Source organism: Candidatus Nitrosopumilus sp., assembly GCF_029882185.1.
Classification (GTDB): domain Archaea; phylum Thermoproteota; class Nitrososphaeria; order Nitrososphaerales; family Nitrosopumilaceae; genus Nitrosopumilus.
This window is the reverse complement of sequence record NZ_JAOULD010000002.1, coordinates 57,672-99,318: the sequence shown is the minus strand read 5'-3', so window position 1 is coordinate 99,318 and position 41,647 is coordinate 57,672. Positions and strand designations below refer to the sequence as shown.

General features: G+C 35.9%; 47 protein-coding genes and 1 tRNA gene. 19 read left to right on the top strand and 29 right to left on the bottom strand.

Features of this window, described 5'->3' with window-relative positions:
* The 3 genes from ftsY to OEW78_RS01410 all read right to left on the bottom strand — a co-directional run.
* Positions 1-1,081 (bottom strand): signal recognition particle-docking protein FtsY (gene ftsY, locus OEW78_RS01420; protein WP_300323034.1); only part of this gene is annotated, 1,081 nt, incomplete at its 3' end.
* Between the two features lie 3 nt (positions 1,082-1,084).
* Positions 1,085-1,513, bottom strand: a complete 429-nt coding sequence (gene pfdA, locus OEW78_RS01415) for a prefoldin subunit alpha (protein ID WP_300323032.1) — start codon at positions 1,511-1,513, stop codon at positions 1,085-1,087.
* Between the two features lie 89 nt (positions 1,514-1,602).
* Positions 1,603-2,223 (bottom strand): superoxide dismutase, encoded by a 621-nt coding sequence (locus OEW78_RS01410; protein ID WP_300323030.1) that lies wholly within the window; start codon positions 2,221-2,223, stop codon positions 1,603-1,605.
* A gap of 77 nt (positions 2,224-2,300) precedes the next feature.
* Here OEW78_RS01410 and OEW78_RS01405 point away from each other — a divergent pair, with 77 nt between their 5' ends.
* The gene (locus OEW78_RS01405) at positions 2,301-4,322 is read left to right on the top strand and encodes a S8 family serine peptidase (RefSeq protein WP_300323051.1); all 2,022 of its coding nucleotides are present in this window, start codon (positions 2,301-2,303) and stop codon (positions 4,320-4,322) included.
* A 1-nt stretch (position 4,323) separates the two neighbouring features.
* On the opposite strand, the gene pckA is transcribed toward OEW78_RS01405, so the two are convergent.
* Positions 4,324-5,928 (bottom strand): phosphoenolpyruvate carboxykinase (ATP), encoded by a 1,605-nt coding sequence (gene pckA, locus OEW78_RS01400; protein ID WP_300323049.1) that lies wholly within the window; start codon positions 5,926-5,928, stop codon positions 4,324-4,326.
* A gap of 148 nt (positions 5,929-6,076) precedes the next feature.
* On the opposite strand from pckA, the gene OEW78_RS01395 reads away from it, so the two are divergent.
* A complete protein-coding gene (locus OEW78_RS01395) occupies positions 6,077-6,481 on the top strand; it encodes a 50S ribosomal protein L32e (RefSeq protein WP_300323028.1) in 405 nt (134 codons plus the stop codon).
* Positions 6,465-6,920, top strand: coding sequence for a 50S ribosomal protein L19e (locus OEW78_RS01390; protein WP_300323026.1), 456 nt, complete (start codon positions 6,465-6,467; stop codon positions 6,918-6,920). The genes OEW78_RS01395 and OEW78_RS01390 overlap by 17 nt, the downstream gene beginning before the upstream one ends.
* Here the strand turns inward: OEW78_RS01390 and OEW78_RS01385 are convergent.
* Entirely contained in the window at positions 6,917-7,216 is a 300-nt protein-coding gene (locus tag OEW78_RS01385; RefSeq protein WP_300323024.1) for an MGMT family protein, read from the bottom strand. The two genes, OEW78_RS01390 and OEW78_RS01385, sit on opposite strands and share 4 nt — an antisense overlap.
* Positions 7,213-7,989: a D-aminoacyl-tRNA deacylase gene (locus OEW78_RS01380; protein WP_300323022.1), complete on the bottom strand. Its 777-nt coding sequence runs from the start codon at positions 7,987-7,989 to the stop codon at positions 7,213-7,215. Before OEW78_RS01380 ends, OEW78_RS01385 begins: the two co-directional genes overlap by 4 nt.
* A 39-nt stretch (positions 7,990-8,028) precedes the next feature.
* Between OEW78_RS01380 and OEW78_RS01375 the strand changes: the two genes are divergently transcribed.
* The 3 genes from OEW78_RS01375 to OEW78_RS01365 are packed head-to-tail and all read left to right on the top strand — an operon-like array spanning position 8,029 to position 9,177.
* Positions 8,029-8,202: a protein translocase SEC61 complex subunit gamma gene (locus OEW78_RS01375; RefSeq protein ID WP_014964557.1), complete on the top strand. Its 174-nt coding sequence runs from the start codon at positions 8,029-8,031 to the stop codon at positions 8,200-8,202.
* Between the two features lies 1 nt (position 8,203).
* Positions 8,204-8,662 carry a transcription elongation factor Spt5 gene (locus OEW78_RS01370; protein ID WP_300323019.1) on the top strand — a complete coding sequence of 153 codons (459 nt, stop codon included), beginning with the start codon at positions 8,204-8,206 and terminating at the stop codon, positions 8,660-8,662.
* A gap of 35 nt (positions 8,663-8,697) precedes the next feature.
* Positions 8,698-9,177 carry a 50S ribosomal protein L11 gene (locus OEW78_RS01365; protein ID WP_300323017.1) on the top strand — a complete coding sequence of 160 codons (480 nt, stop codon included), beginning with the start codon at positions 8,698-8,700 and terminating at the stop codon, positions 9,175-9,177.
* Here the strand turns inward: OEW78_RS01365 and OEW78_RS01360 are convergent, their stop codons facing one another.
* Positions 9,178-9,609 carry an Lrp/AsnC family transcriptional regulator gene (locus OEW78_RS01360; RefSeq protein WP_300323047.1) on the bottom strand — a complete coding sequence of 144 codons (432 nt, stop codon included), beginning with the start codon at positions 9,607-9,609 and terminating at the stop codon, positions 9,178-9,180. It lies immediately after the preceding gene.
* A gap of 192 nt (positions 9,610-9,801) precedes the next feature.
* Between OEW78_RS01360 and OEW78_RS01355 the strand changes: the two genes are divergently transcribed.
* The 3 genes from OEW78_RS01355 (at position 9,802) to OEW78_RS01345 (ending at position 11,605) form a co-directional block, all read left to right on the top strand.
* Positions 9,802-10,464 (top strand): 50S ribosomal protein L1, encoded by a 663-nt coding sequence (locus OEW78_RS01355; RefSeq protein ID WP_300323016.1) that lies wholly within the window; start codon positions 9,802-9,804, stop codon positions 10,462-10,464.
* Complete coding sequence (locus tag OEW78_RS01350) at positions 10,457-11,323, top strand: 50S ribosomal protein L10 (protein WP_300323014.1); 867 nt, start codon at positions 10,457-10,459, stop codon at positions 11,321-11,323. The genes OEW78_RS01355 and OEW78_RS01350 overlap by 8 nt, the downstream gene beginning before the upstream one ends.
* A gap of 63 nt (positions 11,324-11,386) precedes the next feature.
* Positions 11,387-11,605: a hypothetical protein gene (locus OEW78_RS01345; RefSeq protein ID WP_300323012.1), complete on the top strand. Its 219-nt coding sequence runs from the start codon at positions 11,387-11,389 to the stop codon at positions 11,603-11,605.
* Between the two features lie 9 nt (positions 11,606-11,614).
* Here OEW78_RS01345 and OEW78_RS01340 read toward each other — a convergent pair whose 3' ends face one another.
* The 3 genes from OEW78_RS01340 to OEW78_RS01330 all read right to left on the bottom strand — a co-directional run bounded on the left by OEW78_RS01340 (position 11,615) and on the right by OEW78_RS01330 (position 13,174).
* A complete protein-coding gene (locus OEW78_RS01340; RefSeq protein ID WP_300323010.1) occupies positions 11,615-12,247 on the bottom strand; it encodes a trimeric intracellular cation channel family protein in 633 nt (210 codons plus the stop codon).
* Positions 12,248-12,313: 66 nt separating this feature from the next.
* Complete coding sequence (rpl12p, locus tag OEW78_RS01335; protein WP_300323008.1) at positions 12,314-12,607, bottom strand: 50S ribosomal protein P1; 294 nt, start codon at positions 12,605-12,607, stop codon at positions 12,314-12,316.
* 57 nt (positions 12,608-12,664) lie between these two features.
* A complete protein-coding gene (locus OEW78_RS01330) occupies positions 12,665-13,174 on the bottom strand; it encodes a hypothetical protein (RefSeq protein WP_300323006.1) in 510 nt (169 codons plus the stop codon).
* 78 nt (positions 13,175-13,252) lie between these two features.
* Between OEW78_RS01330 and alaS the strand changes: the two genes are divergently transcribed.
* Together alaS and leuS are read left to right on the top strand one after the other, a co-directional pair.
* Positions 13,253-15,922: an alanine--tRNA ligase gene (gene alaS, locus OEW78_RS01325; RefSeq protein WP_300323004.1), complete on the top strand. Its 2,670-nt coding sequence runs from the start codon at positions 13,253-13,255 to the stop codon at positions 15,920-15,922.
* Between the two features lie 4 nt (positions 15,923-15,926).
* On the top strand, positions 15,927-18,797 hold the full coding sequence (gene leuS / locus OEW78_RS01320) for a leucine--tRNA ligase (protein WP_300323002.1): 2,871 nt from the start codon (positions 15,927-15,929) through the stop codon (positions 18,795-18,797).
* Positions 18,798-19,068: 271 nt separating this feature from the next.
* On the opposite strand, the gene OEW78_RS01315 is transcribed toward leuS, so the two are convergent.
* Positions 19,069-19,293, bottom strand: coding sequence for a hypothetical protein (locus tag OEW78_RS01315; protein ID WP_300323000.1), 225 nt, complete (start codon positions 19,291-19,293; stop codon positions 19,069-19,071).
* 237 nt (positions 19,294-19,530) lie between these two features.
* Between OEW78_RS01315 and OEW78_RS01310 the strand changes: the two genes are divergently transcribed.
* The 3 genes from OEW78_RS01310 to OEW78_RS01300 all read left to right on the top strand — a co-directional run bounded on the left by OEW78_RS01310 (position 19,531) and on the right by OEW78_RS01300 (position 20,537).
* Positions 19,531-19,755, top strand: a complete 225-nt coding sequence (locus tag OEW78_RS01310) for a hypothetical protein (protein WP_300322998.1) — start codon at positions 19,531-19,533, stop codon at positions 19,753-19,755.
* Positions 19,756-19,937: 182 nt separating this feature from the next.
* Entirely contained in the window at positions 19,938-20,267 is a 330-nt protein-coding gene (locus OEW78_RS01305) for a hypothetical protein (protein ID WP_300322996.1), read from the top strand.
* 27 nt (positions 20,268-20,294) lie between these two features.
* Positions 20,295-20,537, top strand: coding sequence for a hypothetical protein (locus OEW78_RS01300; RefSeq protein ID WP_300322994.1), 243 nt, complete (start codon positions 20,295-20,297; stop codon positions 20,535-20,537).
* Positions 20,538-20,710: 173 nt separating this feature from the next.
* Here the strand turns inward: OEW78_RS01300 and OEW78_RS01295 are convergent, their stop codons facing one another.
* From OEW78_RS01295 to OEW78_RS01265, 7 genes are all read right to left on the bottom strand, one after another.
* The gene (locus OEW78_RS01295) at positions 20,711-20,956 is read right to left on the bottom strand and encodes a hypothetical protein (protein WP_300322992.1); all 246 of its coding nucleotides are present in this window, start codon (positions 20,954-20,956) and stop codon (positions 20,711-20,713) included.
* Positions 20,949-21,200 (bottom strand): hypothetical protein, encoded by a 252-nt coding sequence (locus OEW78_RS01290; RefSeq protein ID WP_300322990.1) that lies wholly within the window; start codon positions 21,198-21,200, stop codon positions 20,949-20,951. Before OEW78_RS01290 ends, OEW78_RS01295 begins: the two co-directional genes overlap by 8 nt.
* 210 nt (positions 21,201-21,410) lie before the next feature.
* Positions 21,411-21,593, bottom strand: coding sequence for a hypothetical protein (locus OEW78_RS01285; RefSeq protein WP_300322988.1), 183 nt, complete (start codon positions 21,591-21,593; stop codon positions 21,411-21,413).
* A gap of 97 nt (positions 21,594-21,690) precedes the next feature.
* Positions 21,691-22,362: a TIGR00266 family protein gene (locus tag OEW78_RS01280; protein WP_300322986.1), complete on the bottom strand. Its 672-nt coding sequence runs from the start codon at positions 22,360-22,362 to the stop codon at positions 21,691-21,693.
* Positions 22,363-22,402: 40 nt separating this feature from the next.
* Positions 22,403-22,642: a hypothetical protein gene (locus tag OEW78_RS01275; RefSeq protein ID WP_300322984.1), complete on the bottom strand. Its 240-nt coding sequence runs from the start codon at positions 22,640-22,642 to the stop codon at positions 22,403-22,405.
* On the bottom strand, positions 22,639-22,836 hold the full coding sequence (locus tag OEW78_RS01270; protein ID WP_300322982.1) for a hypothetical protein: 198 nt from the start codon (positions 22,834-22,836) through the stop codon (positions 22,639-22,641). The genes OEW78_RS01275 and OEW78_RS01270 overlap by 4 nt, the downstream gene beginning before the upstream one ends.
* A 1,044-nt stretch (positions 22,837-23,880) precedes the next feature.
* Complete coding sequence (locus OEW78_RS01265; protein WP_300322980.1) at positions 23,881-24,483, bottom strand: nitroreductase family protein; 603 nt, start codon at positions 24,481-24,483, stop codon at positions 23,881-23,883.
* 299 nt (positions 24,484-24,782) lie between these two features.
* Between OEW78_RS01265 and OEW78_RS01260 the strand changes: the two genes are divergently transcribed.
* The gene (locus OEW78_RS01260; RefSeq protein WP_300322978.1) at positions 24,783-25,796 is read left to right on the top strand and encodes an NAD(P)/FAD-dependent oxidoreductase; all 1,014 of its coding nucleotides are present in this window, start codon (positions 24,783-24,785) and stop codon (positions 25,794-25,796) included.
* Here OEW78_RS01260 and OEW78_RS01255 read toward each other — a convergent pair.
* Positions 25,793-26,497, bottom strand: a complete 705-nt coding sequence (locus tag OEW78_RS01255) for a YkgJ family cysteine cluster protein (RefSeq protein WP_300322976.1) — start codon at positions 26,495-26,497, stop codon at positions 25,793-25,795. The genes OEW78_RS01260 and OEW78_RS01255 overlap by 4 nt on opposite strands.
* 35 nt (positions 26,498-26,532) lie before the next feature.
* Here OEW78_RS01255 and OEW78_RS01250 point away from each other — a divergent pair, with 35 nt between their 5' ends.
* Together OEW78_RS01250 and OEW78_RS01245 are read left to right on the top strand one after the other, a co-directional pair.
* Positions 26,533-26,853, top strand: a complete 321-nt coding sequence (locus tag OEW78_RS01250; protein WP_300322974.1) for a hypothetical protein — start codon at positions 26,533-26,535, stop codon at positions 26,851-26,853.
* A gap of 45 nt (positions 26,854-26,898) precedes the next feature.
* A tRNA-Gln gene (locus tag OEW78_RS01245) sits at positions 26,899-26,986 on the top strand.
* Positions 26,987-27,007: 21 nt separating this feature from the next.
* Here the strand turns inward: OEW78_RS01245 and OEW78_RS01240 are convergent.
* From OEW78_RS01240 to OEW78_RS01195, 10 genes are all read right to left on the bottom strand, one after another.
* A complete protein-coding gene (locus tag OEW78_RS01240) occupies positions 27,008-27,607 on the bottom strand; it encodes a 30S ribosomal protein S7 (RefSeq protein WP_300322972.1) in 600 nt (199 codons plus the stop codon).
* Between the two features lie 4 nt (positions 27,608-27,611).
* A complete protein-coding gene (locus OEW78_RS01235; RefSeq protein WP_297440785.1) occupies positions 27,612-28,049 on the bottom strand; it encodes a 30S ribosomal protein S12 in 438 nt (145 codons plus the stop codon).
* 3 nt (positions 28,050-28,052) lie between these two features.
* Complete coding sequence (locus OEW78_RS01230) at positions 28,053-28,517, bottom strand: NusA-like transcription termination signal-binding factor (protein WP_300322970.1); 465 nt, start codon at positions 28,515-28,517, stop codon at positions 28,053-28,055.
* Between the two features lie 64 nt (positions 28,518-28,581).
* Positions 28,582-28,905 (bottom strand): ribosomal L7Ae/L30e/S12e/Gadd45 family protein, encoded by a 324-nt coding sequence (locus tag OEW78_RS01225; RefSeq protein WP_300322968.1) that lies wholly within the window; start codon positions 28,903-28,905, stop codon positions 28,582-28,584.
* Positions 28,906-28,980: 75 nt separating this feature from the next.
* Entirely contained in the window at positions 28,981-30,660 is a 1,680-nt protein-coding gene (locus OEW78_RS01220; RefSeq protein ID WP_300322966.1) for a tetratricopeptide repeat protein, read from the bottom strand.
* Positions 30,661-30,753: 93 nt separating this feature from the next.
* Entirely contained in the window at positions 30,754-31,926 is a 1,173-nt protein-coding gene (locus OEW78_RS01215) for a hypothetical protein (RefSeq protein ID WP_300322964.1), read from the bottom strand.
* A 46-nt stretch (positions 31,927-31,972) separates the two neighbouring features.
* Complete coding sequence (locus tag OEW78_RS01210; protein ID WP_300322962.1) at positions 31,973-32,203, bottom strand: LSM domain-containing protein; 231 nt, start codon at positions 32,201-32,203, stop codon at positions 31,973-31,975.
* Positions 32,204-32,218: 15 nt separating this feature from the next.
* Positions 32,219-36,010, bottom strand: a complete 3,792-nt coding sequence (locus tag OEW78_RS01205) for a DNA-directed RNA polymerase subunit A' (protein ID WP_300322960.1) — start codon at positions 36,008-36,010, stop codon at positions 32,219-32,221.
* A 1-nt stretch (position 36,011) separates the two neighbouring features.
* On the bottom strand, positions 36,012-39,359 hold the full coding sequence (locus OEW78_RS01200) for a DNA-directed RNA polymerase subunit B (RefSeq protein ID WP_300322958.1): 3,348 nt from the start codon (positions 39,357-39,359) through the stop codon (positions 36,012-36,014).
* A complete protein-coding gene (locus OEW78_RS01195) occupies positions 39,360-39,611 on the bottom strand; it encodes a DNA-directed RNA polymerase subunit H (RefSeq protein WP_179361222.1) in 252 nt (83 codons plus the stop codon). It abuts the gene before it with no gap.
* Between the two features lie 178 nt (positions 39,612-39,789).
* Between OEW78_RS01195 and OEW78_RS01190 the strand changes: the two genes are divergently transcribed.
* Complete coding sequence (locus OEW78_RS01190) at positions 39,790-40,617, top strand: PEFG-CTERM sorting domain-containing protein (protein ID WP_300322955.1); 828 nt, start codon at positions 39,790-39,792, stop codon at positions 40,615-40,617.
* 108 nt (positions 40,618-40,725) lie between these two features.
* On the top strand, positions 40,726-41,589 hold the full coding sequence (locus OEW78_RS01185) for a PEFG-CTERM sorting domain-containing protein (protein ID WP_300322952.1): 864 nt from the start codon (positions 40,726-40,728) through the stop codon (positions 41,587-41,589).
* The last annotated feature ends 58 nt before the right edge of the window (positions 41,590-41,647 follow it).

Genomic DNA, 41,647 nt, shown 5'->3' with positions numbered 1-41,647 from the left:
GTGTTGGTTCAGGTTCTGGTGTTGGTTCAGGTTCTGGTGTTGGTTCAGGTTCTGGTGTTGGTTCAGGTTCTGGTGTTGGTTCAGGTTCTGGTGTTGGTTCAGGTTCTGGTGTTGGTTCAGGTTCTGGTGTTGGTTCAGGTTCTGGCTTTTCAGTTTTTGTAATTGTTACATCACCTAATGAACCGAAAACAGTTTCAAGGAAAAGTTTCTTATCAAATGGTTTTAAATCAGAATATTCTTGTCCGACTCCAACGTAAAGAACAGGAGTGGATGTTACTTTGACAATGGACAATGCAGCACCGCCTCTTGCATCTGCATCACTTTTGGTTAAAATTGAACCATCAAATTTTACATGCTCATGAAACTCTCTTGCTTGATTAACAGTGTCATTTCCAGCTAAAGAATCACCAACAAAGATTTTCATATCAGGATTTACGACTTTGGTAATTTTTGCAATTTGCTGCATCAAGTTTTCACTTGTTTGCATTCTTCCTGCAGTATCAATTAGAACAACATCTGTTTTGTGAGACTTTGCATACAACACTGCATCTCGTGCAACAGCTGCAGGATCAGAATTATAATTTTGTGCAACTAGTTTGAGATTTAGACGATTTGCGTGTTCTCGCAACTGCTCAATTGCACCTGCTCTAAAAGTATCAGCTGCTGCAATAACTACAGAATATTTTGCTTCCTTTAACATGTGAGCTACTTTAGCTAATGAAGTTGTTTTTCCAGTGCCATTAATTCCTACAAACAAAACCAAAAATGGTTGTCCTTGTTTTTTCTTTTCATTAATTTTTTCAAAGAGATCATACTCTCCTGCCTCATCAAACAAAGTAGAGATAATTGAAATCAGACTATCTTTTACAAATTTTTCAATTTCTTTTTTATCAACTTTAGATCCGATTAATTTTTCTTTAAGATCAGATTTTATTGAATCAATTACTTCAGTTGCAACATCAGATTCTAACAGAGAAATTTCCAATTCAAAAAGAATGTCTTCAATGTCTTTTTCATTTAGTTCTTTTTCACCAAGACTTTTCGCTGCATTAGAAAATGCACTACGAAGCTTATCAAACATAGTCTATCCTGAAGATGGAGGATTTTGCATGGCTTGCATCATTTGATTCATCTGTGCTTTTCCTTGTTCTAATCTTGCTGTAGCATCTTGTTTTTTTGCAGCCGTATCTTGTAAAGCAACTTCGACTTCTTTTATTCGGGCTTCAAGATAATTGATTGCAGATGGGAAATCTTTCTCAACTGCAACTCCTGCACCGATGTTCATTACAATTTTGGAATTAGATGAAACTTTTGTGGGAACATATGTACCCATTCCAATTGGAATCAGAGTTTCAGATTCAGGATTTTTGCCAAGTGATTGAATTGATTCTATTGACGCAGTTGCTTCTCTTAAAATATTCATAAAAGTATTTTCTCTTTGGGTCAAATCAGAAAAATATGTTTCAAGCATTTGCATTTGTTGCATTAATTGCTCGGCCTGTTCTTCACTCATTTACAGCAAATCTTTCTCTTATGGTTATAAATTCATTCATGGACACTTGAAAAATTTAAAATAAATAGATAAAAAATAAAGAATTAACTTTATTTTGCTTTAGAGAATCTAGATTCTACTTCATCCCAATTAACTACATTCCACCAGGCCGCAATATAGTCTGGTCTCTTGTTTTGGTAGTTGAGATAGTATGCATGTTCCCATACATCACAGCCTAACAATGGAACTAGTCCTTCAGTTCTTGGACTGGTTTGATTTGGCATTGATTTGTATTCAACCTTTGATGTAGAAGGATTGTATACTAACCATCCCCAACCACTGCCTTGAATTACAGCTGTAGTAGATGAGAATTTCTCTTTAAAGTCAGAGAAGCTTCCAAAGGAAGTGTTAATTGCATCTGCAATTGATCCTCCAGGTTCTCCGCCTCCATTTGCTTTCATGTTATTCCAAAATAACCTGTGGTTATCATAACCACCACCGTTGAAATTAATTGCGCCTCTTTTGTCTTCTGGTACTGAATTGATGTTAGATAAGATATCAATGATATCTTTACCTTGAATTTCAGCTGGACAAGTTTCAAGAGCTGCATTTAGTTTGTCAGTGTATGTTTGATGATGTTTTGTGTGATGAATCTCCATTGTTCTTGCGTCAATGTGAGGTTCCAATGCATCATAAGCATATGGCATTTCAGGAAGTGTATATTTTCCCATGAATGGTTTTAGGATTTATTCCATTTATTGCTTTACTAAGCAATTCATTTTTACTTGTTAAAACAGATAAGAAATCTGTGAAATCATTACTAGTTTTTTCAGTGATTCTAGTATTTGCAGGGATTCTGATCATATCCAATCTAGAAATGCAAGACGAGTCAGAACTGTATTTGGATAGAAGTGTACCATACATCGGAACAGACATTCCAAGAATGGAAGGGATTGATGGCAAAGGGGTAAAAATTGCAGTAATCGATACAGGGGTGGATTTTAACCATCCAGATTTGTTTGGATGGGGACCTGACGGCAAAGTGATTGGAGGGTATAATTTCATACAAGAAAATGAGCCTCCGTATGACACAAATGGTCATGGAACCCATGTTGCAGGAGTTATTGCAGCAGACGGGGAAAAGTCAGGAGTTGCACCAAAGGCCAAAATTCTAGCTTACAAAGTTTCAGAAGACGGGGAAGGAGTATCATCAGATCTAATCATTAGAGCAATTCAAAAAGCAATCGAAGATGAAGCAGACATTATCAATATCAGTTTGGGAGTAAACAGAACAAATGCAAAGATTGATCATATAGTAAATGAAGCATTGGAAAAAGAGATTTTTGTAGTAACTGCAGCTGGAAATGACGGGCCGGGATTGGAAACAATTGGAAGTCCTGGAAGGAATTTTGGTTCAGTTACAGTCGGTGCAACATACAACAATCTCACATCAAGCTTGGTTGCAACATTAGAAGTAGATGAAAAATCATTTACTGTAATTCCAATGGTCGGCTCTACAAAACTAGAAGAGCCAATCATTTCTAAAATAGTTCCTGCAGGTTATGGAAAAATTTCAGATTTTGAGAATTTGGATGTAAAGGATGCAATAGTAATTGTCGAGAGAGGGAGTGATGTCGAAGGAGAGATGTTGTATTTTTCAATCAAAGAAAAAAATGCAGCAAATGCAGGAGCCAAGGCATTAATTGTATACAACAACATTCCAGGAATTTTTTTGGGAGAGTTAATTCATGAATTTATTGAGACAGGATATACGCCACAAATTCCAGTAGTATCAATAGACAGAGAGGAAGGACTTGAAATCAAAGAATCAATCACAGATGAAAGCAAAGGTATCTTACAATTATTTTACAATCCAGATTTTGTCACACACTTTAGTTCCAGAGGACCTGTATCGCCATTTTACATCAAACCAGAAATCGTGGCACCTGGCGCATACATCAACACAACTCAAAACAATGCAGGATACAACTTTACCAGCGGGACAAGCTATGCAGCCCCTCACGTAAGCGGTGCTGCTGCCCTTTTGCTTGAAAAAAACCCGGAACTTCATCACCACGAAATCAAATCATTGCTACTTACCACAGTCATGCCTGTATCTGACGCCTATGGGCAAAAATTCTCCATTCATGAGGCAGGTGCTGGAAGGCTAGACATTGCAAATGCGTTTAAAGCAAAACTGATCATAGAGCCACCAAACTTTGTTGTAATTGCATCACCAGATAACAGAATTGTTGAAAAGCAATTCCAGTTAAAATCAATGGATGGGGCATGGGAGGGATTTGATGTAATGTTTGATGGACCAGAATTCATAAAATTCGGAGGAAATTTGGATGGAAGTATTTTAAACATTAGGATAAATGTAGTTGAAGATAATTTCGGCGAACATGAAGGAACGATGTTAATCAGCCATGGTGGAATACAATACAGAGTTCCATTTTTGCTGCATTATACACCAGGTTCAATTTCAATAGAACAGCAAAATGGAAAACTGTTCTTTGATATTTACCATCCAGATAAATGGAGTTTTGCAAAGATTTCAGTGATTAACAGCAAAGACGGAAGCTTCCAAACAATAACTACAACACCAGATAAAAAAGCATCAATTGAAGTTTTTGAGAATTCACAATATTGGATTGATGCCAAAATCAGAATCAATGGAACAACATCAAATGCATATAATGTAATTGAAGTCGATTCACTAGATGAGAATCAACAGAGATGGGGCATTGACATTCCAGAAAAACAAATTCTCATAATTATCAGTATTGCAATTGCAATAGCTATGTTTGGAGTAGTTAAAAGAAAATAATCTATTGTGGTAGTTTTGGACCAGATTCAATTATCTCAGGTGAGACATTATCAAATTTCTTAAAGTTCTCTACAAACATTTGAGCTAGTTTCTTTGCAGAAAGATCATACGAATCTTTGTCAATCCAAGTATGTTTAGGATCCAAAATCTCAGAAGGCACTCCTTCAACTTCGGTTGGAATATCTAAATTAAGCAGATCATCATGCCTATACTTTACAATATCAAGTGCACCTGAAAGTGCAGCAGTAACCATTGCTCTACTGTATTTTATTTTGATTCTTGTTCCTACGCCGTATGGGCCACCAGACCAGCCGGTATTGACAAGATAAACTACAGTATTATGCTTGTTGATTTTTTCTCCAAGCAATTTTGCGTAAACTGAGGCAGGTCTAGGCATGAATGGAGCTCCAAAGCACTGAGAAAATACAGATTTTGGCTCTTTAATTCCTCTTTCAGTTCCTGCCAATTTACTGGTATATCCGGACATAAAGTGATACATTGCTCCTTCTTTTGTTAGTCTGGAAACAGGTGGTAATACACCCAATGCATCTGCAGTCAAAAATATGATGACTCTAGGATGTCCACCAACACTTGGGATTACAGCTCCTGGAATGAAATCCAATGGGTATCCAACACGTGTGTTCTCTGTTAGTGTGTTATCATCATAATCTGGTACATTGTTGTTTAGTACGACATTTTCTAATAATGCACCTGGCTTGATTGCATTCCAAATTTCAGGTTCTGCTTCTTGGCTTAGGTTGATACATTTTGCATAGCAGCCACCTTCAAAATTAAAGGTGCCATTATCAGACCAACCATGTTCATCATCACCAATCAATCTCCTGTTAGGATCTGCAGAGAGAGTTGTTTTACCAGTACCGGATAAACCAAAGAACAAAGCGGTGTCACCTTTTTCGCCAATGTTTGCAGAGCAGTGCATTGGAAAGATACCACGTTCAGGTAACAAAAAGTTCATCACACCAAACATGGATTTTTTCATTTCGCCGGCGTATTCTGTTCCGCCAATCAAAACAATTTTTCTTGTAAGATCAATTAAGATAAAGACATCAGTTCGTGTTCCGTCAACTTCAGGTACTGCCAAAAAGTCATTTATACATAAAATAGTAAATTCAGGTTCGTGTTTTTCTAATTCTTCAGAAGTTGGCTTGATGAACAAGTTACTTGAGAACATGCTTTGCCAGACATGATCATTTATCACCCTTATTGGTAAACGAGTTTCAGGATCAGCACCTACAAAACCGTCAAAAACAAAGAGTTCTTTATTGTCAACAAAGTTTTTCATTTTTTCAAAGAGTTTTTCAAACTTGCCACTTGGGAATTGATGGTTGATTTTTCCCCAATCAATAGTATCATGAGTCTTATCATCATATACAATGAATCTGTCATCAGGAGATCTGCCGGTATATTTTCCGGTGTTTACAGATAATGAGCCTGTTGAATTTACAACTCCTTCCTTTCTCTCAACTGCCAGTTTGACCATATCATCTACGCTGAGATTTCTGTGGACTGTGAAGGGTTTGATTCCAAATGCAGCTAATTGTGCGGAAAATTTCTCAGTTGCAGCTGTACCTAGTACTTGGGTCAGATGTACATGCCTCCAAAAATATTAAGATCAATTCCAGGCGGGTTCATGAGATATTCGATCCGCCTAAAGTTTCCTTATTATCTTTTTCTTAAGATAATTTTTTTCTGGCCTAGGAACGTATTTATTCCAAAATCCAAGACTCAATTTAATGACGATCAACAAAGATCTACTTGCAAAGAGAGAAGAGGCAAAACAGAACAAGCCAGACTTTGTAAGACCAGAGAGTTGGCGTTATGTTAGGCTACAAACCAATTGGAGAAAACCAAAAGGCATTGATCATCACCAAAGAAAACAAAAAAGCAGAGGCCGTCCAGGTCTTGTCAAAGTAGGATATGGCGGACCAAAAGATGCAAGAGGACTACATCCATCAGGATTTACAGATAACCTAGTTTTTAACTTGAATGATTTAGAGAAATTAGACCCAAAGAAAGACGGAGTCAGATTTGGACATGGGGTAGGCACTAGAAAGAGAAAAGAAATTATCGTGAAAGCAGTTGAACAAAAATTCAAAATATTTAACGCAAGAGTGAGTGTAAGTGGTAGTAAATCTTAAAGCTAAAAAAAGACTCGCTGCCAGAGTTACTGGTGTAGGAGTTCACAGAATCAAATTTGATACTGACCACCTAGATGATGTTGCAGATGCAATCACTAGAGAAAATATTCGCAGTCTCATTACAGCTAACACTATTCAAATCAAACCATTTACTGGCACCTCAAAAGGAAGAGCCCATGAAAAGAAAGCTCAAAAGAACAAGAGAGGTACAACTCAAGGTTCCAAACAAGGAAGAAAAGGAGCAAGAGTTGGTAAGAAGGAAGTCTATGTTGCAAAGGTTCGCTCATTAAGACGATTATTAAAAATTGCAAAAGACAGAAAAGATTTGACAAATCCAGAATTCTGGGCCCTCTACAAAAAGGTCGGCGGTAACACAGTTAGAAACAAAGCCCATCTCAGACTATTGATGGATGAGATTAGAGAAAAACGAAAAGATTAGAATCGATAAATTTTGTTTTCTAGTTTTACAATCTTACCATTTTGAATTTCTATACCTTCATCATTTAGCATCTTTATTTTGACATGTTCTCCATATGCATATCCACCAATTTTTCCAGTAGACATTACAACTCTATGACAAGGAATAATCACAGGGTATGGATTTTTGTTCATTATTTTTCCAACAGCTCTTTGACCATTTTTTAGTCCAACAGCTTTTGCCAATTCACCATAAGTTGTGATTTGTCCTTTAGGCACTTCAAGCAATTTTTTGTAAATCTTTTCTGAAAGATTCAAATCTTGATTACCTCAAGATCTGTTGACTCTAAAAGAGTGAGAACTTTTTGTTTATTCGGACCCAATCCTCTCCAATCTAAAAGAGCAGTTTTTGCCACGTTGTTTTGCTGTAAAATATGAGAGAATAATTTTTCGTCCAAATTATCCAAAGCATGTTTTGGAATTACAGTTCCTAGTGCAAACTTTCCATTTAGTAATTCATCAGTGAATTTTGATGGATAATGAGTTCCACCAAAACAAATTGCAACAGGATGTTCTTTGATTGGTTGTGACATTACTTGGTGGACTAGTGATGCAACAGAACTGCACAACGACTCATCAGTCCATTGTTTTTCAGTAGTTCCAATTTCAACAAAAATAGATGGTTTGCTCAATGCAGTAGGTCCGTGATGAGTTGCTTCTAGGGTAATTTGAAAATCAGAAAACTTTGATTGGTTTTTCTTTAATGTCTGAAGATATACTTTTTGAAAATCAGGTTTTGGGATTGCGACCTGATTGTCATTTCCGCCAAACTTTGCAGTGGAAAAATTTCCAGTACTATGACAAGTCAAAGCGAGTTCCCCTGATTCTGCTGCATGTTTTGAGAGAAAAATAAATCCATCATAATCATATTTTTCTTCAAGCCAATCAGCAGAAATTGCAGGAGTTGGAATTATTACAAGATCATAATATTTCCCACGAAAAATATCATCTTTCAAAGTCATTTCTTTTGAAAGAAATTTTGCCATATTATGGCCGGCGGGGTCATCTTGATACGCAACCAACAGTTCCATGAGATAAGAGATATAAGGACACCTTATTAATTTCAGGCAATGAACCCTAAGCAGACTGTCAAGAACATGGCCAACACTATGAAAATGGCCAAGAAACCAGACAGGGATGAGTATTCACAACATCTTAGACTTGTTTTGTTAGGAATAGCAGGAGTAGGAGCTATTGGTTTTACAATTCAGTTTGTCTTTTCGGTAATTACATTTGGTAGGTAACATGTCTGAAGAAATCAAATCACATTTGTTTGCAATTAGAACCACTGGTGGACAAGAAAAAGTGGTAATGAGATTATTAGAAGCTAAAGCCAATGCAAATCAGATTAACATTCAATCAGTGTTTTGGGTAAGTGATTTGAAAGGCTATGTCGTCATTGAAGCAATCAATCCAAGTGATGCATACTTGGCAGTAGAAGGCGTAAGACACATCAGAGGTCAATTAAGAGGAGAATTAGAATTCAAAGACATTGAAGGATATCTAGTAAAGAAATCAACAGTTTCACAATTAACAGTAGATAATATCGTAGAAATTACAGGAGGCCCATTCAAGGGAATGAAGGCAACAATTACAAGAATTGATGTCGACAAAGAAGAGGCAACCGTGGTTTTACTTGATGCATCATACCAATTACCAGTCACAGTAGACGCAAACTACCTAAAGCTGTCTAGTGAGGCTTAGGAAGGATTAAATTTTCATTTAGAGTCTGATTTAACATGGGAGAACAAAAAGTATCGTCACTTGTAACAGGCGGAGCAGCATCAGCAGGTCCACCTTTAGGTCCAGCACTTGGTCCACTAGGAGTCAACATCATGGAAGTCATTAGTGCAATTAATGAAAAGACTAAAGACTTTGAAGGAATGAAAGTTCCAGTTACAGTAGTTGTGGATAGCGATACAAAAAAGTATGAAATCGAAATCGGAATCCCATCAGCTGCTGCATTAATCATGAAAGAAGCAGGAGTCCAGAAAGGCTCTGGCGCATCAGGTACAGAATGGGCAGGAGATGTCACAATGGATGCAATACTCAAAGTTGCAAACACAAAACTAGAGAAATCTTATGCTTCATCAATTAAATCAGTTGCAAAGACAATCATTGGAACATGTCTTGCATTAGGAGTCAAAGTAGAAGGAAAGACTCCAAAAGAAATCACTGCCGAAATTAACGAAGGCAAGTGGGATGAGAAATTCAAATAATTATTGAATCAGATAAACAGGATCTTTATCGGTTTTTTGTAACTCTACAAAGGTCTCAGTACTTTGTATGCCTTCAATTTTTCCAATCTTTTCAATTACAATAGAGTGAAGTGCTTCAAGGTTCTTGGCATATACCTGAACCATAATGTCAAATCTGCCAGTGACCTCTGAAATGGATATGACTTCGGCAGTCTCCATGAATTTTTTGTGAATGGAGTCCTTGAGTTTAGGATCTCGGCTTATCCCAACGTTTGCTTTGACTCCTATTCCTAGGAGTGAATCATCTATTTCGATGGTGAATTTTTTGATTAGTTTCTTTTTCATCAGTCTCTTAATCCTGCTATACAATACAGAGGCGTTAATTCCCAATTTTTTTGATAGTGTAGGAACGGAAATAGAGCCGTCACGAGTCAATTCATAAAGTAATTTCATATCTAATTCATCAAAACGATGCAACGTATTCAAAAAACAAGGTTCTGAATTAATATATGTAGGTTTTCAGCAACATTTTTGCCTTATTTGTAAGAATATTACTAAAAATATGTAATTTTTTAAAATAAACGATTAGCAAAAAACCCAAACCTCTAAACGATTTTAAGTAGGTTTTCTAGGAATTGATTCGTAATGATTACAGATGCTCAGCTAGTTGATCTTGTAAAAGACGCAAAAGCTTCCACAAAAGAGAGAAAATTCACACAAGCCGTAGAGTTGATCATTACTTTCAAAGATATTGATGTAAAGAAAGGATTTGCAATTAACGAAGTTGTCCAATTACCAAAAACCAGTTCTCCTGCAAGAGTATGCATTATTGCAACAGGGGATATGAACCAAAAAGCAAAAGCTGCAAAAGCAGATTCGGTAATTGGAACAGAAGAACTAGAAAAATTTGGAACTAACAAAAGAGAATCTAGGAAATTCATTAACAAATATGATTTCTTCTTAGCAGATACCAAAGTAATGCCAACTGTCGGTAAAACTTTGGGTCAACTTTTAGGTCCAAGAGGAAAAATGCCAACACCAGTTCCTTTTGATGCATCAATTGACGCATTCTTGCAAAGATTCAGATCATGCATCAAGGTAAGAACAAGAGCATCACTTTCAATCTCAGCTAAAATTGGTGATGTAACTATGGAAGACGCAGATTTGGCAATCAATGCACATGCAATTCTTAATGCAGTTGAAAAGAAATTGCCAAACGGTGAGAAAAATCTTAGAAAAATTTTAATCAAAACTACAATGGGTAAACCAGTAAAGCAAGCACAAGAGGTTAAGAAGAAGTATGCATGAAAATAGAACTAGTTATCCTAAAAGAAAAACCCAGATGTATCAACAATTACAAGAGTTACCAAAAAAATACAAAGTTGTATCAATTATTCAAATGCAAAAAGTTCGTTCAACTCAAATCTTACCATTAAGAAAAACACTCAAGGGAGAAGTAGAATTTGTCTGTGTCAAAGACAAGGTTGCAGCTAAAGCACTTGAGACACTAGACATTCCAGGAATCAAAGACATTATCGGTGATTTGAAAGGACAAATCATGTTCATATTTACAAACATGTCACCATTCAAGCTAAACGTTCTTCTTGCCAAAAATAAAATCATGATGGCAGCAAGAGGTGGAGATGTTGCAAGCATTGACATTGTAGTCCCTGCTAAAAATACAGGAATTGCACCAGGTCCAATGCTTACTGAATTCAAAGAGGCAGGAATTCCAACAAAGATTGATCAAGGAACAATTTGGATTGCAAAAGACAGTACTCCAGTAGAGAAAGGAGGAATAATCAATGAAAAACTAGCATCAATTCTAGGTAAATTAGATATCAAGCCAGTAGAGGCAGGAATTTCACTTTACTCAGCATTAGAAGAAGGTCAAAGATATGCAGAAGCAGAAATGGTCATCGATGTTGAGAAGATAAGAAATGCATTTGCACAATTCCACCAAGAGGCAGTATCGCTATCTATCGAGGCAGGATACATTACTGCAGACAATGTCTCACAAATCCTTGCAAAAGCATCACAACATGCACGCTCTTTGTCAATAGAATCTGGATTTATGACAGATGAGACAAAAGAGCAAATCTTGCAAAAAGCAGATGCACAAGCAAGGGCAGTTGCAGACCAAGCAAAAGATTACACCCCTGCATAATTTCTCAAATACTCTTATCATAGTCTAGAATACTTTATCTCTAATCAGTTCTGAAAAAACAAAATGGACCAAAAAGATATCGATGAGATACTAGACCACATAAAGCAAAAGTTTAACGACGAAGTGCCAGGTATTGTAAAGATGGTAATACGAAAAAAGATGATCAGCAGGTTTCGAGAATATGATGCACATACCATGCCAGAGTCGATGAGAAATTGTACTGTGGAGAATTTGATTAACATTATTCAAGAAGGAATAGAGTCAGGTAAACTCAAATTATAAGACTAAAAATTAAGACTCTCGAACCTTTGGAAGATTCCAGTTAAACTTCATTGCAAGTAATCTTATTCCAGTTGCCACAGCAATTCCAAGGATAGATGATACTTGGGTATCAATACTAGAAGAGAGCATTGCATAAAATATCACAATTCCAATTATGCTTGCAATAGCATAGACTTCTTTTACAAATACAATGGGTATCTCTCGTACAAACACATCTCGGAGTATTCCACCGCCAATTGCAGTAATCATTCCACCAAAGAGCATCGGTAAAAATTCCAAGCCAACTACTTGATGTGCAATTGATGCGCCCAATATTGAAAATACACCCAACCCAACTGCATCAAAGACTAACCAGACGTTCATCTGTTTTTGGAGTCGTCTAAACAAAAAGAACATTACAACTCCAACTGTTACCGTCAACGATACATAGATAGGATCAGAGAATGCAGTTGGAAATCTTCCAAAAATAACATCACGTGTTACACCACCGCCAACACCGACTACAGTGGCCAATACAATAATTCCAAAAATATCTGCCTTGTGTGCAATTGCTTTTGAAGCTCCAGTTACTGCAAATGCTATGGTACCCAAGTAATCAAGAATGCTAATGAAACCATCTATTGGAAAAGAGAAATCAACCAACCAATAGAGAATGCGATCTAGAAGTAATTAAAATTAACAAAATTAAATTTGTAAAAGAAAAGTTGTTTAGCCAAATAAGGAAGACAATCCTTCCATGGCTGCTTCTTCGTTTTTAGGTTCTTCTTTCTTCTCCTCTTTTGCCGGTGCATCTGCTACTGCGGCTGCTGGTGCTGCTGCAACTGCTACTGGTGCGGCTTTAACTGCCTCATCGATGTTAACATCGGCTAAGGCTGCAACTAGAGATTTAACTTGGGCTTCGTTAACTTCAGCACCAGATGCTTTGACAACTGATGTGAGGTTTGCCTCGTTAACTTCTTTGTCTAGTTTATGAAGAAGTAAAGCAGCGTAAACATATTCCATTGTATCGAGATTTTCTTACTGGATAATATAAAACTATGGAGAACTCACGCCTGAAAACTAGTTCAGAATTTTGAGACTTCTGCAAACAGCATACACTGTACGTTTCAGATTAGGATCAGTCAAAGTATCCTTTCTATGTCTTAAAACTCGTTTTGCCTCTTCCCTTTCAGGGCCTTCTGGTAGTGACAAGACAGTATTGAAAAATTCAGGTAATGATTCACGAACCCAACCATCTAGCATTGCATAGACTTTTGGTGGAAGAATATCACACTTGTCAACATCAAGATCTAACACTTCGGCATAATTTTCATGCTCGACTCTGTGTACCAATGCCAAAATTATATTGTCAGGGTTTGGATGCTCAAGAATTTCTCTAGAACGATCACCGGTCTTTCCTTGGGCAATTTTGTTTTTGAGTCCTATGGGATTTACTATCACACCGTTGATTCCTACTTTTCTTCCATCAACACCAGTAACTACACCAAAAATAAAGTCATTAAACTCACCATTTTTTTTAATTGAGAAAATCTGAGTCCCTTCTTTTAGCTGGGGTTTCCTTCCAAACATGAATAGAGTTGTATGTGTAGTGTATTTAATGTATTATTAATCGACAATTCTTAATATCGGTCTCAAGCAGGCTTTTCGTTGGATAAAAGTCAGATTCTAAAAGAGTTTTCAGCAGATCCTGAAAAATACTATAATGTAAAATTATTTGCAGAGCAGGGATTTGTAAGAAAGTCTTGCAGTAAATGTGGCGGATTCTTTTGGACACTAAATGCAGACAGAGATTTGTGTCCTGATGATGGATTGGATACGTACTCATTCATCGGTGAGCCTCCAACTTCAAAAAGATTTGATTATACGCAATCATGGAAACAAGTCGAAGAATTTTTTGTAAAAAATAATCACACATCAGTGAGCAGATACCCTGTAGTTTGCAGATGGCGAGACGACTTGTTTTTTACAATTGCGTCAGTTGTTGACTTTCAGAGAATTATGGGAAGTAAAGTAGTCTTTGAGTTTCCAGCAAACCCGTTAGTGGTTCCACAGACATGTCTGCGTTTCAAAGACTTGGAAAATGTCGGAGTCACAGGAAGACACTTTTCTAGTTTTTGTATGATAGGGCAACACAGTGTTCCTGATTTGGGAGGATACTGGAAAGACGAATGTGTTGACTTGGACTTTAGATTATTGACTGATCAATTTGGAATTAAAAAAGAAGAAGTTGTTTTTGTTGAAGACGTATGGGCAGGTGGTGGTTCGTTTGGTCCATCACTTGAATACTTTGTGAGAGGACTGGAACTAGGAAATGCAGTATTTACTGAATTCCAAGGGGAACTAGGGAAACATACCACACTTGACCAGAGAGTAATAGACATGGGTGCAGGCCTTGAGAGATTTGCATGGATTACAATGGGAACTCCCACTGCATATGACTGCTGCTTTGGTCCAATCAATCAAAAATTATTTGAAAAGATTGGAATTGATTCAGATTCTGATGTTTTGAAAAAATACTTTACAGAGATTGCAAAAGAGATTGATCATTTCGATGATTTGAATCAAGTAAGACGTCTTGCAGTAAAAAATGCAGGGATTACAGATATACAGCTAAACAAAATTATTACACCGCTTGAAGGAGTTTATCTTATTGCAGATCATTTGAGAACTCTAATCTTTGCAATTACAGATGGTGCACTGCCAAGCAATGTTGGCGGAGGATACAACTTGAGAATGATGTTGCGAAGAATTAATGGAACAATCAACAGATTGAATCTAAAATTAGACATTGATGATTTGATTGATACTCACATTGACTATCTCAAAGATACGTATCCTGAGCTTGATGAGCAGAGAGAAGATGTCAAGACAATATTGAGACTAGAGTCTGCAAGATATGAGGAATCCAAAGTCCACATGAAGAAAAAAGCAGAAAAGATTCGCGAGAAAGGCGTGCCAACAGTTGATGAACTGATAACATTGTACGAGTCAGACGGAATAACGCCTGAATACCTCAAGGAAGTTGATGCAATTTCTGAAATCCCTTCGCAATTTTACTCTAAACTATCTGATTTGCACCAGTCTGAAAAGAAAAAGGCAATTGCAGAACTTCCACTGGATGATTTGCCTGAAACTGAGACTCTGTTTTACAAAGATGACCCAATGGAGTTTGATGCTAAAGTGATCAAGGTCTTTGATGATCAAGTCGTATTAGATAGAACTTCATTTTATGCCAGAGGTGGAGGACAAGAGCCAGACTATGGAACTATTGCAGGATTCAAGGTGATTAATGTCGACAAACATGCAGACATTATTGTTCACCAATTAGAAGGAGGAGTACCAAAAGAAGGAGAAACTGTATCTTGTAAAGTTGATGAGACTCGTCGTGCAAACATTACAAAGAATCACACCAGTACTCATATCATCAACGCATCATCAAGGGGAGTGTTAGGTTCTTGGATTTGGCAACACTCTGCATTCAAAGACGATGATCATGCCAGACTAGACATTACACATCATTCATCACTAACTGAGCAACAAGTAAAACAAATCGAAGATGCGGCAAACCAAATGATAAAAGAGAACCATCCAGTAAGCATCAACTATTACGACAGAGGGACTGCAGAACAAAAGTATGGATTTAGAATTTACCAGGGCGGGGTAGTTCCAGTAAAATCAGTACGCATTGTATCAATTGAAGACAAGGACATTGAAGCTTGTGGTGGAACACATGTTAAAAAAACTGGAGACATTGAACTAATCAAAATTACAAAGACCAAAAGAATTCAGGACGGTGTTGTTAGAATAGAGTTTGTCTCAGGTCCTACTGCATTCCAATATGTAAAAGACCAAGAAGAAGAATCAAAGAAACAAGAGCAAGAACAAATTGCAAAAGCACAACTAGAAAAGAAGAGAGAAGAAAACAAAAATAAAGCCAGAGAGCAGATTCCCGTACTATTAGAGAAAATACTATCTGGAGAATCCGGAGACCTTGATGGCATTACAGTTAACAACAAAATTTGCTTTACATCTAGTGAGAATTATGATGATTATTTCCATCAAAACTTTGGTAAAAAGCTAGTCGGCAAAGATAGCAAAGCTGCATTTTGTGGTATTTTCGAATCAGGGCCAACTGTTAGAATTATGGTGTTTGCAGGGGCTGATTCAGGTGTGAATTCAGGCAAGATTGCCAAGGAAATAGCCTCAATTTTGGGCGGTTCAGGAGGAGGAGACGCTAAATTTGCTCAAGGTGGAGGAAAAGACACATCTAAAAAAGACCAGGCAATAGCCAAAGCAAAATCAATGATTTTAGGATGAAACAATGACGATTAACTGGAATGAAATAGAAACAAAATGGCGCAAAACATGGGCAGAATCTAAAGACTTTGAGACAAACCCAAATGAGAAACCAAAAAAATTCATTACTGTAGCATATCCATATCCCAACTCTCCGCAACACATTGGACATGGAAGAACATACACACTAGCTGATGTTCATGCAAGATTCTATCGAATGCAAGGATACAATGTATTGTTCCCAATGGGATTTCACTATACTGGCACTCCGGTACTTGGGATGGCAAAGAGAATCGAAGCTGGAGAAAAAGAGATTCTTGATGGACTGAGAAACATTTACCATGTTCCTGAAGAAGATATCAAAACATTTGTAGAGCCAATAAAGATTGCAGACTATTTCCATGAAGAGATAAAGTCTGGCATGATAGAGATGGGCTATTCAATTGATTGGAGACGAGAATTTACAACCATAGTTCCAGGTTATCAGAAATTTATCGAATGGCAAATTACAACACTCAAAGAAAAAGGTAGAATCATTCAAGGTAGTCATCCAGTTGGATGGTGTCCAAAAGACCAGAATCCAGTATCACAACATGACACAATGGGTGATGTTGAACCAAAAATAGATGATAAAAATTTCCTTGTAAAGTTTGCATTTGGTGAATTTGTATTTCCTGTTACAACACTACGACCTGAAACAATTTTTGGTGTAACTAATCTTTGGGCCAATCCAAAGATTACATACAAAAAAGTTACAGTAGATAATGAAACATGGATAGTTTCAGAAGAATGTGCACATAAAATAGAATTCTTTGAAAAAGAGGTCAAAGTAATTGGAGATATTTCTGGAAAGGACCTTGTAGGAAAAACAGCTGTATCTCCAACCAATGGCAGTGAGCTTCCAATTTTGCCTGCAGAATTTGTAGAGCCTGGAATGGGGACTGGATTAGTAATGTCAGTACCTGCCCATGCACCAAAAGACTACCAAGCTTTGATGGATTTGAAGGCTAAAAATGATAATCTAGCCTCAAAAATTGAGCCCATACCAATCATAGTTACTGAAGGATACGATGAATATCCTGCAAAACAGATTTGTGAAAAACTAGGAGTGTCAGACCAAACTGATTCCAAGCTTGAAGAGGCCACCAAAGAATTGTACCTCAAAGAGTTTACGGATGGAAAATTAAATGAAAAGTGTGGAGATTTTAACGGAGAGAAGGTACAGTTTGGCCGTGATAAAATCAGGGCATGGCTTCAAGAGAATAAACATTTAGAAAAATTCCCAGTGCTAGAGAATGCTCCAGTGCATTGCAGATGCGGAGCTGAATGTGTTGTCAAAGTATTGAACAATCAATGGTTTTTGAATTATGGAGATGAAGAATGGAAGAAACTAGCTCGCAATTGTTTTGATGAGATGAACATTCTTCCCAGTAACATCAAGACAGAGTTTGTTGAAGTAATTGATTGGTTGCATGAGCGAGCTTGTGCAAGACAACAGGGATTGGGAACTAAACTGCCATGGGATCATGATTGGATTGTAGAATCATTATCAGACAGTGTAATTTACATGGCATACTATACATTATCACGATTTGTAAATGATGGAACAGTAACTCCGGAAAACTTGACTCGAGAATTCTTTGATTATGTTTTGCTAGATAAGGGAGATGTAAAACTAGCTGCAAGTACATCGAAGCTTAGTGAGGACGTAATCGAAACAATGAAAAAAGAATTTACATATTTTTATCCAGTTGATTCAAGACATTCTGGTAGAGATTTAGTGCAAAACCACTTGTCATTCTTTGTGTTAAATCATGTTGCAATATTTGATAAAAAATTCTGGCCACAAGAAATTGTAGTTAACGGTAGTGTCATGATGGATGGGGCTAAAATGAGTAAGAGTATGGGAAATATCATTCCACTACGTACTGCAATTAGAGACCATGGTGCAGACCCAATTAGATTAGCTATTATTTCATCAGCTGAATTATTGCAGGATGCTGATTTTAACATGGAATCAGTCTACGGTATTCAAAACAAGCTTGCAGCCCTGTTAGAGGAGTGTTCTAGGCTCAAAAATGCTCCAATTGGCGAACTACAAGCCGAAGATAAATGGATTTTATCAAAAACCCAGAACAAGATTTCTCAAATTACAGAAGCTGTGGAGAAGATGAGATTGCGTGAAGCACTACATGACATTTTGTTTACTTTTGAAACGGATTTAGGATGGTATCAAAAAAGAATCCAAGCTAAAGAAAGAAAAGATGTTTCAGGAATATTACACCAGATAAACTCTGTACGAGTTGCAATGTTGTCTCCATTTGCACCACACATATCTGAGGAAATGTGGAAGAATCTTGGAAACGGTGGATTGGTATCAAAATCAATATGGCCTGAATTCTCTAAAGAAAAGATAGATGCAACATCAATTCAATCAGAAGAATTACTAAAAGCAACTATTGATGATATTTCAAACATTCTCAAAGTTACAAAGATTACTCCAAAGAAAATTGTAATCTATGTAAATTCTGATTCTATGAAATCAAAAGTTTATCATAAAATTTTGAGCATAATGGTAGGTGGACAAAATAACATGGGAGTTGTAATGAAAGAACTCATTGCAGATCCAGAAACTACAGAGGCCAAAAAGATGCCAGACTATATCCAAAAAGTAATCAAGGATTTACATTCTGAATCGGAGGAGATAAAGCAAATGAAACTTGAATCAGAGTCATTTGATGAAAAAGGATTCTTATCATCAGAATTATCCAGTATTGGAAAGAAAGAGTTTGGTGTAGAGATACAAGTGTATTCAGAATCAGATAGTGACATTTATGATCCTAAAGGAAAATCAAGACACGCAAGACCATTTAAACCTGCAATTTTAATTGAATAAGTTTGGGTTTGACCGAATGGGATATGCCTACTAACATGGGCAATAAAATAGACGCAGTTATTCGAATTTGATAGGACTAATGCAAGTTGGAACTAAAAGTCACAAATCATTTCAAGATTCGAGAATTTAACTTGTGAATTCAGAATTCTAAAACAGTAGAAAACGTGTATAGTGTTATTCCTACTAATAGTACTAGACTTACAGTTACTGCTTTTTTGTCTTTCTTGGTTAGTTGCATACGATTCAGAATATCTTGGTAACTTAAGCGTGTCTATTCTTTATCAGATTCCCTGTCTTCTATCTTTTTGATCTCTTTTTCTATTTTCTCGATATTCTTTTTCCAGATGGCAATGTATTTTTCGAGTTTTTCAATCTCTTTTTTGTTATCTGAATTTGCAAGAGACTCTCTTTTCTCCAGATGCTGGTTTAGTCTCTTTTTAGAATCATCGAGTTTCTTGTACTGCATCTCAAGGACCTTTCTTGTGATGAAATTCATAGATATACAATTAAAAATTAGAAACTTAAGGGTATTATATCAGAGAAACGGATTTTTAATTATTCCAGATAACATGGTAATAAAATAATCATAGGAGGTTTTTACCACTAATTTCAATTAGTTACCACTAGATAAAAAATAATAGGGACAATAAATATTAGAAAATACAAATTCAGTTTATGGACATAATTTGGGGAAACGTAGGAAATGTTTTGTTGGGTCAGATTTTTGAGCTGTGTGACACACAAAAAAGATGGAAACAAGGGCGACTATTCAGAAATTGAGAAAATAAAGATTCTTCAAACTGACATAATGAGTCTCCCTGCAGATCCCAACGAGTGCACAAAAGAGCAAATACAAGAAAATTTAGTTGGATCATTTGTAAAATGTGAAATTAAAGACAAAGAAAATGATGGAACTCTAGCATCGGTTGTTTCACATTCAGGTCAAGGTGGATATTAGATGAATTTACAGTGGAATCCAATAGAAATAGACTGTAAAGAGTAGGTCAAAATGAAAATATCATAGAGAAGATCATTACGGGAGAATCACCTGCATTAATAATTAGGAATTTTTACAATAATGATTCATGTAGAACAATATCCAAAAGAATTGAGACAAAAATTTTTGAAAATAATGAAAAAATGAAAAAGATTGGCATCTCCCTTGTATCATTTATTTCTAGAAAAGGAGAATATTTTGTTCAAGCAGATGCATTAAGAAAAACAGTACGTCAAGTTTTTTCAGGCTTGGAGGATCCAAGGAAAAAAATTCACAAAACATTACAAGTGCTATTTCCTGAAAAACAGGTCACTATTGCAGTAGAAGATGGAAAAAAATATGCATGTGAAGTAATCAGACTGCATGAATTAGGAGATTTTGCTCCAATACACAGAGACAATGCAAGTTATGAAGCAAAGGGTTTTGATATTTCCAAATTTCCAATTCAACTATCCACAGTATTGTATATTTAGCAATCTCAAAAAAGGGGAAAATTAGTATTGCACAAAAAATCATGGAAAAAATCAGATGAAAAGTTTCGTAACATCGATTTTGGTTATTCAAAAGGTGTGATTTCAGATTGTAATGAATCTGTAAAGATAAAGCCAAATCAAGGGGATTTGGTGATAATCAATCCAATTTATTATCACGAGATTCTTCCAGCGAGGGCAAATAAGCGCATTACATTAGGATTGTTTTTAGCTTTTTCTAAACATGGAGAAAAAGTTGTGACTTGGTCTTAGATAGAAAAATCATCTTGTAAAATCTAGTCACAAATACATCAAACAAATATGAAACTAGAGGGTTTTGGTTAGAATTTTTAGGAATAGCAAAGATACCATAACAGTTGATGATTCAGACAAATTCGAAACAATCTCAATTGAATCCAAAGTCAGAGAGGGACGATTCCCATAAATCAAGGGTAGTCTAATCTCTGCTCCCACTGAGTCTTTTGATAATCAGTTCCAAAGACCTCAAGTGATTTTGTAATACAATCATCTTGTTTCATTCCTTGAGAGAACAGATTCTTGCAATCAGCAACTGAGGCTTGCAAGTTTCTCTGGTCTCGCTCCACCACATACTGCCCATAGTTTGAGTTGGCTAAAATTCCAAGACCAATTGCAACTGCAAACACAATAACAACAATTATCAGGTTATTCAATCAGACCACTTCGCCTCAGAGCTTGGACATAGTTTTGGGTTTGAACTTGGGATTTTTCAGAATTATTGTTTTGTTCTAGCCAGTTTTTCAAAGTTTCAAATTTGAATTCCAGAGTCGTCCCAAGCATTGACTTGTGAGTAATTTGCCAATCATCATCTCTGACTGACTGCAGTCGGATTACCTTTGGAATCCAATCAAAGAATGAAAATTCGGACCAATCCAAATCAAATTCAGAATCTAGCATAAAACTTCCTTGCATTGTGGAATCAAAAATATAGTAATGATAAATCCACCAAAAATTATTATCAACAATATAATTCCCAGCCCTGCAATCAATGTCTTCTTGCTATCTAATTTCATAACCATAGTTTCAGATGTGTTTTTTTTAGTATATCAAAAATATCAAACTAAATTGCTAGTGGTAATTTTAGAATCTAAAGAGATTGATGACAAACTAGGTGAGTTTTTCCCAGCAGCTTTTTCCACCACAAAGACTACAAGTTGTTTTCTCATTCCATTTCTCAAATGATTTCCCAGATGGAATTCTAACTACGGTTATTCTCTCACACCCAGTGCATTGTACTTTGATTGAGACATTTCCAGTATTATCGCCTACAAACTTGTCCTTGAATCCCATTATTTTTTACACCAAACCCCCATCTTTATTTGCATTCTTATCAGGCGCAACGCAAACAAACTCTGCAGATGTAATTCATACAATGAAATTTTTTATGCTAGTTTCTTTTGGGTAAAAACGGAATTATTGCTCGAACAAACTCCATTATATTTTTAGTCTGTAAATAGACAGTTCCTGGTCCTACGACCTCAATTACCAAAGCATCCCCACCAAATAACGTAGTCTTCATGCTTCCATGTTTAGTTACACGATATCCAGCAGTAGAACTTAGTGCCACTAGCTGATAGTTATCAAGTATCATCTTCTCACCAGATGCCAGTTCCTGTTTTAGTATGCCACCCCATCCATTGACAAACATTTTTCCATTACCAACTGTTTTTAGCATAAACAGATTGCTTCCAAAGATGCCTTTGGTAAATCCCTGCCATTGTGTGTCAAGTGTTACATCAGTTGTGGAACCGACAAAAGAGCCGGACTGGACGATAAACTCTTCATTTACATCAATTACCTCAATGTCCCCTAGCATGTTGCCAGAAATGCCTAGCTTGCAGTTATCCTCTTCTGCGATAAACTCGTTGACAAAAAACGATTCGCCTCCAAGAGCGGCAGCTTTGAGCGACTTGAAGAATCCGCCCTTTCTCATCCTAGTCTCTGTAACGATGTTTCCTTTCATGTAAACCATGGCAGCGGCCTCTGCAGTAATTTTCTCACCCTTGTTTAATGTAAACTCGATTAACCCCATCGGGTTTTTCACAATTTCATATTCCAATGAGTTAATTCGGAAATTACTAAAAGTTAAGAGTTGTGTATTATTTAAAGAGTTTTTGGAGCACATCCTCATATGATGCAAGTTCTTCCAATCCTTCAATTTTCATGATCCGAATGAGATTAACTGCCTCGTCAATTAGCTTATTTAGTCGTCTGAGGGACTGGTCATACTCTTTGTCCTCTTTATTCTCCCATTCTTCCAATCTGCCCTTAAAGAATTCAATGCGTCCAAGCTTGTAATCTATCTCACCAATCAAAATTTTTACTGATTCAGGCTTCATTCCAGTCCTTTCTCCTGCCTTATTTTTGATATCACATCCTTTACCAGAGCCTCGTCTTTTAGAACTAGATCATATAGTTGATTCTTGTATTCTTCATATCCCCATTTGTTTTGCTTGAACATGTCTTTTACTAGATTGACAATTTCAGATTTATTTCTCTGATGATCACGTCTTGCAAGATCTGCACCGTCCATAATTTGTTTCAAAGAATTATCAACTTAAAGATATTGGGATCTAAAACTCGGAAAAAAAGTGTTTAAAATAATACCTCATTAGTGTATTTTTTTTAATTTCACGAATAAAAATCCATGTAAAATTACCATTTGAGTTATGGCAACAGCTAAAAAAGCAGCAGCTAAAAAACCAGCAGCTAAAAAACCAGCAGCTAAAAAAGCAGCAGCTAAAAAAACAACAAAGACAGCTTCTAAAAAGAAATAATCTTTTGAAGCTCGTTTTTTTCTCTATATATTGATTTTATCAAAGATAGAATAAATCATTCATATTGTTTAAATCCAAGAATTCCAACCCACATTTGCCATGAGTTATAATCGTGAAGCACAAGAAGAATACGATGATTTCGAAGACGATGATTCGGAATCAGACTATGAGGATTAGAGAATCCTCGTTTTTTTCTTTTAGTTATCTAAGATTCGCTCTGACAGGAATAACACAGTTCGCTCTTTGTATACTTTGATAAAAGGCGATTACATTTTGTACATCGTTTGTTATCTCCAATGTACAATGATTTTCTAAATTTCTCAGATACGGTTTTAAACTTTAAAAATCCAAATTTAAAACCAAACACCATTACTTAATCATCAGAATCCTAATCATCTATCTTTTCAAAAGTCATATCGGTCTTTTGACACGACTCACATTTCTCATAAAGACCAAACTGATTTCGTAATCTACCTTTGCCATCACACCTGAAACAAGTCAATCTATTGTATATAATCAAGATAAGAGTTAAGGTTTCCTATAGAATAATTTTATTTCTTTGATAATTCAATGATTTCATTGTTGCTCTTCATCTAGGTTTTAAGATATGCATAAAATAATGTCTCCAAGTTATTAACCATCCCTGATAGTTTAGGATCTGAACGGATTGCCCATAGTTGCTCATCAAGATTATCTAAAATTACTTGCAACCCTTAGTTTGGTGTCTCTAATTTCTTGATTGCCTCTCCTGCACCCATGAAGCATGTGTTACGTTATCATAATAAAATATATTCAAAAATCTAGAAACTATTCTCAAAGGCCACCTGATCTAAAGGTAACTGGCCTCCACGAACTGCAGCATCTTCTGCCCTTTTGCCAACTACCACCATCATGACTATCAGATGATCCTCAGGTAATTTTATCAACTCTGATAGTTCATCGTACTCAAATCCTACCATAGGACAAGAATCCAATCCCATTTGTCTTGCTGCAAGCATTATTGTTTGAGCTGCCATTCCACAAGAACGGACTGCCTCATCTCGTTGATTTTGAGGATTGCCATCATATTTTCTTTCTAGTGCTGCTTTTACTGTCTCTTGTTTTTCTGCAGGATGATTCTTCCAGTATCGTATAGGTTCAGTTTTCCATGCATTCATGTCACCACACAGTATTACCACCAAAGAGCCATCTTTTGGTTGGGCTTGACCTCTGGCTGCCACTGAAATCTTTTCTTTTACATCCCGGTCAGTTACATATACAAATCTCCAGTTCTGTTGGTTGTAGCTAGTCGGAGCCAAAATTACATGCTCCATTAATTTCTGAACATCATTGTTGCTCATCTTGTATGTGCTGTCAAATTTTTTGATTGCACGACGAGTCTCTATTGCTTCAAAGACATCCATAAAAGAATAACAAAAATTATGTAAAATAAATGAAACGAAAAGGTAATTGAGCTTAAGATCAGCACCAAAAAGAGTGCAGATGACAGCTCTTTGCTTAAGATCAGAAACCAGTGGTTTTCTGATGACAGTAATTTGTCTTAAGGCCTGAAACGATTGTTATCAGACGACAGATTCACCTTTTCTTATAATGAGTAATGTGAATTTGATATTTAACCGACACTATCCTTTCCTACTATTGAGAATTTACCTGAACAAAAACAGATAGTATATTTATTAGGCCCAAGCCGACGGCAAACATCTTGAAGATTGCAGTGATGGGCATGGGAGTAGCAGGCTCTTATCTTATGGCCAGACTAAAAAATTTAGAACATGACGTTACAGGATATGAGAGAAACAGAGAAGAAAACCATGATTCAATTTGTGCATGGGGTACAATCAAACCAGTACTGACAGAATTTTGCAAAAAAGTAGACCGAGATTTTAATGACTTTCTAATTCATGATGGAAAAAACATGCATGTCAAGATGAACAATGACATTAAATTCGATATCGGACTGCACGGAATGTGCACATATGACAAACTAGCACTAATCAAGGATTTCATAAAAGATTCAAAAATTATCTACGGAGAAGCACCAAAGCTTGAGGAATTAGAAAAAGAATACGACATGATAGTAGACTGTACAGGTTTTAGCAGAGCATATTTGCCAAAAATGAAAGAGGATTTTTTCTTACCAACATATGAATACAAAGTAGAATATGAAAACGGCGTGCCATATGATGACTTTTACATTGAGCCATTTCCTGGAATGTCAGGATATTTCTGGTATTTCCCACTGGGCGAGAAATGGGCCCACATTGGAGCAGGGGATTACAATAAACAACACATCAAGGCAACTGATGATTTCCTAAAAAAGCACGGAGGCAAGGTTCTCAAAACAAAGGGCAGGCCAATCAGACTTGCAACTCCAGATAGATGCAAGCCATACTATTCAGGTAAAGTTGTAGGAGTCGGGGAATCAATAGGTACTGTCTATGCATTGTTGGGGGAAGGAATCATTCCATCAATGCAGTGTGTGGATATTTTTGTAGAGAACATGTATGACTTTACAGCATATGAGAAGGCAGTTGAGAAGCACTACAAGGTCTATGCCAAAGTGTTTAATTTTGTTCGAGCAAAAATTCACAAGGACTTTAGCTTCATCAAGGCATTGCCAGACTTTTTGACAATCTTTTTCTATATGAAAAAGAACGAGGCAAGATTTGGAATGGATATTAAAATTTCAGATTTACTCAAAGTTGCCAAGGCCTAAGAAAAACTAACAGATCCAAATCCTTCACGATTTGTTCTGTTTGATGCCATGTTGTAATCGTATATAGTTTTTGAATAGTCCTTGAATTCGTCTTTCATTGGATCAAGAGAATCAGCCAAGTAAAACCCAGGACAGTCACCTGTAAACTGATACGTTGCATGGACTCGGGCTTTACCCTGTTCGTTCTCAAGCCAGCTAGAGAAAGGATACAGGTAGCACACTCCAGGTCTGTCTGGATGCATGGAGCAGCCCCCTTCACCATCTAGAAATCTGCAAGAGATGTGAGTGCCATCATCAGCTTCCGTCTCATCTGTTTTTCTTTTGAGATTGATTGTAGTCATTGTTGTCAATTGTCCTGATGGACCAGGTTCCTGATATGTTACAGTTAGAGTTTCATTTTTTATAAAATCTGAAGTTTTTTTGTATTTGAGCCCTTTGCCAATTGTGATTAAATCATCAGAGGATAAAGGCAATCTGCCTTGTCTATCACAACAGTTGTGACAGTCAGGCCAATAGCACTTCCACAAGATGTATTTTTTTTCTGAATTAAGATACGGAACATGAAAGATGACATCTTTGACTTTGATTGGATAATCAGAAACATCAATAATTTTTCCCAACATAAAATTGCGCAGGATCGGGTCAACATCCCAATCTTTTTGCAGTAAATCTAGTGATTCTTCAATTTCTTTTTGAGACAACTGATAAATTATAACATATGTTGCAGATGTTATTAATGTTGAGTGAAAAAGGGAAATATGCTTCTGCAACAGAGAACAGAAGATTTGTTTGGGCAGAAATTGTTTGGCCATTAATTTTGGAAACCAATGATGTTTCATTTTCTCTAAAACAATTTCAAGAAAAAAGAGAAAAAATATGCAAAGAAAGAAACATTTCAATTACGATTCCATCAAGGGGATTAGCATCATTATTACAAAAAGGAATTTTGTTAAAAGAAGGCAACATCTATTCAATTCATTACAAATTAATTCCTTACATGCGATTAAAAGCAGATTGTGATTATGCAGCAGTAATTCATGAAGTCAGACTAAAGTAATTACAACAAATGATTATATGCTAAATCATTCGGGTTTATTTTAGTAGCCCGATAGTCTAGTGGTCAAGGATTCTGCCCTCTGGATCTCAAGAATGGATAGGCGGAGACGGCAGTTCGAATCTGCCTCGGGCTACTGGAAAAATTTCTAAAAAGACTATCTTGATGCTTGTGCTATTCTTTCTAACTCGTGTTTCTTCTTTACAGAAGGTGCTGAAGGATCATTTGCTGCTGCAAGCATGAGTTGTTCTGCCATGTGCTCTTCAATAGGTTTTGGATTAGAGAATGTTGATTCTTTGATAGCATCTGCGATAAACTTTAGAGCCAAATCTACCCTTCTGATTGGAGCAACGTCTACTGATACATGATAAACAGTACCACCATATACGATTCTTGTAGTGTCTTCATTTGGAGCAGAAAATTCAATTGCTCGAACTAGAACTTCGACAGGATTTTGGCCAGTTTTTAGTGCAATGATATCAAAAGCTGTTTTTACAGTATTGAGAAGTTTAGTTTTCTTTCCAGTCATTCTACCTGTGTTCTTTGCATACTTCTTTCCAAAGTGCATTGTTTTATTGATTAATCTTTCAACAATGTTAACATCTGCTTTGTTGAATCTCTTTAATGCAGAACGACCATAAGTGTAAGGAAGAATTTGCTTTCTCAAAGAGATTGCAGTTTTTAATCCAGGATCCTTTATTTCGATATCAGACAAATCCCATTTTCTAAACAATAACAAGTTTTTAGTTTGTGCCATTTCTCTATCTCCTTGGTTTCTCCTTCTTTCCAATAACCAGTTCGTGCAATGCAGTACCATTAACTTTGAAAACTTTAAATCTAACACCAGGAATATCTCCCATTGCACCACCTTGTGTTGCACCCATACCTTGAATGTGTACTTCATCGTGTTCATCAATAAAGTTCATGGCTCCGTCTCGTGGCAAAAATGCCGTAACAGTTTTTCCGTTTTTGATTAATTGTACACGAACACATTTTCTAATAGCAGAGTTTGGCTGTTTTGCAGCAATACCTACTTTTTCTAAAACAATACCACGTGCTTGAGGTGCTCCTCCCAGTGGATCAGCCTTTTTATCAATACCGAGTTTTCTTCTCTTGAATGTAGAGATTGCCCATCTTTGTTTTTTCTTTTTAGTTGTAAGAACTCTTCCAGCAAATAATCCAAGGGGTGATTTTCTCATATATTACATCTCCAGAGTTGCCCGTTCAGGACTGTTAATCAATACACTGCTAATATCAAAATATCGTTTTGCAAGAAGTCTTGCTTTCTCTGCGTTTCTTCCCTCTCTTCCAACTACAATTCCTTTCTTTCTTGCATCTACCATAACTATTGCCTGCTTTGTTCCATCGGGACGTTTATTTATTTTTACTTCAGAAATTAGTTTTGAATTAAGCAAATTAGACAGAAATTTTGCTGGATCATCATCAAATTCTACCAATTCGACATTTCTTTTAACAATATTCTGTAATGATTTGATATGGATACCACCCTTGCCAATTGCAAGACCCATTTTACCAGCATTAACTACAAAAATTACTCTATCTTGTTTTTCATCTTCAACACAATCACGTGCTGTTGCACCAGTTACATTTTGGAAAAGTGACATCATTCGCATTTGATCAGTTGTGAGTTTAATTGATTGTGTCATTATAATTCCTATTTATCTCCGAACAAAAAATGTCTCATTTAAACTTACATTCAAGGAATTACAATTAATCATTTTTTTCCTCAGCTTGTGTATCTTTTAAAATTGATTTGATGCTAGCATCATCTATGGATGTAAATGAAATTGTTGAAATTCTAAATTGTAAGCCACATAATTTTCCTAATGCGACTGATGTTCCTTGAAAGTTTACTAGAGGTATTTTTTCTTTTTTTGCATCTGATTCAATTTGCTCAAACATTTCTTTTTTCATTGATTGAGACAATACAATTAGCTTGGAACTTTTTATTGAGTTTAAAACTTGTTTGGTACCCATGGTTAGTTTATCTTCTTTACGGGCATCTCTCAATGACTTCTCAAGTATCTTACTCATTTGTTTTCCTTAAGACGATCGTCATGTCAGGGCTTTATAGGTTTATTGAAAAATCAAGCGTGTAATATTAGGAAATTAGTTTAGAAAACCAAATAATGAACCTAAAGTTGAAAATGCAGTACTTACCTCATCAAAAAAATCATTTAGTTTTTGTTTTTCAGAACCAACAGAATTACTATTTTCAGAAAAAGATTCAGAATAATCGATTTTCTCTACCTCTGAACCAAATGAATTATTTGTCAAATCAGGAAGGGTAGACATTGCAATGTGAAGATTTTTTGCAGCTGTGAGATAATTTGGATTTTTGTTCAAAACTTGATTGTATAATAAAACGGCATCATCTAATTGCCCCAAGTTAGCAAGAGCATTTGCTTTATTATTTTTGGCAGGAAGGAAATTTGGATCAATTCGGAGGGCATGATCATAGAATATTATAGCCTCAGAGAAATAGCCTAATTTCCCTAATGCTGAGCCTTTGTTAACAAGAATTTCAACATTATCGGGATCATTGATCAATGATTCATTAAAAAAATTCAACGAACTATCAAACTTGCACAATCGATACAATGCAGGGCCCATTCCATCATAGTATGAAATGGTATCAGCATATGTGCTAGAATCACATTCTAATTGGATTTGATTTAGTAATTTTCCCAACTCGATATCTTCTACAGACAAATTATTTTCTTTTTTTATTTTATTTTGTGTTGGAAGTTTTTCCTGGATAGTTGTGGTTACTTTATTTTCTGAATCATTTATTTTTTTAATAGGAATTTCTTTTTGTATAGTTTTAATCTGAGTGTTATCATTTGTAGTTTTTTGTGGTGTTTTAATTATCGTAGAATCATCAATGGATTTGGAATTATTTTGCGATTCATTGGTTGTTTGTGTTTTGTCAGTTGTTTGTATTTTGTCAGTTGTTTGTATTTTGTCAGTTGTTTGTATTTTGTCAGTTGTTTGTGTTTTGTCAGTTGTTTGTGTTTTGTCAGTTGTTTGTGTTTTGTCAGTTGTTTGTGTTTTGTCAGTTGTTTGTATTTTGTCAGTTGTTTGTATTTTGTCATCTAGTTTAGAATCACTTGGTTTATCATCTAAAGAATCTTCAATTGCTTGTGGTATTTTGTAATAATCAAAAGAATATACTGCTTCTGATTCAGCATAATGTGCTTTTACAGAATATGTTCCATCCACTCTAAAATTTACACCGTCTTTTACAAGAAAGCTTGTAGTAAATTCTAAGTTAGAATCAATCGTACCAAAATAAAATCCAGCAGGCATTCCAAACGGATCATAGATTCCTATTAAGATAGTTGGCGAATCCATTGCTGAAACTTGGCCGGTAATTTTTATCACGTCATTGTCAGTGTATTGTTTTTGTTCGGTGTAAAGTAGGATAATGTCAGGTTTTGTGTCTTTTTTAATTATAATTTCAGGCTCTGAAGATTCATCTTGAACATCAAAATAATGGTTTTGTGAAGCTTGCCCATAGTCTAGTTTCACCTTATATTGACCAGTTTTTTTATAAAATGGAGAGTCAAGAAGTATTGTTTTAGAAAACATTTGTTCTGATGTAATTTCTAAATTATTTGCAGACAGAATTTTTCCATCTGGATCATACACGCTCATTGTAATTACAGGCATTCCAAGTTCAAGGATTTGGCCTGAAATGGTTAGGGAATCACCAAGATCATAGAATTCCTTATCAAAACTTACGCTAAATGAATCCGCAAAAACATCTATGAGAACAATAGAAGACAATACGGTTAGCACTAATGATAATACTAAAACATATCCTAACACAAAGGTAGGAACGTAATTTTGTATTTAATAATCACGTAGAAATTATACTTTTCATTTAACATCAATTTGTGTAAACATTGACGACGCAAGAGCTGTCGGATTACCAATAGAGTTCCAGACAAAAGTTTCAATCTGGTATTTTCCAGAATCCTTAGGAATCCAAGATTGTGAAACATCTAGAATTTGGTTAGGAGATATTTCTCCTTGAACCCATGATAATGATTCAACGTAATTTTGATCATTTTTTACTTGAAAGAGATAAACAAATTTTTGTTTAAACTCTTGATCATTTCTAATTGTTCCAACTATTTGCATCTGCGTGTTCTGTGAGAAAGAATCCAAGGGATTTCCCAAACCAGTAGAAAAAGTAATGGGTAAATTTTCAATCCTATCGATAGGGTGAATTGATGAATCAACTGTGATCATAGTTTTGATTTCTAAATTATCTGATTTTGTATATGGTTTTGGAAGAGTATGATCGTCGTATTTTGCAAATAGAGTATCACCAGGAAGAGAATAAAGTCTGTTTCCACTCGAAGAAGAGTTCTGGGATAAAGAGACTGTTGCAACAAATGCACCTGAACTTTCAGATGTTTCAATTGCGTTAACAGTGATTCCTGCAACATCAGAATCTGAAAAAACATGAATCAGTAAATCATCTAGAGCCTCAGGGTTTAGATTCATGTCAAAATCCACAACACGGATAACAGCAGAACTTTCAAGATAGAGCAGATCCTCAACAAAATCGATTGTTCCAAGATTCCAGCTTACAGGCACTGATTCAACCAATACGACACCGTCTGCAAATTCAAAAGATATTGTGATTGCAGAGTCCCTGTCTACTTGTAAAAATCCACTTGTAGGCCCATTACCAATTGTTCTAGGGTTTGTATCAAAAGTGCCATCACCATCAGCATCATGAGTAAAACCTGTAAGGATCACTTCGGCAGTAAAAATTCCAGAATTTACATCAGTCTCTGTAAATTGATAAGGTTCAAGTGAATGCTCAGATGTGGCAATTTTGATTGGATGATCATTAGTATCTCCAATTGAATCAACCAAATGTCTATCAGAATTCCAGCTAGGTGCAATAATTGTCATTTTCACTTTATCAGTCCAAGTGTACACTGCCTTGTCAGTAAAAATTGGAGAGTAAGGGTCATTGTAGTCAGGAGCAGATTGTCCAAATGCAAGTAGAATTAAAAATAGAAAAACATGTAGCATGTTAAAAATTATTATTTATAGGATTTAATGTTTGATTGAGTAATTTCTAAGATTCTTCTTCTGGCAAAGATACGGCCAAAATATTATCCCCACGGAGTAAAATTTTTCCTAGTTTTTCATGTTTTTCTTCAGTCACATCTTCAGTATCCTCTAGTGTCAAATTCATGTGAATGTCAAAATCTTTGAGTATACCCTGAATAGTTCTGGTGTTTCTTAATCGAAGTAAAACAACTTTATCTTTGCTGTTATTCATTAATGTAGAAATTTCATCAGCCATATCTATCACTTGTTTCTATTTTTTCTTGCTGACTTGCATGTACAAGTCAACAGTACCACTGCCAATTGGAATGTTGCTACCAACAATTACGTTTTCAGTGATACCTTTGAGTTGTTCAACTTCACCACCAAGTGCAGCATGTGCAATTGTTGGAACAGTGATTTCAAATGCGGCTCTTGCAAGAACACTGTCTTTAGTTCCAGCAATTCCGTGTCTACCAATTTGTTGCATATAACCTCTAGAACACATCAAATCAGATACTAACATGATGTATCTATTATCAACTTCTAATCCTTGATCACCCAAAGTATGATTAAGTTCATCGATTAATGAATTTCGAGCAGCTTCAATACCTAATGTTCCTGCAATTTCAAAGACATTGTTTGTTCTGACATTCTTCTTATCAATTCCCTTTACTTCCAATACTTTAGCGATGTTAGAACCAGTTGTCTGAATTACCCAGTCATCATCTTTCTGAACTAATGTGACTCGTTCAATATCAGGAACTCCTTTAACTGTAGTATTGAGAACTTTATTTCTAATTGCAATAGCAGTTGCAGTATCAGCTTCATCAACTAAATTCAAAGTGATTAGTTCTCCTGTAACTTCCATCTTGAATTTTTTATTTGATGAAAGTGCTGTTTCTACTTCTGCAACAGAGCATCCTCTTTCTTGTAGTCTATTTGGACTCAAAATTAATTTAATATTTGTAGAATAGTCAGTTTCGGTATTAGCAATCAATGCACTGACTTTGGTTTGCAATACATTTCGGGCCACTTCAATTGCTTTTTCTCTAGATTTCTTTGATTCATTATCAAGGTAAATATCCATAGTTGGAGTCACAGGTTTCTTTCTTGCGTCAACGAGTTCAATTAATCTTGGAAGACCCAGTGTAACGTTTCTTTCTTTAATTCCTGCAAAGTGGAATGTTCTCAAAGTCATCTGAGTACCTGGCTCACCAATTGATTGTGCAGTGATAATTCCTACTGCTTGACCAGGTTCAACTTTAGCTTTATTGTATAAGGAAAGACCTTTTTTACAGACAGCTTCAACACCTTCTTTACTTAGATTTGATTTGTGTAAAGCATCAGTTACAAGTTCAGTTAATCTTGGATTAAATGTCTTGGTGTATTTTTTGGTAAGAATATCAATTTCATCTTTAGTTGCTTTCTTTCCAGAATCAACGATAGTTTGGGATTCAGCCAATCTACTTGCGTTGAATGCTTCACCATGATCACTTTTCTGAACATCAATACCATCTTCACCATATAGGAATTGTACAATATGTCCGTGTGGATCTCTTACTGTTCCATCATATTCTAATCTGATATGTTCTAAAGCGTTAATCAATCTACGCTGCATATAACCACTCTGTTGTGTTCTAACTGCAGTATCTACAAGACCTTCACGACCTCCCATTGCATGGAAGAAGAATTCCAAGGCGGTAAGACCTGTTCTATAATTGGATTTTACAAATCCATGTGCATCTGGATTACTGTCATGTTCTTGATAATGTGTTAAGGCTCGATTACTATAACCATCATTCATTCTATTACCTCTTCTTGATTGTTGTCCTAATGCACCTGCCATCTGACCTACGTTAAGTGCTGAACCTCTGGCACCAGTGGTAGCCATAATTTTTCCAGCGTTATCATCATCTAAGGAATCATTAGCAGTATCTCCTGCTTTTACCCTGGCTTTACCTAGTTCATTAACAATGTAGGCCTCTAGTGCCTCTTCAGCCTTCATACCTCTAGTAAGTTTGAGAGTTCCTTTCTTGTATTGATCAGTCAAATCAGCTACAATATCATATGTTTCTTGAATATCTTCTAGAATTTTTGTTACATTCTTTTCAGGAACCTCAAGATCACCATATCCATAACTAAAACCATAGTGAGTGATGAATTGTTTTACCATGATGAGAATAGAATTTAAGAAGTTCTTACCAACTGCATTGCCATAGTCTTTGGTAATTCTATGTAAGATACTTTCTGGTTCTTCAGCACCAATTGAAGTTTTGTCAATTACGCCACTGATGAGTTCACCGTTTTTAATTACAACATCTTTTTCTGGACCTTTTGTTCCCTTGGACCATTTTGATGTAAGAACATAGTTGAAGTCTTTTGGAAGGAATAATGAGAATAATTGTTTTCCTGTATATGCAGGTCCATCTTTTGTTTTAGTTGCAGGTTTAGGAAGTGCATCGGTGTAACCTCCAAGCATTGCATAGTTTGAAAATTCTTGAACAGACAAAGTGGTACCATCTTTAGTTAGAAGGTATGCACCAGTTACAAAGTCTCTTAGTGCACCGATAATTGGGCCACCATATCTTGGAGAAATTAATTGATCTTGAACTCTCATTAAGAGAATTGCTTCTGCTCTTGCTTCCTCACTTTGAGGAACATGGAGATTCATTTCATCACCATCAAAATCTGCGTTGTATGGTGGACAGACAGAAGGATGTAATCTGAAAGTCTTACCAGGAAGTACTCTAACATAGTGAGCCATAATAGACATTTGGTGGAGTGATGGTTGTCTGTTGAACATTACAATGTCGCCATCTGCAAGATGTCTTTCAATAAGATAGCCAATCTCCAGAGTTTCTGCGATGGTAGAACGATCTTCTACAAAATCTAATCTAATCTTTACACCGTCTGGTCTGACAATATAGTTTACACCTGGGAATTTTTCAGGTCCGTTAATTACAAGTTTTCTCATTCTTTCAATATTCCATTCTGTAACAATTTCAGGAATTGTTAGCTTCATGGCTACTTGTTCAGGAACACCAACTTCAGACAAATCCAGGTTAGGATCTGGTGAAATAACAGTTCTACTTGAAAAGTCGACTCTCTTTCCAGAAAGTGAACCTCTGAATCTTCCTTCTTTTCCTTTAAGTCTTTGAGTCAATGTTTTGAGAGGACGTCCAGAACGATGATGAGCTTGTGGAATTCCAGATACTTCATTATCAAAATATGTTGTAGAGTGATACTGTAGCAAATCAACTAGGTCTTGTACAATTAGTGGAGGTGTTCCTGCTTCCTTACTTTCTTTTAGTCTTTGATTAACTCTGATGATATCTACCATTTTGTGTGTCAAGTCATCTTCAGATCTGATTCCAGTTTCAAGAATGATTGAAGGTCTAACAGTTACTGGGGGTACAGGCAATGCTTGAAGAATAAACCACTCAGGTCTTGCAGTGATTGGGTCATAAGATAATAGTTCTAAATCTTCATCAGCGATTTGTGAAAACCTTTCTCTAATTGTAATTGGTAATAATCTGTGTTCACCGATTTCAGTTTTCTCTACAAAGATAGTTGGTTTTGTAAAGACTAGTTCATATTGTGTTTTTCCACAATGTGGACATTCTTTTGCTTTCTTTGCTTTCTCAATAATTTGTTCTGGAATACGTTTTTCTGAAACTACAGTGTAGGCAGCATGTTTGTCTTTGATTTTTTTGAATGTATTTAGATCATCTTGAGTAACTTTTAGTCTTGCACAAGAACGACATGTTGATTGTAATAGTTTGTAAATATTATCAATAAATGCAATGTGTAAAATTGGCTCTGCAAGTTCAATATGTCCGAAGTGCCCAGGACATCTTGCAGCAGTATTTCCACACGTTAGACATTTTTGTCCAGGCTCAAGTGTTCCCAATCTTCCATCCATAAGACCGCCTTGAACTGGCATTCCATCTTCATCATATGTCTCAGGAGCAGTAATTTCAGCTACGGAGTATTTTCTGATTTCAGTGGGAGACCATACAGAGAAACGAATTCCATCAATTGCTTTAATTGCTTGAACAGACATTCTAGATTTTCTCCTTGATTAACAATCTTGGTGCAACATTAAGACTTTGCATTTCCTGTAATAGTAATTTGAATGCATAAGCTACAGATACAGAAGATACTTTGGCCTTATCGCCACAGACTCTGCAAACGTATTTTCTTTGTTTAACATCATGATATGCAACTAGTCCACATCTCTCACAGACAAAAATATCAGATTTATCAGATTCATCTAACAATCTATCTTTAAGAATCATAGAAGCACCATAAGCAATCAAACAATCTCGTTCCATTTCACCAAATCTTAAACCACCACCTCTTGCTCTTCCTTCAGTTGGTTGTTTAGTCAACATCTGAACTTGTCCACGAGCTCTTGCATGGATTTTGTCTGCAACCATGTGATGTAGTTTTTGATAATATACAACTCCAATGAAAACTTCTACTGGGAATGATTTACCAGTTCTTCCATCATACATTATTTCTTTACCAGAATATTCAAAACCATGTGCATCCATTACTTCCTTGACTTCAGGCATTTTCTCACCAACAAATGCAGAACCATCAAATCTTTTTCCACGTAATGCTGCAGCTTTACCACAGATAGATTCCATCATCATTCCAACAGTCATTCTTGAAGGGAATGCATGAGGATTAATCAAAACATCTGGAGACATTCCATTTGCAGTGTATGGTAAATCTTCTGCTTTAGCTAAAATTCCTAATACACCTTTTTGTCCATGTCTTGATGCAAATTTGTCACCAATTTCAGGAATTCTCATATCTCTTGCTCTAATCTTGTACATTTTTCCACCTTCGTTTGATTGAGTCATAACTACGGTGTCAATTACTCCAGATTCGGATGGCCTTACACCAATTGAAGTATCTCGTCTGTATGGACCAGAAGATTCGAATTCTCTATACTCTTCCATAAATCTTGGAGGACTTATTTTTCCAATCAAAATGTCGCCACCTTTAACTGGAGATTCTGATGCAACTACACCATCATCTTCAAGCAATCTGTATGCACGTTCCCCTTTGTATCCTCGGATATTATCTTCAGCATTTGGAATTTCGAAGGTATCACGCATTCCACCAGGATATTGTTTTGCTTCAGCATCATAAATTCTAAAGAAGAAAGTTCTACCAAGACCTCTATCGACTGAGGCTTTACTCAATACAATAGCATCTTCAATGTTATAACCATCAAATGGCAATACTGCAACAACGCAATTCTGACCTGCTGGTCTATCTTCTAATCCTAAAAGCTTCATTGCTTTTGTATTGACAATTGGGACTTGAGGGTATAGCATAAAGTGTTGTCTAACATATGTACTAGTATTCATCATAGGTGTTGAAAATCCTAAACTTTGTTTTGCCATTGCAGATTCGTATGTATTTCTTGGAGATTGATTATGTTCAGGATATGGAATGATAGAAGCTCCTGCGCCAAGAATTGCTGGTGGGAATACTTCCAAGTGAGTATGTTTCTTTGCATCTTTTTCATCCAAAGTAACATAGCAATTTTCTTCTTCATTTGCATCAATCATTTCCAAGACACCCATTCTCAAAAGATCAGTCCAAGAAAGTAATTTCTTTGAAATTTTATCTAGTAACTCGGTAGTTAGTAATGGTTTGTTATCTTTTATAATAATTAGTGGACGTAAAACTCGACCGGCGTTACAATTGACATATAATCTTCTTGTAGAGCCTTCGATTTCAGATTTGTGGAATGAAATCCCAACATGTGGATGGATTTTTGAGTTTCTTCTAAGTTCTCTTAAAGACAATGCTAATTCTTCACCGTCTTTGTAATAGCCAATTAAGCGACCATCAACAAATATTCTGGTTCCATCTTTCTTCAAATCTTCTTTTGCATCAAAGAAATGAACAGTTCCAAGATCATAGAGTTTTTCTACAATTTCTTCAGATGGCACATTTACTGAGATGATTCCAGATAATGCTAAATTTTTGACCAGACCACAGTTTGAACCTTCAGGTGTTTCACTTGGACAAATTCTTCCAAAGTGAGTTGCATGCAAGTCTCTTGCTTCAAAGTTTGGTTGAGTTCTACTTAGAGGAGATTGGATTCTTCTAAGATGACTAATCGTTGAAAGATAGTTTGTTCTGTCAAGTAGTTGAGTAACACCTACTCTGCCTCTACCCCAGTTTCCTGTAGCAATTGCATTGTTAAGTTTATCAGTAATAATTCCAGGACGAATTGCTGCAGCAACTGCATTAATTCCACGTTTTTGACCTGAACGTTCTAGTTGGTATTTCATATCCCTAACCAAATTTCTAAATGCTGTTCTGAACAAGTCAGCCAACATTTGTCCTGCAAATTTGATGACTTTGTTTCCATAATGATCTTTATCATCAGGAGTAATCCAACCAAGTTTTAGCTCTAATAATTTACAAGCAGCTTCACCCAAGAATTGTGCCTTTTCTTTTCTGTTTTCTGGATGTTTACCCAAGTGTGGTAAGAGTCCCCAATCAAGTAGAGTCTCAGCACGTTTTATCTGGAATTCTTCTAACATTCCAGGGGCAATTCTTTTACTAATATAGACAATAGCATCTTTTGAAGTAGGTACATCACCTGCTTTTTCAAAAGAGCCTTCAAGTTCATCTTGAATATCATCGACTAGAGAAACTACGGATGCAATCTCTCTATCGGATTCTAATCCAAGAGCTCTCATCAATGTAACAACAGGAATGTCAACTGGAGAACCAGGAATTCGAGCAACTATCAATCCATCATTTTTCATGACAAGTTCTAATTTTGCACGATAACCAACAATGGAAGAATAGACTTTAGCTTTGAAAACAACATTACCGCCCACAGTTTCTCTATCGACAATAATTTTATTGTAAGAAAGATCTTCTAGTCCAACAATAACACGTTCTGAACCATTGATGATAAAATACCCACCAGGATCATTTGGATCTTCACCATGTTCAATTAATTTTTGAGAAGAGAAATTATGTAAAATACATGCATTTGATTTTGCCATTACTGGTACATCTCCAATATGGACAAATCTAGATTCTAAAATTTTTCCATCTTCTACAACACTTGCCTCCATCATCACAGGTGCAGAATAAGAAACATTTCTCAGTCTTGCCTCAGCTGGAGTAATGTGAGTGATTGAACCATCAAGCTCCATCATTCTTGGTTGTTGTAATTTTACTTTGCCTAGTTGAATCTTGTAAGGATATTCAGCATTTTCAATATCAATTTGTCCAACTTCATTAATGATACTTTGAAGTCCCCTTTCTAAGAATTCATCAAATGAGTTTAGATGTTGACGTGCAATACCTTCACGTTTCAAAATATCTTGAATTACGGGCCAACGTTTGGTTGAGGGATCTGCCATCTAGATTTCCACCACGTATCGATAATAGAGACTTTCACCAGCAGTTGGACTTTTTCGAGTTATCTTGATCATATCTCCAGGTTTTACACCTAGTCCTAAAATTGCAGGATCATTTACAAAGATTAATGGTAATTCAGTTGGTTTACAATTATATTTTTTTAAAACTTCTTCAGCTTCTTGTTTGGTAATGATTTCATGTTTTGGAACATAAACGTGATCAGGGACTAGTACTTGATTTTTCTTAGTTGCCATTTAGAAACCCCCACAACGAACATTACATGTAATAGTAAATAACACACACAAACTGTCAAAAATTCACGCTCGGGTTAATATATATGTAATTTGAAATTTGGCAAAAATCAGTCTTTTTTCTATTTAGTCAACAAATTTTTTCACAACCTTAAATAGTCCAAATTTAGGCGGAAAACTAATGAAAGCTCATCTAGCAGTGTTTACCTTATCTGTAATCTTGGTTACAGGTATTGGCATGGCACCAGCATTTGGACAAATACAAAGCTCGATTGTTGTTACTACAGACAAATCTTCCTATTCAGAAGGTGAAACTATTCTAGTAACAGGAGAAGTGAAAGATCTGTATTCTGGAACCCCAGTAAGTTTGATTGTTAAGAACGATAATGCAATTGTCGCTCTTGCTCAATTAACTGTAGGTGCTGATAAAAAATTCAGTACTGAAATTACTGCTGGAGGAACAATGAGAACATCTGGAACTTATACAATTGAAGTAACATATGGAACCCAAAATCGTGTAGCTACAACGTCATTTGAATTTGGAGGATCTACAGATACACCAATTCAGAAACCTTCCAAAGTAACTGCTACAACAGTTTCAATTGAAGGCGCTGATGATTTGGTTGGATATAAAATCACAGGCGGAAAACTACTTAGCATCATGCCTGATGTGGATGCAAATTCACTGATTGTATCTATAGATGCTACAAGTGACGGATCACTTACCTTGACAATCCCTAGATCTGTTTTGGATGCAATGATTGATGGTGAAGATGATGACTTTTTCGTCTTAATTGACGGAGAAGAAGTAGACTTTGAAGAGACTACATCATCAAAAGATAGAACACTCATCATAGCATTCCCAGCAGGAGCCGAAGAGATTGAAATAATTGGCACCTATGTGATTCCAGAATTTGGTACAATAGCAGCTATGATTCTAGCAGTAGCAATTATCTCAATAATTGCAATATCTGCAAAATCAAGACTTAGTATTATTCCAAGATACTAAATTTCATCTTTTTTCTATTTTTAAAGAATCATCCAATCCATATGGATTGGAACCCAAAATTTTATTTTTGAATATACATAAATAGCAATAATGTTGGGTGGAAATAGGATGAATTTTAAACGTTCTACAACATCAATGGCAATAGCCCTTATGGCACTGTCATTAGTTTCAATGACCTCTATTCAGCAAGATGCTTTTGCTCAAACTCAAGGAATGTCAATTACAGTTACAGCCGATAAAGGCTCAGACACAATTACTGTAACAGGCCAAACAGTTTCAAAAATCAGCGATGTTACATTTACAGTAACATCCCCAAGTGGAAGCAATGTTGTTGCAATTGATCAAATATCACCAGACAACAATGGTAATTTTATGAAGGTATTCAAAGTAGGACCAACATGGACTGAAAATGGATTTTACAAGATCAAAGCAATGCAAGGCATAGGAACAAATTCATTGTACACTTTGAATGTATTTGTTGAAGTAGCAAATGGTATGACTAAAAGAACATCTGAAACTGAATCTAATTTAGAAACAGGGATATTCACACCAAACACAACAAATGTTGCAAAAGACAGAGGACTTTTCCTTGATAAAATAATTATCGAGAATGGTTCTACAATGTTTGAGGTTACAGGAAATACAGATAGAGTAAGTCAAGACATCACATTGAAGGTAATTGCACCAAATGGGAATGTGGTTAAAGTGACTCAAATATCACCAATGCTTGATGGAGAGTTTGCTGCTAAAATTACAGTAGGAGGACCATTATGGAAACAAGATGGTTTGTATACTGTAAAAGTACAACAATTTGACGATCCAAAATATACTGCTTCAACTGAAGTAGATATCAAAGATGGAGTTGTAGTACCAGAATTTGGTACAATAGCAGCTATGATTCTAGCAGTAGCAATTATTTCAATAATTGCAATATCTGCAAAATCAAGACTTAGCATTATACCAAGATACTAAGTTCACAATTTTTTTCTCTTTTTAAATATACATAAATAGAGACAAGTGCAAATCGCAA

Excerpts from the sequence above, each read along its gene's own strand:
- OEW78_RS01305 (WP_300322996.1), top strand. The coding sequence starts at position 19,938 with ATGAAAAAGATTGGCATCTCCCTTGTATCATTTATTTCTAGAAAAGGA.
- OEW78_RS01265 (WP_300322980.1), bottom strand. The coding sequence starts at position 24,483 with ATGGATGTCTTTGAAGCAATAGAGACTCGTCGTGCAATCAAAAAATTT.
- OEW78_RS01365 (WP_300323017.1), top strand. The coding sequence starts at position 8,698 with ATGGGAGAACAAAAAGTATCGTCACTTGTAACAGGCGGAGCAGCATCA.
- OEW78_RS01350 (WP_300323014.1), top strand. The coding sequence starts at position 10,457 with ATGCATGAAAATAGAACTAGTTATCCTAAAAGAAAAACCCAGATGTAT.
- OEW78_RS01240 (WP_300322972.1), bottom strand. The coding sequence starts at position 27,607 with ATGGCACAAACTAAAAACTTGTTATTGTTTAGAAAATGGGATTTGTCT.
- OEW78_RS01235 (WP_297440785.1), bottom strand. The coding sequence starts at position 28,049 with ATGAGAAAATCACCCCTTGGATTATTTGCTGGAAGAGTTCTTACAACT.
- OEW78_RS01250 (WP_300322974.1), top strand. The coding sequence starts at position 26,533 with ATGTTGAGTGAAAAAGGGAAATATGCTTCTGCAACAGAGAACAGAAGA.
- OEW78_RS01225 (WP_300322968.1), bottom strand. The coding sequence starts at position 28,905 with ATGAGTAAGATACTTGAGAAGTCATTGAGAGATGCCCGTAAAGAAGAT.
- OEW78_RS01410 (WP_300323030.1), bottom strand. The coding sequence starts at position 2,223 with ATGGGAAAATATACACTTCCTGAAATGCCATATGCTTATGATGCATTG.
- OEW78_RS01205 (WP_300322960.1), bottom strand. The coding sequence starts at position 36,010 with ATGTCTGTTCAAGCAATTAAAGCAATTGATGGAATTCGTTTCTCTGTA.
- OEW78_RS01210 (WP_300322962.1), bottom strand. The coding sequence starts at position 32,203 with ATGGCTGATGAAATTTCTACATTAATGAATAACAGCAAAGATAAAGTT.
- OEW78_RS01330 (WP_300323006.1), bottom strand. The coding sequence starts at position 13,174 with ATGTTTGGAAGGAAACCCCAGCTAAAAGAAGGGACTCAGATTTTCTCA.
- OEW78_RS01185 (WP_300322952.1), top strand. The coding sequence starts at position 40,726 with ATGAATTTTAAACGTTCTACAACATCAATGGCAATAGCCCTTATGGCA.
- OEW78_RS01375 (WP_014964557.1), top strand. The coding sequence starts at position 8,029 with ATGAACCCTAAGCAGACTGTCAAGAACATGGCCAACACTATGAAAATG.
- OEW78_RS01215 (WP_300322964.1), bottom strand. The coding sequence starts at position 31,926 with ATGCTACATGTTTTTCTATTTTTAATTCTACTTGCATTTGGACAATCT.
- OEW78_RS01200 (WP_300322958.1), bottom strand. The coding sequence starts at position 39,359 with ATGGCAGATCCCTCAACCAAACGTTGGCCCGTAATTCAAGATATTTTG.
- OEW78_RS01345 (WP_300323012.1), top strand. The coding sequence starts at position 11,387 with ATGGACCAAAAAGATATCGATGAGATACTAGACCACATAAAGCAAAAG.
- OEW78_RS01195 (WP_179361222.1), bottom strand. The coding sequence starts at position 39,611 with ATGGCAACTAAGAAAAATCAAGTACTAGTCCCTGATCACGTTTATGTT.
- rpl12p (WP_300323008.1), bottom strand. The coding sequence starts at position 12,607 with ATGGAATATGTTTACGCTGCTTTACTTCTTCATAAACTAGACAAAGAA.
- OEW78_RS01270 (WP_300322982.1), bottom strand. The coding sequence starts at position 22,836 with ATGGACGGTGCAGATCTTGCAAGACGTGATCATCAGAGAAATAAATCT.
- OEW78_RS01275 (WP_300322984.1), bottom strand. The coding sequence starts at position 22,642 with ATGAAGCCTGAATCAGTAAAAATTTTGATTGGTGAGATAGATTACAAG.
- OEW78_RS01360 (WP_300323047.1), bottom strand. The coding sequence starts at position 9,609 with ATGAAATTACTTTATGAATTGACTCGTGACGGCTCTATTTCCGTTCCT.
- OEW78_RS01230 (WP_300322970.1), bottom strand. The coding sequence starts at position 28,517 with ATGACACAATCAATTAAACTCACAACTGATCAAATGCGAATGATGTCA.
- leuS (WP_300323002.1), top strand. The coding sequence starts at position 15,927 with ATGACGATTAACTGGAATGAAATAGAAACAAAATGGCGCAAAACATGG.
- pfdA (WP_300323032.1), bottom strand. The coding sequence starts at position 1,513 with ATGAGTGAAGAACAGGCCGAGCAATTAATGCAACAAATGCAAATGCTT.
- OEW78_RS01190 (WP_300322955.1), top strand. The coding sequence starts at position 39,790 with ATGAAAGCTCATCTAGCAGTGTTTACCTTATCTGTAATCTTGGTTACA.
- OEW78_RS01380 (WP_300323022.1), bottom strand. The coding sequence starts at position 7,989 with ATGGAACTGTTGGTTGCGTATCAAGATGACCCCGCCGGCCATAATATG.
- OEW78_RS01285 (WP_300322988.1), bottom strand. The coding sequence starts at position 21,593 with ATGGGATTCAAGGACAAGTTTGTAGGCGATAATACTGGAAATGTCTCA.
- OEW78_RS01355 (WP_300323016.1), top strand. The coding sequence starts at position 9,802 with ATGATTACAGATGCTCAGCTAGTTGATCTTGTAAAAGACGCAAAAGCT.
- OEW78_RS01290 (WP_300322990.1), bottom strand. The coding sequence starts at position 21,200 with ATGCTAGATTCTGAATTTGATTTGGATTGGTCCGAATTTTCATTCTTT.
- OEW78_RS01395 (WP_300323028.1), top strand. The coding sequence starts at position 6,077 with ATGACGATCAACAAAGATCTACTTGCAAAGAGAGAAGAGGCAAAACAG.
- OEW78_RS01370 (WP_300323019.1), top strand. The coding sequence starts at position 8,204 with ATGTCTGAAGAAATCAAATCACATTTGTTTGCAATTAGAACCACTGGT.
- OEW78_RS01315 (WP_300323000.1), bottom strand. The coding sequence starts at position 19,293 with ATGAATTTCATCACAAGAAAGGTCCTTGAGATGCAGTACAAGAAACTC.